Below are 57,298 nucleotides of genomic sequence, written 5' to 3' on the forward strand. Positions count from 1 at the left end.
AGGGCGGCCGCCCTCCTCAGTGCCGGGTCCGGATCGGCAGCCCATCGGGCGAGGACCCGCTCGGCACGGAGGCGGTTCTGTCCAGCAAGGCGCTGAATCAGGGGCAGCACGACGTCCCGGGCTAACGGTTCCGTCAATTCCTGGCTGCCGGCGTTCCGAAAGAAGCCTTCCAGGCGGGTCAGGTCCGTGTTGTCCAGCAGCGGTGCCTTCGACTGCAGCAGAACCACCGCCGCAAGCCTCCGCTCAAACACGGGCTCAGCCCAGAGTTCCGAGCTCAGCGCCGTGATCTGGTCGTGGTCCAGGCTTTTGTAGCGTTTGAGTGCGTCCCGCACGGTTCCGCGGACAGCACCCACGGAGGCACCGTAGACGTTTAGGCCCGGACCTACCCGCTCGCGGATCGCGAAGGCCTTTTCCCACGAGGACTCGCGCTGCAGGGTGTAGTCGATGAATTCACCGGCATCACTCACACGCCTATTCTGTCAGTGCCTCCGCCTAGCGTGGTTCCACCAGCCACCGACAGGAGAATCATGCCCTCGCAGGAGCTTGCCGAAACCGAAGCATCCTTCCCGGGAGTACCCCCGGCCTCATCCATGCCCAGCTGGTACCCGGCTCTGCTGCAGACCGTTGCCAAGGAGGTGCACGTTGGGCGGACGCGCGCGGCAGCGGCGGCTAACAGTGAACTACTGCGCTCCTACTGGAGTATCGGGCGGCACCTTGCCGAGCGGGAAACGGAGCAAGGTTGGGGCGCCAAGGTCGTTACGAGGTTGTCGGCGGATATCCGCACCCGCTTTCCCGAGGCCAAAGGCTTCTCCCCCAGGAACCTCCGATACATGAAGAGCTTCGCCCAGGCCTGGCCGGACTTCCCGATGTTGCAAGCGCCGCTTGCAACATTGCCCTGGTATCACCAGATCGCACTGCTGGAAAAGCTCGACGACGGCGCCACGCGGCTTTGGTACGCGGCGGCAGCTGCCCAACACGGTTGGTCGCGCAACGTCCTGGTCCACCAGATCCAAACGCGCTTGCACGAGCGGTCGGGCCAAGCCATCACCAACTTTGCTGCCACCATGGTTCCTGCTGATTCGGACCTCGCACAGCAGGCCACAAAAGATCCGTACGTCTTTGACTTCCTGGCCATGACGGACAGGCATTCGGAGCGGGAGCTGGAGCTGCAATTGGTGAAGCACGTTGAGAAGTTCCTGCTGGAGCTGGGGCAGGGTTTCGCGTTTGTGGGCGAACAGGTCAGGTTGGAGATCAACGGGGATGAGTTCTTTGCCGACTTGCTTTTCTACCATCTCAAGCTGCGTTGCTACATGGTCATTGAGCTCAAAGCCGTGAAGTTCGAACCCGGTTTCCTTGGGCAATTGGGCATGTATATGGCCGCCGTTGATGACCTGATGGCACACCCGGACGACAAACCCACCATTGGCCTGTTGTTGTGCAAGGAAAAGAACAGCGTGGTGGCCGAGTACGCGCTGCGGGGATTCAACACCCCCATTGGCATTGCTGAATGGCGCACTTCCCTGGCCGATTCCTTGCCGGATGAGATCGTCTCCAGCCTGCCGAGCATCGAAACCTTGGAGGCTGAGTTGGCCGACGAGGCCGAGCGGCTGGGTGGCTAGGGGGCTGGCGCCCGGGCTCAGACGATCAGCCGCCCGGAGGCTGGCTGACCTGGCTGAAGTCCGGTGGTGCGACCAGCCACAGACTGCCCTTGATGCAGTCCTTCTCCGTCCAATTGTCACGTGGCGCATTGACGTGCCCGCCGCCGAGCTCAACCTCGGAGCCTGAACGGACCACCGGATGCTTGTCCGCGTCGACGACTTCGAAGGCTTTGCCGTCTCCCTGCGTGGAATAGCCTTGGGGCCACACCAGCGTGTAGACCTCGGACTCAATACCGCCGGGATGTGCGTAGACGCAACCATTCGCATCCACGCTCAATGTGCCCGTGAAGGCCGCGTCCATGGCGGTGTCCTGGGGTGCATCTACCGTCACCAAACGCAGCTTGGGCTGCAATGAAGCTGATACCAGAGAGGGCTCCGCGGCCGGGGCCGAACAGGCACCCAGCCCAGTTCCGATGGATACCGCAAATCCCACAATGACCGGCCCCGCCCAGCGCGCTGTCATGGTGGGACTCTACCCGCCTCTCACTCCCAAGTCATCGATCCTAAAATGTCAGTGCCCTGTGACATCGTCAAGGTATGAGCGAAGGCCGGGAGTTGGTGAGCATGCCACCGGCCATTGTGCTGCCTGATCTTCAGACGCCTCTCGGCGCCCGCAGCATCAGCAAAGACTTAGTGGATCAGCTTCGCGTTCTAGAGGACATGAAATCAGCGATCTCGGCGTTGCAGGCCAGAATCGCGGTGGCTTTCGATCTTGCCCAGCGGCAGGAACAAGCCGACGCCGGAGTCCCGGCCAACGAACAAGGCCGCAGCACCGCTGCCCAGGTGGCCCTCGCCCGCCGTGAATCACCCAACAAAGGCTCCCGGCTCCTCGGCCTGGCCAAAGCCCTCGTCACTGAAATGCCCCGCACACTCGCCGCCCTCCAAACCGGCAAACTGAACGAATGGCGCGCCACGCTCCTCGTCAAGGAAACTGCTTGCCTCTCGGCTGAGGACCGCTGCGCCGTGGACGGAGAACTCGCCGCGGACACCGGCACGTTCGACGGCGCCGGGGACAAAACCATCATCAGCACCGCCAGGGCAGCTGCCTACCGCCGCGACCCCCGCTCCATCACCCAACGCGCAGCCCACGCCGCCACCGAACGCCATGTCAGCCTCCGGCCAGCACCGGACACCATGACCTACCTCACCGCGTTGCTGCCAGTCGCCCAAGGAGTTGCCGCCTACAAGGCCCTGACCCAAGCCGCCGCCACTGCCCGCAGCAACGGAGACACCCGCACCAAAGGGCAAGTCATGGCTGACACCCTCACCGAACAACTCACCGGCACACGGCACGGATACACGGGCATCGACCTGCATCTGATCATGACGGACCGCACCCTGTTCCAAGGCGACTCCACACCTGCAAGCCTCACCGGCTACGGCACTGTCCCCGCCGAATGGGCCAGGAACTTGCTCACCACCGAAAGAAGACCCACCGACCAAACCTCCGGCGGAGGGACAAGCAACCCGGATCCCGAATTCAACATCTGGCTCCGGCGTCTCTACACCGCACCCGCGACCGGCGAACTCCTCGCCATGGACTCACGGGCCAGATTCTTTCCCGCAGGCATGCGACGCTTTATCGACACCCGGGACCACCTCTGCGCCACCCCCTACTGCGACGCGCCTATCCGCCACTACGACCACATCATCCCGTGGGTCTTAGGCGGCAAAACTACCCTTGCCAACGCCGCAGGGCTCTGCGAGAACTGCAACCACACCAAACAACACCCCGGCTGGGCCACCGCGCCTGTCAGGGGGTCCAGACACAGCTTTCACATCACCACCCCGACCGGCCACACCTACCATTCCACCGCTCCGCCGCCACCGGGACACGAGGGCGTCAGCTCGCGGGATCGTACTGGAATTCCCTGAGCTCTTGCGGACAGCGGCATGCCACGGCAATTTTCGCTGCCCACTCGATCGCATCTTCGCGGGACGGCAATTCCAGGACGGTGTACCCACCGTTGGGAACCGTGTGCCCAGGATACGTACCGGGCTCCACCATGCCATCGCCCGAGACCCGCACGGGTTCAATGTCTTCATCGATGCCGCCACCGAAACGTAAACCCCTGCTGCTTTGGCTTCCTCGATGACGGCGTGGGCAGCATCAGCGACGTCCTGAAACTCCCCTTCCGGAATCATCATGGCTTCGCTTGGGAACGAGATCAGGTACTTGGTCATGTGGACCGCCTTCCTAACGTCAAAGCCCCTCACGCCGGTCAGCGCAAGGGGCTTTGAAACTACCAGAAATCGACAGGAGGCTAGAACTCCCAGTCCTCATCCTCCGTGTTCACGGCCTTGCCGATCACGTAGGAGGAGCCCGAGCCGGAGAAGAAGTCGTGGTTCTCGTCGGCGTTGGGTGACAAGGCGGAGAGGATGGCCGGGTTTACGTCGGTAACGGATGCCGGGAACATGGCCTCGTAGCCCAGGTTCATGAGGGCCTTGTTGGCGTTGTAGTGCAGGAACTTCTTGACGTCCTCGGCCAGGCCGACGCCGTCGTAGAGGTCGTGGGTGTACTGGACTTCGTTTTCGTACAGCTCGAAAAGGAGCTCGAACGTGTAGTCCTTGATCTCCTGCTTGCGTGCCTCGGAAGCCTTCTCCAAGCCCTTCTGGAACTTGTAGCCGATGTAGTAACCGTGGACTGCCTCGTCGCGGATGATGAGGCGGATGAGGTCGGCAGTGTTGGTGAGCTTGGCGCGCGAGGACCAGTACATGGGCAGGTAGAAGCCCGAGTAGAACAGGAAGCTCTCCAGCAGGGTGGAGGCGACCTTGCGCTTGAGGGGATCGTCGCCCTGGTAGTAGTCCATGACGATCTGTGCCTTCTTCTGCAGGTTCTCGTTCTCGAGCGACCAGCGGAAAGCGTCGTCAATCTCCTTGGTGGAGCACAGCGTGGAGAAGATGGACGAGTACGACTTCGCGTGCACCGACTCCATGAAAGCGATGTTGGTGTACACAGCTTCTTCGTGCGGGGTCAGCGCATCCGGAATCAGGGAGACAGCGCCCACGGTCCCCTGGATGGTGTCCAGCAGGGTCAGGCCCGTGAAGACGCGCATGGTCAGCTGCTGCTCTTCCGGTGTCAGCGTGTGCCACGACTGGACGTCGTTGGACAGCGGCACCTTCTCCGGCAGCCAGAAGTTGTTGACCAGGCGGTTCCAGACTTCCACGTCCTTCTCGTCCTGGATCTTGTTCCAGTTGATGGCCTCGACGTGTGTCAGCAGCTTGACCTTCTCGGTCATGTCATCCCCTTAAGCGATGGTTTCTTTAAAGTAAGCGTACGACGGCGGGTGGGAGCCCGCCGTCGTGCTCTTCAGTTTTCAGTGCGGCAGCCGCCGCAATAAATCAACCGATTTCGGTTACAACATGCAACTGACGCAGCCCTCCACCTCAGTCCCTTCCAGTGCGAGCTGGCGGAGACGGATGTAGTAGAGCGTCTTGATGCCCTTGCGCCATGCGTAGATCTGCGCCTTGTTGATGTCACGCGTGGTGGCGGTGTCCTTGAAGAACAGCGTCAGGGACAGGCCCTGGTCCACGTGCTGCGTGGCAGCGGCGTAGGTGTCGATGATCTTCTCGTAGCCGATCTCGTACGCATCCTGGTAGTACTCCAGGTTGTCGTTGGTCAGGTACGGAGCCGGGTAGTAGACGCGGCCGATCTTGCCTTCCTTGCGGATTTCGATCTTGGCGGCCACCGGGTGGATGGAGGACGTGGAGTTGTTGATGTAGCTGATGGAACCGGTAGGCGGAACCGCCTGGAGGTTCTGGTTGTAGATGCCGTGCTCCATGACCGAGGCCTTGAGCTCGCGCCAGTCATCCTGGGTGGGGATGTGGTGGCCGGCGAAAAGTTCGCGGACGCGCTCGGTAGCCGGAACCCATTCCTGCTCGGTGTACTTGTCGAAGAACTCACCGGAAGCGTACTTGGACTTCTCGAAACCGCCGAAAGTCTGGCCGGTCTCGATGGCCAGCTTGTTGGAAGCACGGAGGGCGTGGAACAGCACCGTGTAGAAGTAGATGTTGGTGAAGTCCAGGCCCTCTTCGGAGCCGTAGTGGACCCGCTCGCGGGCAAGGTAACCGTGCAGGTTCATCTGGCCGAGGCCGATCGCGTGGCTCTGCGCATTGCCCTGTGCGATGGACGGCACGGAGTTGATGTAGGACATGTCGGACACGGCGCTCAGTGCACGGATGGAGGTCTCGATGGAGAGGCCGAAGTCCGGGGAATCCATGGTCTTGGCGATGTTCATGGAACCGAGGTTGCAGGAGATGTCCTTGCCAACGGTCTCGTAGCTGAGGTCCTCGCCGTAGATGGACGGGGTGGAAACCTGCAGGATCTCGGAGCAGAGGTTGCTCATGGTGATCCTGCCGTCGATCGGGTTGGCCCGGTTCACGGTGTCTTCGAACATGATGTACGGGTAGCCGGACTCGAACTGGATCTCCGCGAGGGTCTGGAAGAACTCGCGGGCGTTGATCTTGGACTTCTTGATCCGGGAATCGTCCACCATCTCGTAGTACTTCTCCGTGACGGAGATGTCGGAGAAGGGCACGCCGTAAACGCGCTCGACGTCGTACGGGGAGAAGAGGTACATGTCCTCGTTCTTCTTGGCGAGCTCGAACGTGATGTCCGGAATCACGACACCCAGGGACAGGGTCTTGATACGGATCTTCTCATCCGCGTTCTCGCGCTTGGTGTCCAGGAAGCGGTAGATATCCGGGTGGTGCGCGTGCAGGTACACAGCACCGGCACCCTGGCGGGCACCGAGCTGGTTGGCGTAGGAGAAGCTGTCTTCGAGAAGCTTCATCACAGGGATGACGCCGGAGGACTGGTTCTCGATCTGCTTGATCGGGGCACCGTGTTCACGGATGTTGGTCAGGGACAGCGCAACACCGCCGCCACGCTTGGAAAGCTGCAATGCGGAGTTGATGCCACGGGCAATCGACTCCATGTTGTCCTCGATGCGCAGGAGGAAGCAGGAGACGAGCTCGCCGCGCTGGGCCTTGCCGGCGTTGAGGAATGTGGGGGTGGCCGGCTGGAAGCGGCCGTCGATGATCTCGTCCACCAGGCGGGTGGCGAGCTCTTCGTTGCCCCGGCCGAGGTGCAGGGCAACCATGCAGACGCGGTCTTCATACCGCTCAAGGAAGCGCTTGCCGTCGAAAGTCTTCAACGTGTAGGACGTGTAGAACTTGAAGGCGCCAAGGAAGGTCTCGAAGCGGAACTTCTTCTTGTAGGCGCGGTTGAAGAGGTCACGGATGAAATTCATCGTGTACTGGTCGAGGGTTTCACGCTCGTAGTACTGGTTCTTCACCAGGTAATCGAGCTTCTCTTCCAAGTCGTGGAAGAACACGGTGTTGTTGTTCACGTGCTGCAGGAAGTACTGGTGCGCGGCTTCGCGGTCGGCTTCGAACTGGATCTCTCCGTTCGGGCCGTACAGGTTCAACATGGCGTTGAGCTCGTGGTAGCCCAAGCCCTTATAAGCCTCGGGCAGTGGCTTCTTGGCCGATTCCACGGCGCTTCCGGCTACATCTGTTTCTGCGACAGTCGTGTCCAAAACTTTTCCAATCCGTCGTTGACACGGATGACGTCTTCCGGCGTCCCCATGAGTTCAAACCTGTATAGATGCGGCACCTTGCATTTGGCGGCGACGATGTCCCCGGCTGCGCAATAGTTGTCCGCGAAGTTGGTGTTCCCCGCACCGATAACACCGCGGATCAGTTCCCTGTTCCGCGGGTTGTTCAAAAACCTGATGACCTGCTTGGGCACAGACCCCTCGCCGTTGGTACCGCCATACGTGGGCAGTACCAGGACGAAAGGTTCAAGGGCTTCGAGCGGGGCGTCCTGGGCGTAGAGGGTAATGCGCGCCGCATCCCTGCCCAGCTTTTGAACAAAGCGTTTGGTGTTTTCCGAAGTGGAGGAGAAGTAGATGAGGTGACTCCTCGTGGTGACAGCTTCCGTCGCTTTGCGTACGGTTGCCGCTGCCAGCGGTGCCATGGGAGTCACCTCGACTACATAGGAATTCTTAGTGTGTTGCAGTGGTGTAGGTCAAAGACCTTTAGGCCACGGAAGAGGACACGGACTGGGCCAGTTCCTCGATCTTGTCCGGGCGGAATCCGGACCAGTGGTCCTGCTCGGTGACCACGACCGGAGCCTGCATGTAACCCAGTGCCTTCAGGCGTTCCAGGGCCTCTGCATCCTGTGAGATATCGACGCTTTGGTAGGCGATACCCTTCTTGTCGAGCGCACGGTACGTCGCGTTGCACTGAACACAGGCCGGCTTCGTGTAAACCGTAACGGTCATGATCACTGTCCCCTTAGTTAAAGTCTGTTGCTTGGGCTGGCTTCCTGCTCAATCCGTAAATCGATACTACATGTAGTGCATGCGCCCCACCGGGACCCCAAGATGATGTATTACAAGTATGTCATTCAATCCACCGGTAGTCCACAGGCAGAGGCCCTCAAAATGTCCGGGATTCCGCCGAAGTGAGAGATGAAATCCACAAGCTGTGGAGTACTTAGCCACATTTAATCTCCAGCGTGTCGCCGCCACACGGCGTGTCGTGACACTTTGAAAACTGTGGTCCGGGCAACAGCAAGCTTTGCTGTCGGTAGACATCGGGAGTACGGTGTCCGAGGTGCCCGCAGGCGTGCACTCCCCAGCAAAGCCGGGGCAGAACGAGCAAAAGGACAGCTGATGGTCAACCTTCTCCATCTCCGAACGCTTTTGGAGGTCACCCGGCTGGGTTCGTTCGCGGCAGCAGCAGCACAGCTCGGCTACACAGCCTCCGCCGTGTCACAGCAGATGGCGGCGCTGGAACGGGACACGGGAGTTGAGCTCTTTCAGCGGTCAGCCCGCAGCGTAGTGCCGACGGAAGCCGCCCTGACCATGACCCGCCATGCTTCCAAGGTCCTGACCGACGTCGAAGCCTTGATGGCTGCCGCATCCCGGACCAACGACTCCCCCGCCCAGGAACTACGGCTCGGCATTTTTCCCAGCCTGGCCACCTACGTCCTGCCCGACATCCTCCGCAACGAACGCTGGAACGGCCTGGGCATCGAACTCAAAGTCTCAGTAGCCGAACCCGCCCAAACCATTCAGGGTCTCAGGAGCGGTGGCGAGCTGGACGTGGCTTTGGTCTATCAAGTGGGCCAGTCCGGCCTGGCCTGGCCGCATTCGCTGGAACGCCAGTGGATCGGCGACGACGACTTCCGCGTAGTCCTTCCGGCCTCGTGGAAAATCCGCGAGGACGCCGACATCGAGGCCGCGCACCTTTCCGATATGCCGTGGATCGTGCACCACCCCGGAACAAGTGACGCGTTGGTGATTGAGCGCCTGTTCGCAAGCTGCAACCTGCACCCGCGCGTGGTGGCCTACAGTGACGACTTCCACGCCAGCCTCGAAATGACCGCTGCCGGTCTTGGCGCGTCGCTGGTTCCGGAACTGGCGCTGCGCAACCGGCCGTCCGGCGTCGTGGTCCTCGACGTCCCGGACATCCGGCTGGCCCGTAACGTTTTCGCTTTGCTGATCAATGAAAAGCGGACGGCGCAAGTGCAACTCTTCACCCAGCTCCTGGCCGATACTCTTCGCGGGACCACCGGCAGGAGCGGGTTGGCGCCGTTGAAATCCGTACCGGCCAAGGCTTCCCCGCGTCGACGGTGAAATATCCACAAGTTGCTGGAACCCTCTGCTTGATCGGGGTTAGATTGATCACATGGGCAAGGTAGCGAGCAAATATTTTGGGGAGATAGAGCTCAACCACGGGCGGGACCACTGCTTTGAGGCCAAACATGACCTGAGTGGCGCTCCGCTTCGGCTGGACTTGAATGTCACGGCGCACGACCATTTCGACGAGGCCGCGCTGCGCAAAATGGACTACCGCCTGAGGTTCCTGCCGGAACTGGTGGACCAGGTCCGGGAAATGATCGCCGAGGAACTCGACCAGGACGGAACCAACCCCCAGCAGTTCCTCCACTTCCACTGCTCCCAGCTCAAGGAAGAGCAGTTGGAGTCCGTCTTCGGCGTGCGCGACAAGTCCCAGCTCACCAACGACGTTTTCCTCAAAGCCCTGAAACTGGGCCACGTGGCCATCTATCCGGGTCAACCCGAGCGCTATTTCGTGCTTGATTTCACGCTGGGCTCGCACTTCACGGATGAAGTGCTGGTAGTGGCCGCGGATGAGGACGGCGTGGTGGATGACGAGATTCTTTGGGAATAAACTGCTCACCGCGAAGGGTGTGTCAGATAGCGAATTCCTCGTGGCGGACCGGCTCAGGGGTAGGTGACACGGGCTGCGCACGGAACGTCGGCCTCGCTGGGCGTGGCAAGGCGAGCTTGTCCAGGACGTCCAGCGCGTGGGCGTGCTCGTTGAAGGTGTACAGATGAATGCCGGGCGCACCAGCGTCCAGTGCCGCATTGGCAAGGTCCACCGTGGCGGCCACACCAATCCGGCGCTGCTCAGCTTCGGTGTCCGCCGCGGCCAGGCGCTCCATCAGGTGCGCTGAAGGGTCGACGCCGGCCAGCTCACCAAGGCGCTTCAGGCGCCTGAGGCTCGTGAAGGGCATGACCCCGGGAATGATGGGAATGGTTACCCCGGCCCGCCGTGCCCTGCTCACCAGGTTCGAGTACTCGTGCGCTTGGAAAAACACTTGCGTGATGGCAAAGTCCGCGCCGGAACGCTGCTTGGCCAAGAGTACTTCAACATCATGTTCAACGCTGGGCGACTCGGGATGTTTGGCGGGGTACGCAGCAACCCCCACGGCGATCTTTCCCGCACAGAGCAACGCGGTGCGGCGTTGCTCTACGTGGCGGACGAGCTCAATGAGATCTTGCGCGTACCTCAGCGAACCGCTGGGCGGAAGCGTGCCGTCCTGGGGCAGGTCCCCCCGCAGCGCGAGGATTCCGCGAACGCCGTGGTCAAGAAGTTCGGCAATGATGTCGGCCAGCTCGGCCGGGGTGTTGCCCACGCAGGTCAAGTGCGCCAAGGGCCGTAGCGTGGTTTCAAGCAGCAGCCGGTTGATCAGGTCAACGGCGGTGTCCCGGTTGGAACCGCTGGCACCATAGGTCACCGAAACGTAGTCGGGATCGGTGGCTTCCAGTTCGCGGATGGTGGTCCACAGGGTTTCTGCGGCTTTCGGGGAACGCGGCGGGAACAGCTCGTAGGACAGTGCGACGGGAGCGGTTGCGGCGGAAAGGTTTGAATGAGTGTCGGTAAGGGTTGGTGGCGACATTTGCGTCCTCGGCTGTTCGTCCACGAACGTCTACCCCCGGGCCAAGGGGCCGTCGGTAGATGTTCGGTGAATTGAGTTGGGGATACACGAAAAGGGCCCCAGCAGGCCGCAGCCGCGACTGTTACGCCTGGAGTGAAACTTTCCGTGTGCAAATGTCAGGCCCACATGGGGGCACCCACACCCTCCTCACCACCCTTGCGGGGCGGATCCAACGGAGGATCGCTGACACGTTACCGCGGTAACTTGATGACGACTCTAGGACGGCAGCCCGGGACTCTTCAACTCGGGCTCCGAATTAAGACGCACTTTTACGCCTTACCCTTGATACTTCGTGAACTTTATTCGCCGAAATGGTCACCAAGGCCTGTCCACTCCCGGATTGTCGGGACCGTTGAGGTACCTGTCCCGGTCCTGGCCCTCCTGTCGCTCACGCTGTGCCTGCTCAGCGGACTCCTGCAGCTTCCGAAGCTGTTCCTGTTGCGGAGGAGCCGGCGACTGCCCGGGTGGAGGAGACGCAGCCGCCTCCGATGCGCCGCTGCCCGCTTTCTTGCGCACCAGTCGCGCTTCGGCCGAATCCAAGGCATCGCCCTCACCGTCGGCGTTGGCCGGTCCCTCGTGGCGGCACGCCGGCGGAGACTCCTGCACTACCGCCAGCGCTTCAGCGAAAAGCGTCCCGGCATCCGGCGTCTGCGCTTCGGCTGCCGCATCTCCCAACTTCTCAATACTCAAGGCAAGGTTCACCCGGACCTTGCACTCATCAATTCCGGGATTCGCGGACAGCGCGGACGCAAAGTCCTTCCTCGCCGCAGCGAAGTCACCAGCCAAGGCATGGGCGTCACCGGATGCGACATACGCCTTATGCGGTTCGAGCACGTTGGCGTAAAGCAACCACCCGGAAGCCCTGCCCAGGCTCTCCTCCTGTCGGGCGGCAAATGCTTCGGATGCGCTTGCGCCCAGCACACCCACGCTCAGAAGCTTGGCGGCCACGGCGAGCGCCGCCAGGGCAGGGACCGCGGACCACAGCGCGAGCCGCCTCTTCCGCCGTCGGGCATTGTGGCGGCTCCCTTCACGGGTGCCGGCGTCACGGGTCATTGTGTCCTCCCCGGGCGTAGGCTCCGCAGGGAGACGGCGTGCCGCATGGGTTCGTGAAGAAGGAGCAGGAATGCCCCGAAGGCCATCAGCCAGTACAACTCCGCCCTGCCCGGGCCGCCTACCGTTGTGCCTGCGAGCACTCCCGGCTCTGCTTTGGTGAGCAATTCGGCGGTACCTTCGTCCCCGCTGCGGTGCGCATAGGGCAGGTTGAGCTGCGCGGCGATGTTCCTGAGGGCGCCTTCGTCGAGCCGGGAGACGCCGTCGACGTCTTTCATGCGCCCGCCCTGGGCGGTGCCGTAACCGAGTACCGCTCCCCCGTTGATGCCGGTAGCGTCAACGGGCAGCCGTTCGGGGGGCGTGGCGGACGTGTTTTCGCCGTCGCCGGCGTAGAAGACCAGGGCGGGCCTTCCCGGTTGTTGCATCTGTGCGGCGGCCAGCCTGTCCTTGAGCAGCCTGCCAGCGCTGGTGATGCTGCTGCCCGCAGCAAATCGGGGCGCTTGGGGTTGCAGGGTGGCCATGGCGGTTTGGAGTGCGGTGGTATCCCGGCTGAGTGGCATTCGGACGGTTGCCTGGTTGTCGAAGGTGATGAGGCAGAACCTGGCTCCGGCCAGTTCCTTGGCGATGCTTGCCACGTCCTGTTTGGCACCGGCCAGCCGGGTTTCGCTGCCGTGGTAGTCCTCGGCGCTCATGCTGGTGCTTGTGTCCACCAGGATGAACACGTCCAGGTCGGCGGCCGCCGTGGTGCCTCCTGCCCCGGCCCACCCCGGGCGGAGAGCAGCCAGGAGCAGGAGTACGACGGCGGCGGTGCGGGTGATGGTGGAGCGTACCTCTTGCTTGGGTTGCTTGCCGTACAGAGTTAGCCAGGTACCGAATGCAAGGACGAGGAGCACCGCGGCTGCGAGGTAGGGCCACGGAACGATGGGGGCAAAGGTCATAGCCCGTGCCTCCATCCCAGTACCAGCAGTCCCATGCCGGCGAGCGCTGCGATACCGAGGGGCCAGGCGGGGTTGTCCGTAATGATGGATACGGGCGCCGCGCGGTAGCTCGTGGCTTCGGTTTCCTGGACCTTGGTGACGATGCCGGGCACGGCCTCCGGGCTGTCCAGCGTGTAGTAGCCGCCGCCGGTGGACTGGGCTGTTGCCCTTAGCCGGGCACCGGGTTGCTCGGCGTCATCACCGTAGTCGAAATCACCGGGGTTGATGGCGTGGACTTTGATGTTTTTCTGCTGCGCGAGGGCGCCTGCCTCCTCGAGGGTAAAGACGGGGTTCCCGGAGAGGAAGTTATCGGTCGCCAGGACCACTGACCGGGAACGCTGTGCTTCGCCTGTCAGGGAGCTTGCGCTGGGGTCGGCTTCAGCGTCGGGGAAGCTTTGGACACACGAGGCCAGCCCGTCACCGATCAACGATGAGCCGCCCCTGTTCCACGTGCCGTCAAAGAAGGCTCCGGCTCCGCTGTCCAAGGCCTTGCGGGCTTCGCCCAGTTGTTCAACGGCGTAGTCGTAGTCGTCGGTCAATGGAAAGAGCTGGACGCTGCTGCTGTCGAAAATGACCATGCCGATGCGCTCGCCGTCGAACTCTTCCGCGAGCCGCTGGAAGACTCCGACCAACGCAGCATCCGTGCTGGTCATGGATCCGGAGACATCGAGGCACAGCACAATGTCACGGTTCCGTACTTCGGGTTGGTCGGTGGTCCGCTGTGTTGGCCTGGCGGCGGCGGTCACCGCGCCGGCAAGGAAGATGGCGCTGAGTACCAGCGCACTGGTGAGTGCGCGTCGGTGGTGGCGCAGTGCCCGCTGGTATTCGGGCAGGGCGGTGAGCCGGTCCGCGTGTGCAACGGGCCGGTCCTTTCCGGCGCGCCGGCGCCGGTGCAGCAGCCAGGCCACGGCCGCGGCAACTGCGGCCAGCGGCAGCATCCACCAGAATGTCAGTTCCATTCCAGCACCGCCCGGCGCGCTGCGTCCGCGGATTCACGGATGGACGCACTGGTTGTTGGTGCGAACTCCGCCGGGTAGATGCCTGCAACCGCCCTGGTGAAGGGCGCGAGGCCGCCGCCTTCCAGTTCGGCAAGCGTCATGTGCGTGGCCGGTTGCTTCGTGACCGCTGATGCGAAGTCGCGCACAAGGAAGCTCAGCCTCTGGTGGGCGTCGCGCTCACCGAGGGTTCCGGCGTCGACGTCGGCTGCCACGGCGTCTATGGCCGCAAGGCACGATGCACGCAGCCCCTCCACATCGGGAGGCGCCGCTGCGGTTGCGGTCCTGCGTCGGGAGGGCAGGAACAGCCAGGCGTACCACGCGGCCACCACCACCAGCAGCACCACACCCAGCCACAACCAGACGTCCTGGTAGAGGAGCGGCCCGTAGAAACCGGAGTCATCCTGCATGTCTCCCCCTTCCGGCCTTGTGGCGTTCCAACAGCGAGAAGACAGCAGCAAGGACTTCCCCGCTGCTGCCCGCTTGCTCCTCGGCAATTCCAAGACGTCGGAAGACCTCCCGGCGCTCCTCCTCGCGCCGGAGCATGGCTGCGGCGTAGGCGGCCCTGACCTCCGGTTTTGCGGCGAGGCCGGCGGGGATGGTGGACCCCTCCTCCACGTCCCTGCTCGTGGCGGCGGGCCCCTCGAAGGCAAGCACAGCGTCCTTGACGGTGAACCACAGAACCTCATGCCGGCCCGCCAGCCGTCGGAGGAGGTCCTGGGCACGGGCATCGGGCATGAACTCATCAGCCACCCCCACAATGAGCAGGCGCCCTTTCAAGTACCTCAGTGCGTAGTCGAGGTGTTTTGCCATGGCGCTCGCAGGGGCGTCCGGGGTCACGGCATCGTACACCCGGCGGAGGAGGCGTTCCAGCTGGTCTTCGCCCCTCTTGGGCGGCACGTAGTGCGTGCCTTCCGCTGAGCCGTGCAGCAGGCCGACGTCGTCACCGTGGCGCACCGCGAGGTATCCCAGCACACCGGCCGCATCCACCGCGATGTCCCGTTTGGTTTCGCCCGAGGCGGCCTCGGCTGCCATGGCCCGGCCTGTGTCCACCAGCAGCAGGACTGAATGCCGGCGCACGGCCGTGTACCGCTTAACCAGCGGTGATCCGTGCCGGGCAGTTGCCTTCCAGTCGATATCCCGGATTTCGTCTCCCGGGACGTAGGATCGCAGGTCATCGAAGTCGAGGCTTCGGCCCTTGAACACGGAGCCGTATTCTCCGTCCAGGAGGGTCATGGTCTTGCGGTGGGCGAAGATGAACATCTTCGACTTCACGCGTTGAAGCAGGCTCGGCACCTTGTTGCCCGCTAAGGGGTCTGCACGGCAGCGAGGACGGCGTCGATGACCGTCTCAACGGAGACTGCCTCCACAACCGCATCGAAGCCCAACACAATGCGGTGGCGAAGGATCCGGTGCGCCAATTGCTTGACGTCCTCGGGTAGGACGTGGTCACGTCCGTTGAGGAGGGCCAGCGCCCTTGCGGCCTGACTGAACGCAATGCTTGCCCGGGGGCTCGCGCCGAACTCAACCAGCCGGGCCAGCCTGGGTTCAAGATATTGGGAAGCGTTGCGTGTGACGTACGCCAACCCGACGATGTAGCGGACGATCGCGGGGTCGATGTAGACGCGTCCCACCAGCGTCTGGAGCTGAACCACCGAGTCAAGGGACGCAGCGGCCGGAGGTTTGCCTGCGGGGTCGAACACGCCGGCGTCTATCCGCCGGATAATTTCGGCTTCTTCAGCCGGAGAGGGATATTCCAGGACATCCTTGAGCATGAAGCGGTCCATCTGGGCTTCGGGCAGCCTGTAGGTCCCCTCCTGTTCAATCGGGTTCTGGGTGGCCACTACCAGGAAGGGCTGCGGAAGGGGGTAGGACTGGCCGCCGATGGATGTCTGCCGTTCCTGCATGGCCTCCAACATGGCACTCTGGGTTTTGGCGCTTGAGCGGTTGATCTCGTCGAGCAACACAATATTGGCGTGCACCGGACCGAGCTGCGTGATGAAGGTTCCCTTGGCGGCATCAAAGATCTGGGTCCCGGCGATGTCGCTCGGCAGGAGGTCGGGGGTGCACTGGATCCTTCGGAAATCGGCGCTGACGGCGTCCGCCAAGGCCTGCGCTGCGGTGGTCTTGGCCAGCCCCGGGACACTTTCCAGGAGTACATGGCCGCCCGTCATGAGTCCGATCAGGAGGGTCTCACGGAGCCGTTCCTGGCCCACCACCTTGGCGTCGAAGCTGCGGCTTATGCTGCCCGCGAGTTGCTGTGCCCGGGCCATTTCCGGTGCTTCGATTCCGGCCGTGGCTGTGTTCTGAAGCACGCGTGGTCCCCTCATTGGCATTCAATGTCCGTACCGGGTCCCGGCGTAACGCCACGGGTCCCGATATTTGGCCACTCTATCCAAGCCGCCGCCTTGAATGCTTGCAATGGGGACCCCTCCCCATGCGGACGCCGGAGGTCTATCCTTTTGCCATGCATCAGCTACCAGCCGCTTACCAGAGGTACCTCGACAGCCAGAACCAGCACGTCATTGATGCCGTGCGTCCCGTGTTGCTGCAGTCAGCCGCCGACCAAAGGCATGGGGTCCGCATCACGTACAATCACGGCCCAACCGGGCACCAGGCCCATTTGGACGAGTCCATCCCCTACGGCGAAATCGTCGAGGACATCGACTAGTTTCCTGACGCTGCGGTGGGCATCAGCCTTCCAGCAACAGCCTCTGCGCCCTCGGGGCCAGCGTGTGCTCGAGGACCAGGCACGCCGCTCCAATGGCGCCCACGTCCTCACCCACGCCCGAGCCCACCACGTCAATGCCATGGATCATCCGGGCAGCGCTGTTCTCGGTAATAAGGGCAGGGACACGGTCCAGGAAGTACTTGGACATCCTCCCCCAGAAAGGTCCGCCGAAAACCACACGCTCGACATCGAGGGTATTGGTCACCACGGAAACGGCCCTGGCCACCAGCACCGCCGACTTCTCCAGGATGGCCACAGCCCGCTCATCGCCGGCATCGGCTTTGTCGCACAACATTGCATAGCGTTCCTGCACGGCCGGAGCGTCCGCGCCCTCAGCGTGCCCATCCAGCACACCCTGCGCTTCAGCCTCCGCCACCAGCACCTGCGGGATGCAGGAGGACTTCACGCAACCACGGAGTCCGCAGTCACACTCAGGACCATCGGGATCCACGATGATGTGGCCTATTTCGCCGGCGTTTCCGGACGTGCCGCGGACAACTTCGTCGTTGAGCACCAGCCCGCAACCGATGCCGGTTCCCATGTACATGAACACGAAACTGCCGGCGCCACTGACCCCGCCCGCCCAGGTCTCCGCCACCGCGGCACTGGTGACATCCTTGTCCACGAGGGTTTCCAGGCCTGTGGCTTCAGCGAGGGCTTCGCGGATGCTTACCCTGTCCCAACGGGTCAACAACGGCGGCTCCACCACCGAGCCTTCATTGAGATCGATCGGGCCAGGAACGGCTACGCCCAGGCCGGCGATCTTGGACTCATCCACCCCGGACTCGTCGATGAGGCCCCCGATCTGCTCCGCGATCCCGGTGATCACCAGGGCCGGGTCGCCGCCGGGGGTGGCCATCCGGGAATGCCGGACAACATCACCCAAGAGATCCAGCACAACGAACGTGATGACTGCGGGATCCAAGTGGACTCCCACGGCATACATGCCGGAAGGATTCAGCCGCAGGATGGTCCTGGGCTTGCCCGGACCGGAGCCTTCCTTGCCGGCTTCGACAATGAGTTCCTGGTCCAGCAGGCGCCGCGAAATGTTGGAGATCGTCTGCGGGGAAAGGCCCACGACCTTGGCCAGTTCCACACGGCTAAGCCCGCCCGGGGAGCGTCGGATTGCTTCAAGGATGACCGTCAGGTTGAAGTCACCCATGCGGGGTAGGTTCGTTCCGCGCCTCGGTGCCGGCGTCCGGGTCTCAGTCACGGATTCCCCTTGTCTAGAGAAACAACTCATTGATGTTGACGTTTGTCAGAATCGTACGTCAGCCCCCTTCAGAGGGATATGCACGCCTTGAACTGAATGGGAAACGGGTACGACGACATTGAATTCTATGTGACGTCCCCCGCACTCCTGTGTTTCATGACACCGCCGGGCGCGGCGTACTACCCCCTCACGCTGCGGGTCACCGTGAACTTGGGATTGCGGCCCACCACCACCGTGTCCCCGATCAACCGCTCCAAGGCAGCGCGGTACTGCAGATGGGAGTTATAGACGGTCCAGAGCTCTCCACCGCGGGCGAGAACCCGTGCGGCGGCCTCGAACATCTTCAACGCTGCACCGGCGTGGACGCTCGTTCCAAGGTGGAAAGGCGGATTAAGGAGGATGAGGTCGGCACTGGCCGGTTCGAAGGTGGACATGGCATCGTCATGGATGACCGTAACCTGGCCGCCGACGGCGTTCGCCTCAACGGTTCCCCGCGCCGAGGCCACTGCTGCGGCCGACTGGTCCGTAGCCCGCACGCGGGCCACCGGGTGCTTCCGGGCGTACATCGTGGCAAGGATCCCGGTTCCGCAGCCCAGGTCCACCACTCTCGCCGCTTCCGGCATTTTGTCCAGGAACGTCAGGAGGTACCGCGTTCCGATGTCCAGCCGCGCTCCGGAGAACGCAGCACCATGGGCGCAAACGTCTATGCCAAGTTCGGGGACGTGCTGCGTCACGGGATACGGCGCAGGTCCTGCCGGGGGTTTGGGGTCCGTAGCCAAGAGCACCCGCGACTTCCGGCGCGCCAATTGGGGCTGGACACTGGAGAAGTACTTCTCCAGCACAGCGTTCATCGACAGGGACATGTGTTTGGCCCTTCCGCCTGCAAGCAAGACCGCATCTTTGGCTGCATGGCGCGCAACGGCGTCGACGATTTCCTCCAGCTCAGCCAGCGACTTCGGCAACTGCAGAAGTACCAGCCCGACCCCGGCGAACAGTTCGGGAACGAGCTCGAAGGTCTCGTAGCGGCCTTCCAGGCCGGCCGCAGCGGCGTTGCGTTCCAGGGCCACCCTGCCCGTGTACAGGTCCTGATGGACACTGACGTGCCCGACGCCGGGTCCCGCCACTGTGCCGAGAGTCGCCACTGCATCAAGAGTCTCCACTGCACCCAGGGCCAGGGCCCCGTAGCGGTCGCCAATGACGGCAACGTCAATCCCCTCGCCCACGAACTCAGCAGCGTGATCCAACAACAGCCTGTCAGTAGCGTCATACGCCAAGAGGTTGGGCGCTTCCACATCCGGAAACCTGCCAAGGCTGCTGAACAGTGCCTCGAGGTCGGCCACGGCCACGTCCTTACCCACTTTCCTTCATGATTGGTCCTGCAGTTGTTGAACAGGAAATTCCTGTGCCATGCCCCTCGACTTCGACGCCTGGCGGGAGGATGGTTGGTTCTGCAACCGACTATCGCCCATCCTTGGGCACTGGTCCCGGCCAGCCCGAGAGCCCGGCACCGGGTCCATCACCAAAACGGCTCCCCTCCCCTGCGAGCAAGCCATGAGTGTCAATGTTGTCACGCAACTCCAAGTGAAATCCCACAACTCGCCCGACGAATCACGCCGGCCTGACAAGACTACGGTGGACGTCGTTACTGTTGGCGACTACACAGTCGGAAGATACACGTTCGAGCCGGGGTGGACCTGGGCCGAATGCATCAAACCCGTGGTGGGGACGGACACCTGCCAAATGAGCCACGTTGGGTATTGCGTCTCCGGGGCGCTGGACGTCGAAACTACCGACGGCGGGAAAATCAGTATCTCCGCCGGTGATTCCTACACCATTCCCCCAGGCCACAACGCCCGGGTGGTAGGCGACCAGCCGTTCCAAGGCATCGAGTTCCTCAGCGCAGCCGACTTCGCCCGCCCCTCGGAGTGACGAACCGTCCTGTGTATCCGGCACGAACGAAAAAGGCTCCGCTCAAATGAGCGGAGCCTTTGTCCGAAGTGGAGCTGAGGGGACTCGAACCCCTGACCCCCTGCATGCCATGCAGGTGCGCTACCAGCTGCGCCACAGCCCCGGACTGATTGCCTCTTGGAAGTTCCCTTCCTGCCGAAGCAACTCGTCAATACTACATACAAGTTTCCCAGATGCGAAATCAGGGAAGTTGATGTGGATCACACAGGCAGATTGATCCTGATACAGAAAAATCCTCCCTGCCCCGGACTCAGTCCGCGGTAGGGAGGATTTGTTTGTGGAGCTGAGGGGACTCGAACCCCTGACCCCCTGCATGCCATGCAGGTGCGCTACCAGCTGCGCCACAGCCCCATATTCGCGTTGTTCGGTTTCAGGCCTTTCAGCTCTTCCGGCCGAAGCAACTCAAATATCTTAGAACAGCGTTTTCGGTAATTCCAAATCGGGCATATTCCGAGGTGAAAGCGTTAGCTGAGCTCGGACTCGTCACCCGATGCAGCCTTAGCCGATGCGTCGTCGCCGAGTTCAAGGTCAACCACAGGGCAGTCCTTCCAGAGGCGCTCCAAAGCATAGAACACGCGGTCTTCGGCATGCTGGACGTGGATGACGATGTCCGCGTAGTCGAGCAGCACCCAACGGCCTTCGGAACGGCCCTCGCGGCGCACCGGGCGGAGATCCTGCTTCAGCAGTTCCTCTTCGATCCCGTCAACGATTGCATTGACCTGGCGTTCCGTGGGCGCGGAAGCGATCAGGAAGATATCGGTCAGCGCCAGGCGCTCACTGACGTCCAGGGCAACGATGTCCTCGGCCAGCTTCTCGGCCGCGGCGCGCGCAGCGTGGCGGGCGAGGGTAATGGATTGTTCGTGTGCAGACAAAGGTACTCCTTGTTGTGGCCGAACGGCCGCTATTTGTGGCAAACGCCGTTGTCAGCGGGTCTAGCCGCTGGTGATCATGATGATGCCGACGATCAGGGCGATAAGCCCAGCCGCCAGGACGCCGTACTGCAACAACCTGTTGCGCTGCGCACGGGCCAAACCTGCGGTGCCGGCATCGAGGGGGTCGAGCCCATAGGCTGTGCTCGCGGACACCGGCGCCCGCTCGGCGTCCTGCCCGGATTCGACGACGGAAGTGCGCTTGCGGGCGTTCCGCGCCACAGCCTCCGCGCGGGCCAGTACACCTGCACGGCCCCGGGGATTCCGGGCGGGCCCCTGCTTGGTTTCGGTCGTCGGGTTGGGAGAGGTAACGAGCGGCACGAAAGTGGTGCTCGGCCGCTTCATCACCGGACGTTCCACTCCCGGAACCTTCACGAATTCCAAAGGGGTGACCATGGCCAGGTTGTTCGCCGTCGACGGCCCGGAATCGAGGGTCGGAGACTTTGCCGCAGATTGCTTAGCTGCGGCAGGTTTGCCCTGGTCCCCGGATTTCTCCTGCCGTGCCTGTTCAGCCAGCTTCTGCTTGGCGGCGGCACGCTTATTGAGGACGGCAGCCCGCTCCGCCAGAGCGATCTGCTGCGCCAGAACCTCAGGATCCACGGCAAGGGGGTCCTGCTCGGCGATGTGCTCCAGTTTGGACGTCTGGTTCTGCACCTGCGCGGCAATCAACTCGCGGACGGCGAGGGCCTGTTCGACCGACATATCCGCCTCGGCCGGCGCGGATCCGGGCGTTTCAGGCGCTGGTTTTCCAACCCCTGGCTTTTCCTGGGCCGGCGTCGCAGTTCCCGACGTCGCAGCGCCCGGCTTGGCCGGGGCGCCAGGGGCCGATATGCCCTTCACGTCTTCCTTGGCTACGCCTGCGGACGTAGAACCCGCTGGCGGAACAATGGGGTTGGCCGACGTCGCCATCTCGGCCTGCAACTGTTGCAGGCGAAGCTGCCTACGCGTGGGCGGACCACCGCCGGAAAGCTGCTCTTCCTTGTCAGCCAGTTCCTTGATGGCGCGCAACGCTGCACGGTCGCGGGCGCGGATCTGCGAGGAACGTTCGGCCGCGGCCGACGAGACGGCATCAACCGGGGCATCGGCGGCCCGACGATTCCGTGCAACACCTGCTGGGCGGTTGGCCTGTTGCTGCTGGGCGGGCTTCGCTTCAGCCGTCTGGGCCCGGGCAGGACTGGCCACGGCAGGCTGGGTTTTAGCGGGTTGGGCTTGAGCAAGCTTAGCTTGGGCAGGCTGGGCTTCAGCAGGCACCGAAGCTTGCGCCTGCTCTTCCCGGGCACGTCGAAGTTCGCGCCTGCTGCGGATGGGTCGCTGTTCCTGGCTGCTCATTAAAAACTCATTCAGTACGTGCTTGGTCGTCTGATCCGGTCAGTGCTGGTGCCAACTCTGCTGCGTCCGGGTGCGGTGCGTACAACCCGTACTTGGCGATGTACTGTACAACCCCGTCAGGTACCAGGTACCAGACCGGGTTGCCCTCGTTCACGCGGTTTCGGCAATCGGTGGACGAGATGGCCATGGCAGGTACCTCAAGGAGGCTGACATCCTCATCCCGTCCAAGGTTGTGCAACTCGTGCCCCGGCCTGGTGACGCCCACGAAGTGCGCCAGGGACCACAGTTCGTCCACATCTTTCCAGGACAGGATGTGCGCCAGTGCGTCCGCGCCGGTGATGAAGAACAGGTCGGCATCGGGGCGCTGCTCGCGGAGGTCACGGAGGGTGTCAATGGTGTACGTCGGACCGGGCCGGTCAACGTCCACCCGGCTCACCGTGAAGCGGGGATTGGATGCCGTGGCGATCACCGTCATCAAGTACCTGTGCTCAGGCTTGCTGACCTCTTTGTTCGACTTCTGCCACGGTTGTCCCGTAGGCACGAACACGACTTCGTCCAAAGCGAACTTGGCCGCAACCTCACTGGCAGCCACAAGGTGACCGTGATGGATGGGATCAAACGTTCCACCCATCACGCCCAAGCGGAGCCTGCGCTCCGAATCCCCGCGCGGTGTTGCAGCGATGATGTTAGTGGCCTGCGTGGTGGGTGTGCTTGTTGGGGTGCTGGCGGTGCGGGTCCGCGTGCTCCTCGACGGCCTCGTGGCGGTTACCGAGGTTGGTGTAGGAAAGAGTCACAAACATGAGGACAAGCAGGATGGCGAACATCACGATCCCGAAGACCCACGGCTCGGCCCAGAGCGGAGCGGGCTCGTGGCCGCCTTCAGTTTGGGCGGCAATGGACGTGGCGATCTGCTGAAACAGCATCTTCTCCCCTAGTTGGTTCTCAAGAAATGACGACGGCGGGCGTTCCCGCCGTTCCGGACTTCTGTTCTATGTTACAGCGTTGCTAGCTGCGGACCTGGCCCTCGCCTTGGACGATCCACTTGGTGGTGGTCAGTTCCGTCAGGCCCATGGGTCCGCGGGCATGCAGCTTCTGGGTGGAAATGCCTACCTCGGCACCAAGGCCGAGTTCCCCGCCGTCGGTGAACCGCGTGGACGCGTTGACGATCACTGCAGCAGAATCCACTTCCGCAATGAACTTCTCGGCATTGGCGAGGTTATTGGTGAGGATGGCCTCCGTGTGCCCCGTGGTCCAGGTACGGATGTGCTTGACCGCTTCGTCCAGGGAGTCCACCATGGCAACGGCCAGGTCCAGATCCATGTATTCGGTAGCCCAGTCCTCGTCGTCCGCGGGCACCGTTTCGACGTCGGGGCCCAAGGCAGCAGCAATGCGTTCGTCAACATGAAGCCTGACGCCGGCTGACCGCAGCGCCTTCGCCACGGCAGGGAGCACACTGGCGCCCGAGTGAACCAACAGCGTTTCCACCGTGTTGCAGACGCTGGGCCGCTGGGTCTTGGCGTTCAGCAGGATCTCCACCGCCATCTTTTCCGAGGCGGATTCATCGATGAAAATGTGGACGTTCCCTTCACCCGTCTCAATGACAGCCACGGAGGAGTTGGTCACCACGGTCTGGATAAGGTCACGCCCACCACGCGGGATGAGTACATCCACCTTGCCACGGGCACGCATCAGGACGTTGGCGCCTTCGCGGCCGAACTGGTCCACGGTTTGGACAGCATCCGCCGGAAGCCCTACGGAATCCAGGGCTTCACGCAAGATGCGCACAAGCGCCTCGTTGGTATGGGCAGCGGCCGAGCCACCGCGGAGGATCACGGCGTTGCCGCTCTTGAGGGCCAATCCGGCAATGTCCACGGTGACGTTCGGGCGGGCCTCGTAGATTGCGGCCACAACCCCCATGGGTACGTTCACCTGGCGCAGGCGCAAACCGTTGGGCAGGGTCTGGCCGCGGACCACGTTGCCCACGGGATCAGGGAGGCCTGCGAGGTTCTCCAAAGCCGCAACGAGTCCCTCAATGCGTGCAGGCGTCAGGGTAAGCCGGTCAAGGAGGGCAGCGGAGGTGCCGTTGGCCTTGCCTGCGGCGACGTCTTTGGCGTTGGCCTCCAGGACCTGCTTCTGCTGCTCCAGCAAGGCTGCTCCGATGGCACGGAGCGCGCGGTCCTTCCAGGCCCGGTTGGCTTGGCTCATGCGGCGGGCAGCCTTGCGGGACCGGTCGGCGATCGCGTAGACCGCGCTTTGGACATCTTCGGGCGTAACCGGGACAGCGCCTGCCACGGGGCTTGCCGGCGTCTGGCCGGAAGCACCGGAAACGTCGGAAGTCACAAGGGCATCAGGGGTCAGCGCTTCAGTCATGCTCCAAGTTTAGATGAGCGGGGCGCGCGCACGAGCACCAAGTCATCAACATGAACAACTTCACGGTCATAGCCGCGGCCCAAGGCTTGACCCAGTTCCTGCGTGGTGCGCCCGAGCATGCGGGGAAGCTCCTCGGAGGAATAGTTGACCAGGCCACGGGCGACGACTGTTCCGTCCAGGCCCACCATCTCCACGGGGTCGCCGGCTTCGAATTCGCCTGTGATGTTCGAAATGCCCGCGGGCAGGAGTGACCTGTGCCTGTCGCGCACGGCCTTCACTGCGCCGTCGTCGAGCACCAGGCGTCCCCGGACAGTGGCAAGGTGGGCCAGCCACAAAAGCCGGACCGGCTTGCGGTTGCCGTTCACCGCGAACCAGGTTCCAACGTCCTCGCCCGCGAGGGCGGCTGCGGCGTTGGCGGTGGACGTCACCAAGGCGTGGATTCCGGAGCTTGCGGCGATGGAGGCAGCCTCAACCTTGGTCATCATCCCGCCGGTACCCACTCCGGCTTTGCCGGCCTTGCCGATGGTGATGCCTTCCAGGTCCTGCGCTCCGCGCACCAGGGAAATGCGCTTCGCACCGTGGGCGGGCGGCCCGTCATAGACGGCGTCGACGTCGGACAGGAGCACCAAGGCATCGGCGCGCACCAAGTGGGCCACCAAGGCCGCAAGGCGGTCGTTGTCGCCAAAGCGGATTTCGTGCGTTGCGACGGTGTCGTTCTCATTGACCACCGGAACGACTCCGAGGTTCAGCAGCCTGTTCAGGGCACGGAAAGCATTGGTGTGCTGGGTCCGGCGCATCAGGTCGTCTGCGGTGAGCAGGACTTGGCTGACGGTGACTCCGTGGGCGTTGAACGCCTGCGTGTACCGCGCCATCAACAGCCCCTGCCCAACACTCGCGGCAGCCTGCTGGGTGGCCAGGTCCTTGGGACGCTTGGCCAGGCCCAGGGGCGCCAGCCCCGCCGCGATGGCACCGGAGGAAACCAGGATGATCTCCGCACCGGCATTGCGCTTCCCTGCCAGGGCATTCACCAAAGCGGTAAGCGACTTCTCGGAAATACCGCCCTTGATGCTGGTCAGCGACGAGGAACCCACCTTGACGACGATGCGCTTGGCTTCGGCAAGCTCGCGGCGCTGGTGGAGGCCTGCTTCCGGTGCTTCGAAAGTGCTAGTCGTCATCACCGTTGTCCAGGTTGCTTTCCTTGACGGTTTGGGCACGACGGCGGCTGGCGGATTCCGTCCAGATGCCCGCCTTGCGCTCGGCTTCCAGTTCGGCGCGCGCGGCAGCCTTGGCCTCGCGGCGCTCAAGCTGCTCCTCACGCTTCTGGGCACGGGTGGGACGATCGCCGATGTCTGCGATGCGGATGTCCGTGCCACGCGGAGTGGCAAGGAGTTCGGCACCGGCCATCATGGTGGGTTCCCAGTCGAAGACGACGCCGTCGTCTTCGCCGATCACCACGGTGTCTCCGGGCTTGGCCCCGACCTTGAAAAGTTCGGTTTCCACGCCCAGCTTGGCAAGGCGGTCGGCGAGGTAGCCGATAGCTTCCTCGTTGGTGAAATCAGTCTGCTTGACCCAGCGCACGGGCTTTTCACCCAAAACGCGGAAGAGCGGCTCGAGGTTCTTCTCCTCGCGGCGGATCCGGAAACCGGCCTCGTTGACGGCGCGCGGCCGCAGGACCTGCGGGGCAGCCTTGGGCGGTGCAGCCTTGACGGCGTCACGGGCAGCCTTGACGATCTCGGCCATGGCGAAGCTGAGCGGGCGCAGGCCTTCGCGGCTGGTGGCCGATACTTCGAAGACGCGGTAGCCGCGGGCTTCGAGGTCCGGCCTGACGAATTCGGCCATGTCCTTGCCGTCCGGCAGGTCCACCTTGTTGAGCACCACCAGCTTGGGGCGTTCGTTCAGGGGAACCACTTCCCCGTCCACTCCCGCGTAGCTCATGTCAACGGCGTACTTCTCAAGTTCCGCTTCAATGATAGCGAGGTCGGACAGCGGGTCCCGGTCCGATTCGAGCGTTCCGCAGTCCAGCACGTGCACCAGCGCCGCGCAACGTTCGACGTGGCGGAGGAAGTTGTGGCCAAGGCCGCGGCCCTCGCTGGCGCCTTCGATGAGCCCGGGCACGTCCGCGATGGTGAAACGCACGTCGCCGGCCTCGACCACGCCCAGGTTAGGCACCAACGTGGTGAAGGGGTAGTCGGCAATCTTGGGCCGGGCTGCCGACATCGCGGCAATCAGGCTTGATTTTCCGGCAGAAGGGAAACCGACCAGGGCGATGTCGGCGATGGACTTCAGCTCCAGGACGATGTCGCTGGATTCTCCCTCGATTCCCAGGAGGGCGAACCCCGGAGCGCGGCGCTTTTGCGAGGAGAGTGCTGCGTTGCCCAGTCCCCCGATGCCGCCGGCAGCTGCAACGAACTCGGTGCCTTCTCCGACCAGGTCTGCCAGGACCTTTCCGTCCTTGGTCTTGACTACCGTGCCGTCAGGAACGGGAAGAACCAGTGTTTCCCCGTTCTTGCCGTCACGCCAATCACCCATGCCAGGGCCGCCGTTGGTGGCGTGGCGGTGCGGGGCATGGTGGTAATCAAGGAGCGTGGTGGTCTGGCTTGAGACACGGAGGATGACGTCGCCGCCATTGCCGCCGTTGCCGCCGTCGGGCCCGCCCAGCGGCTTGAACTTCTCGCGCTTGACGGAGACACAGCCATGGCCGCCGGTACCGCCTGATACGTGCAGGACTACCCGGTCTACAAAGCTCGCCACGTGAATCTCCTCTATTGCTGTCAACAGCGCGAACGCCTTGCCCAGTGCGCCTGGCGCCCTGAACGATTGTAATGCGGTTAAAAGAACAGTGGAGCGGACCTGTTGGCCCGCTCCACCGGTTCAGAAAGTGTTGTTACTCTGCGGCAGCAGCAGCAACGATGTTCACCACGCGACGGCCACGGCGAGTACCGAACTCAACCGCACCGGCTTCGAGGGCGAACAGGGTGTCGTCGCCACCGCGACCGACGCCTGCACCGGGGTGGAAGTGGGTGCCACGCTGGCGAACGATGATTTCGCCTGCGGAAACTACCTGGCCACCGAAACGCTTGACGCCGAGGCGCTGTGCGTTGGAGTCACGACCGTTGCGAGTGGAGCTCGCGCCTTTTTTGTGTGCCATGTGAAATGCCTGCCTCTAAATTTCTGGGGAAACTGAAATCTGAACTACGTAACGGACGTTACGCGATGCTCGTGATCTTGATCTTGGTCAGTTCCTGACGGTGACCCTGGCGCTTCTTGTAGCCGGTCTTGTTCTTGAACTTCTGGATGACAATCTTGGGACCGCGGAGGTCTTCCAGGATCTCAGCCGTGACCTTCACCTTGGCCAGGTCCGCAGCAGCGGAGGTGACCTTGTCGCCGTCAACCAGGAGCAAGGCGGGCAGCTCAAGCGTGCTGCCGGCTCCACCGGGGACGCGGTTCAGAGTTACGTAGTCTCCAACGGAAACCTTTTCTTGGCGGCCGCCTGCGCGGACAATCGCGTACACCACTTGGGTACTCACTTCTCTCGACGTTTCTTACTAAATTTGCGTGCGGAACCCCGAACCGGAATCAGGCCTGGTTCACGCTGTGCCTCAACGCCGTGGACTTCAGATCGAAGCCCGCGAGTCATCCCATGAACAATTCCAAGGGGCATAACCCAAGTGTTGGCGTAAGCACCGAAGATCAAGATTACGCTAGTTTGACCTTCAGCTGCAAATGAGGCCGGGTCCGGAAGCCACCACGTGACGCTTGTCACCAGTAGGAACGGACGTTCCCGGCACCGTGCCCATACAGCTTACAGCCTCTACGTGGCCTTGCCGTTGATTTCCCGTCCGACGCGCGGCGTCCGTGTTACGAATGCAGTCTTGGGGCATCAAAGAACGCGGTCTCGTAGCGGCAGGACTGGACGAAGGCTTCCTTCATGGCAGCCCGCTCACGGCCGGATGCCGCAGCTGCTGCGGCATCCGTGAGAGCAATCGCCTTCCGCGTCGCCTCCGCAAAATCCTCGTCCGCATAGGTCCTCAGCCAATCCGCGTAGGGATGGTTCTCCGGGGAACCGGCCTGGACGAAGTCGGCGTGCAGTTGCTGCCCCACTTCCGCATACAGCCAGTAGCAGGGCAGGACCGCAGCAAGCAGGACGCCGTAGCTTCCCGAAGCAGATGACGCCATCAGATGGTCCACGTAGGCCTTGGTGACTGGGCCGCTCTGCGTCGTCGCTTCACGGCCGCTCAGCCAGTTCCGGTGCAATTCGGATTCCACGTCAAGGCACTGTTGGGAACCCCGGGCCCAGAACAGCTGCTCTTCTTCGGTCGGGGCGAGGGCACCTGCCCGGGCAAGCACCCTGGAATACCCGTTGAGGTAAAGGGCGTCCTGGGCCAGGTAGTAGCTGAACTCGGACTCCGGCAACTCCCCGGACCCCAAGTCCCGTATGAAGGCAAGCCCGTGGATGGCTTCCAGCTCCACGGCGGCTTCCTTCCACAGGAGGGTAGCGAAGGCCCCGGGCCGGGATGATTCCCGGAGATGGTGGAAATGGTGGATCGGACCGCTCCCCTGGCCCACTTCAAGATCGTCAGCCCTCATCAGAGCCTCGCGCAACCAGGGCTTGACTTCCCGCAGGGACGCCTCCCAATCTCCTGTTCTTGCCTGGACAGTGGCCAGGGCCGAGGACAACGAGCAGCCGGTGCCGTGGCTGTTCCGTGTCTGAACACGCGGTCCCCCGACTTCGATCACGTCCTGACGCAGCAAACCGCTGGTATTGATAAGCGCATCCGGACACTGCGCCCCCGGCAAGTGGCCTCCCTTGACCAGCACCGTATTGCCGCACTCCCCGGCCAACCGTTTGCCCTGGTCCAGCGCCGCGGGCCAGTCCTGCGCTTCGGGCTCCCCCAGCAGCATGGCCAGTTCCGGAAGGTTGGGTGTAATGAGGTCCGCCATGGGCAGAAGGTCACGCAAGGCTGCCTCGGCTGATTCCCGCAGCAGCCGGTCACCGCTGGTGGCCACCATCACCGGGTCCAGGACCACGACGGCGGGACGTACCTTGGCAAGCCAGGTCCGGACCTCGTTGATGACGGCGGCATCACCGAGCATCCCGATCTTCACGGCGTCGATAACGACGTCGCTGCTGACGGTTTCCAGCTGCCGGCGGAGGAATTCCACCGGCGGCACATGCACACCGCTGACGCCCCGCGTGTTCTGGGCCGTCAGCGCGGTGATGGCGGCCATACCGTAGCCGCCGTGCGCAGCAATGCTTTTAAGGTCCGCTTGGATCCCCGCCCCGCCGGAGGGGTCCGAACCTGCAATGCTCAACACCCTCGGATGTGTACGGATGACCGCTGGCAACGGATAAACAGCAGAAGACGACATTGAAGTCATGGAGACATCCCTTCGCCGGTGCTAACCGGACAGGTTCAACGGGTCTGGATCTCAGCCCGGCCCTATGCCCGGCACCCCGTGTCAGTGTCCTAGCCTAGCCCGGAAGCCCCTCACGCCGGGAACCCCGGCGGCTAACGGCCTGGATATGACCCCAGCGGGCGGATGATGACCCGTTGCACGACGAAGGCCGCACAGCATGCGCTGCGCGGCCTTCGTTCCACCTGTGTCTTCAGTGCCTGTTTACAGCTCCGACGCCGGAACACCCACCCCCAGGATGATCGGCTCCGATGCTGGAGTTGGCTTCTTTGCCGGCTCAGCCGGCGCCTTCGCTTCGTGCGAGGTCCCGCCACCTGTGGCGGCCCGAACGTCGTGGTGCTCAACGTTGGTCTCGTTGGCAGCACCCTGGGCCCTGCTGGCACTGCGGTTCCGCCTGCCGCGCCGGCCCCGGTCGCCGGACCGGGACTCCACGGGTTCAGTACCAGCGGACGTGGCTGGCAAGGCGTCGGCGCTCACGGGTGCGTCAGCAGATTCAACGTTCCCGGGCGCGTCCTTCTCAGACCCGGCAACCTCAGACCCGGGGACAACCTCAGGTGTGCCGCCCAAGTGCGAGAAGGCCTCAGCCAGCAGATCCAGGCTCATGGCGGGCTTCTTGATAGGTTCGTCGTGATGCTCCACGAAGGGCAGAGCCACTTCCTCTCCGCCGAAGCGCAGTACCGGAGCCGGACGGCCCTCCCTGGCCGCAGTTTCTGCCGGGGTGGTGCCCTGCGTCTGCCCGCCCTGCGCAGGGGCCTGGGCGGCATCCCCTTGGGCAGGAGCGGACTGCGCAGGAGCCTTCCGGGCAGGATCCGCTTGAGCGGGACCCGTCTGGCCTGCTTCCGCCTTGCCGGCGGCGCGGGCTGCTTCCTCGGCGCGGTGCACCTCGTCATCGTGCAGGTGTGCAGCGTGCGCAGCAGCGGCGATCGTCGCCAATGCGGCCCGGGTAGCCTCTGCCTTGGCTTTCTGGGCGGGATCCACAGATTCAGCCGGAGCGGGTGCCGTCGGGGCAGCGGCCGGCTGGACCGGCGTCGTAGCTTCCGGTGCCTGGTTGCCGCCCTTGCCGCGGCGGCGCTTACGCTCACTGCGCTGGGACGGCTGCTGGGCTTCGGTGTGGGACCGGTGCTGCTCGGCAGCCACCACGTTGGCGCGGCGGTGTTCCACGGGCTCGTCGTGCGTCACCACGCCGCGGCCGGCACAGTGCTCGCATTGCTCACCGAAGACCTCCAGCAAGCCTGTGCCCATGCGCTTGCGCGTCATCTGGACGAGGCCCAGGGACGTCACCTCCGCCACCTGGTGCTTGGTGCGGTCGCGGCCAAGGCACTCCACCAGCCGGCGCAGCACCAAGTCCCTGTTGGACTCCAGGACCATATCGATGAAGTCGATGACGATGATGCCGCCGATGTCACGGAGGCGGAGCTGGCGAACTACCTCTTCGGCCGCTTCCAGATTGTTCTTGGTGACGGTCTCTTCCAAGTTGCCGCCGCTGCCGGTGAACTTGCCGGTGTTGACGTCCACGACAGTCATGGCCTCGGTACGGTCGATCACCAAAGAGCCGCCGGACGGCAGGAAGACCTTGCGTTCCAGAGCCTTGTGGATTTGTTCGTCAATGCGCCAGGCAGCAAAGATGTCCTGGTCCTTGGTCCACTTTTCCAAGCGACCCACCAGGTCAGGTGCAACGTACGTAACGTAGGCCTCAATGGTGTCCCAGGCTTCGTCGCCGGAAACAATCAGCTTGGAGAAGTCTTCGTTGAAGACGTCCCGAACCACCTTGATGGTGAGGTCCGGTTCGCCGTACAGCAGCTCCGGTGCGAGCACCTTGGTTGAGGACGCCTGGCTCTCGATGCCTTCCCACTGCGCCCGGAGGCGGTTGATGTCGTGGGTCAGTTCCTCTTCCGACGCGCCTTCGGCGGCCGTGCGGACAATCACGCCGGCGTTCTCCGGCAAACGGTCCTTCAGGATCCGCTTGAGGCGGTTCCGTTCGACGTCGGGCAGTTTCCGGGAGATTCCGGTCATGGAACCGCCCGGGACATAGACGAGGTAGCGGCCCGGCAGGGAGATCTGGCTGGTCAGACGCGCACCCTTGTGACCCACGGGGTCCTTGGTGACCTGCACCAGGACGGAGTCTCCGGACTTGAGCGCGTTCTCGATCCGGCGCGGTTGGCCCTCAAGGTTCACCGCGTCCCAGTTCACCTCGCCGGCATAGAGCACCGCATTGCGGCCGCGTCCAATGTCGACGAACGCTGCCTCCATGGACGGCAGGACGTTCTGTACTTTGCCCAGGTAGACGTTTCCGATAAGGGAGTCCTGCTGGGTCTTGGAAACAAAGTGTTCAGCCAGCACGCCGTCTTCCAGGACGCCGATCTGGATTCTGTCATCGCGCTGGCGGACGATCATCTGGCGGTCGACGGACTCACGACGCGCCAGGAACTCGGCCTCGGTGATGACCTGGCGGCGGCGACCGGTTTCGCGCGATTCGCGGCGTCGCTGCTTCTTGGCTTCGAGCCTGGTTGAACCCTTGACGCTCGCCACCCGGTTGGAGGCAGCGGTCTCGGTGATGGGGCGGGGCGCCCGGACCCGGGTGACCGTGTTGGGCGGATCGTCATCCGATCCGCCGGTCAGTTCAAGGTCCTGGTCCCCCCGACGGCGCCGACGGCGACGACGCGAAGTGACGCCCTCTTCCAACGCCTCCGCAGCGGGAGCTTCGTCGTCTTCGGTTTCGCTGCTGCCCTCGGCATCGTTGTCATCGCGTTCGTTGCCGCGGCGTCCGCGGCGTCCCCGGCTGCGGCGACGGCGGCGGCTGCCGGCATCTTCCGACTCAGCTTCACCGCTGGCCTCGGTTTCATCGTCGGCCTCGGCGTCTTTTTCTTCGGCCGGGCGGACAACAGCACTGAGGTCGGGCGCCTGGAAGATCATCGAGGTGATGGAGACCGGCTCAAGGAACAAGGAGGACGAACCGGCAGCGTCCGTTTCAGCCTGCTCCTCCGCTGTTGCGGCCGGAGCTTCCTGGCTGGTTTCTGCGACGGGCTCTGCATCCGTGGCACCGGCTGTGGCTTCGGCAGCGGCTTCGGCGCTTTCGGCCTGCTGAGCTTCAACCTTTGCTTTTGCAGTACGACGACGGCGGACCGGCTTTTCCGGTGCAGCCTCGGCTTGCGCTTCTGCGGGCTCAGCGGCGGTTGCTGCTGCGTCTGCGGCCTCAGCGGAAGATCCTGCCGGTTCTGTGGCCACTGCCGGTTCGGTGGTCTCTGCCTGCGCGTCCGGCGCAGGGGTCCCATCGAAGCCGGGAAGGGGCTCAGCAGGCTCAACCTTCTTGCGGGCACGGCTTCGACGTGCCGGAGCCTGCGCAGCTGGTTCTTCAGTAGCCGGTGCGCCGGCAGCGGCATCGGGGGCCTGGACAGCCGCAGCGGCATCGACAGCTTCTTCGGCGGTCACCGGCTCTGCCGCACTGTCGGCAGCTGCCTTGGCGGCAGTCTTGCGGGGCGCGCGGGCGGTCCTGGCGCGGGTGGTTTTCTTGGGCGCCTGCGCTGCTTCCGCGGGTTCCGCCCCATCATTTACGGCTACAACCTGGTCATTATCCATATGTGGCAACACTCCTGCCCCGGAAGCGCCGCCACATCCGGCACCCAATGGGGCAAATATTGTCAAAACCCGCAGGCGTTGACAGAAGTCAGTAGTATGCCTTCCGGTTCGCACCATCCTTGGGGTGCGGCAGCCCTGGAAGGCCAGTGCCTTGGTTCTAAAACCCGTTGTTCAGCTGCCACAACCAGGTGCCGTCCATTGTCATGGCGGGCCTGTAGCGGATCAGGCGATCCGTGCAGGCCCTGCTCATGCTGGCGGTCTTGGGAACAAGTCACCGGACCGGATGACGAATGTGGATCGGCTTCCGGCCATGTCCATTCTCTCACACCCCCGCACATTCACGGGGTAGGAACCGTGTCGCCTACCGGTTGTGGAAGGGAAAGCTGGGCGCAGGGTTCAGCATGCGGCGTTAGAATCCTCCAAAGAACCCATCCCGGCCAGACCGGGGCCACCCGTTGGAAGAGGATGCATCCGCGATGCCAAGCACTGCCAGGGGAAACCTGGACCACCACGCCCCGCCCCCTGCTGCCGGACCCGCACCGCACAGGGATACGCTGCCCGCAGCCGTACGGGACAAGCCGTTTGCCTGGCTGCTCCTGGTGACAGGCGTTGTCGGTTGGCTGGCCTCGGGGGCATTGGTGCTGGAAAAGCTCCAGGTGCTCCAGGACCCAAACCACGTCACTGCATGCGACGTAAATCCATGGGTCTCCTGCGGAACAGTGATGAAGACGTGGCAAAGTTCCCTTTTCGGATTCCCGAACATGTTCATTGGCATCGTCGCCTTCGCCGTGATCATCACCACGGCCATGGGAATCCTTGCCGGTGCCAGGTTTTCCCGGGGGTACTGGCTGGGCCTGCAGGCTGGAGTGACGCTCGGTTTCGCGTTCGTGGTCTGGTTGTGGTCGCAGGCTTTGTACGCGATCAACGTCCTGTGCCCGTTCTGCATGGTGGTCTGGGCAGCCATGATTCCCATGTTTGTGTGGGTCACCATCCGCAACATCAGCCACGGGGTCATTAAGGCGCCTGCCAGGCTGACCAAGGTGCTGGGCGATTCGGGGTGGATCATCGTGGCACTGCTTTACGTGGCAGTCATCGCGACGATCTTCTTCGCGTTCCTCCATGTTTTCGCCGGAACGTCCGGCTACTAAGCACTTTCTCAAACACCGCGGGATGACAGTTAAGGCCAATGTTCGTGATGAACATTGGCCTTAACTGTCATTTCGCTGTAGGTGCGCCAGGTCTTACTCGAACCAGATCTTGATCTCGCGCTCGGCAGACTCCACCGAGTCGGAGCCGTGGACCAGGTTCTGCTGGACAGCCAGTCCCCAGTCACGGCCGAAGTCGCCGCGGATGGTTCCGGGCGCCGCCGTCGTCGGGTCCGTGGTTCCCGCCAGCGAACGGAAGCCTTCAATGACGCGGTGGCCTTCAAAGACAGCTGCCACAACCGGCCCGCTCAGCATGAACTCAACCAGCGGCTCGTAGAACGGCTTGCCGACGTGCTCCTCGTAGTGCTGCTCCAGGAGCTCCCGGGTCGCGTTGACCTTCTTCAGCTCCGCCAAGGTGTATCCCTTGGCTTCGATCCGGGCGAGGATGGTTCCGCTCAGGTTGCGGGCGACGCCGTCGGGCTTGACCAGGACGAGGGTCCGTTCAATGCTCACAGTTGCTCCAATGTGGTTTCTTGGTGGGGTTTCCCTGCCAGTTTACGGGGTTGGTGCGCCGGGCTCGTCACGGTGCGCAGCATCCCACTCGGCCTGTTCACGGTCGCGCTGGGCAACCTCCCGGTCAATCCGGATACCCGTCCGGATGCCGTACCACCAGCAGATGGCGAACAGGATGCCCACAATGAACATCGTCGGTTCGGCCAAGCCCGTGAGGATGAGGACTATCTGCAGTCCCCAGCCCAGCCCGATGCCCCACGGCTTGGAGAGCACGGCGCAGGTGAGGACCAACACGACGCTCAGGGCAATGCCAACGCTGAGGATGATCGCGGGAGGAACCTCTCCCCGCTTCAGCCCGAAGACCACCAGCGTGCCGAAGAAGGCGACGAAGGCCTCCAGCAACAGCACGGTTGAACCGAACATCACTTTGGTGGAACGACGCTTCTTGGGCATGCCGGGACGCCACTCGCGTTGTGCCTTGGTCAGCTTGGCCATGGTCAGGCACCGGCCTTTCCGAGGAGGATACGGGCCTCGGCTACCAAGGTGATGGAGCCTGTCACGAGGACTCCCCCGGCAAGGTCGTCATTGGATTCCGAACGTTCGACCGCCCATTCGAGGGCGTCGTCGAGCTTCTCCGCAATGTGGACGTTCTCCTCGCCAAAACCGAGGTCGACGGCGATTTCCGCCAGTTCCGCCGCGGGAATCGCCCGGGGAGAGTTGGACTGCGTAAAGCAGAACTCCTCAGCCAGGCCGCCCAGTTGTTCCTGGAGTGTCTTGAGGATTTCCTCGGCGTCCTTCTCCTGGAGGATGCCGACCACCACCACGAGCTTGCTGAAACTGAAGGCCTCATGGATGGCCTCGGCAGAGACCTTGATGCCATCGGGGTTGTGGGCAGCGTCAACCACGATCGTCGGCGCGGTCCGCACTACCTCCAGGCGGCCCGGGGAGGTGACGTTGCCGAACGCTTCGCGGAGGACATCGGCGTTCAGCTCTTTCTCTCCCCCGCCGAAGAAGGCCTCCAGCGCGGCAACTGCCACCGCAGCGTTCTCCGCCTGGTGGGCGCCGTGCAGGGGAAGCAGCAGCTCCTCATACCGTCCAGCCAGTCCCTGGATTGTCAGCACCTGCCCGCCAACGGCCACGCTGCGGGATTCCACGCCGAATTCGACGCCCTCGAAACGGAACGGAACGTCCACTTCACGGGCCTTGTCCAGGAGCACTTGGGCGGCATCCACGGGTTGCGCGGCACTGACCAGGAAGCCGCCGGGCTTGATGATTCCGGCTTTCTCGTAGGCGATGTCCTCCGTGGTATCGCCGAGGAGGTCCGTGTGGTCCAGGGATATGGGCGTGATCACGGATACTTGGCCGTCGCCGACGTTGGTGGCATCGGTGATGCCGCCAAGGCCCACTTCGAAGACCGCAACATCCACCGGCTCATCGGCAAAGATCGCGAAGCCAAGGATGGTGACACACTCGAAATAGGTCAGGCGAGGCTGGCCCTCGGCGACGAGTTCGTTGTCCACGATCTCCAGGTAGGGCCGGATCTCGTCCCAAATCCTGACGAAGGTCTCGTCGGAGACGGGTTCGCCATTGATGCTGATGCGTTCGGTCACCTTGGAAAGGTGCGGGCTGGTGTACCGGCCGGTGCTGAGCCCGTGCGCGCGCAGTCCCGCCTCGATCATCCGGGCAGTAGAGGTCTTGCCGTTGGTTCCCGTGATGTGGATGATCGGAAAGGCCTTGTTCGGCTCGCCCAGGACCTCCATGGCACGGAACAGCGGAGCAAGGCGGGGTTCCATCTTGTTCTCCGGTGCGCGGCCGAGCAGTTCCGCATAGACGCTTTCGACCGAGAATTCGTCAGTCATGGATCAGGCCCCTGCCTTGGTTACTGTGACCCGCGGCTCGTCGGCGCCGGACACCAGCACCTCAAGCTCCAGGGTCAGGGTCTCAGTCTTGACGAGCCCGGCATTGGCCTGCAGCGCCTCAACCACATCCTGCTGCGCCTCCACCGTGGTCTTGATGCGGTCGCTCACGTTCAATCCGGCGTCCTTGCGCGCCTGCTGGATGGCACGGACCATGTCACGTGCCAGCCCTTCGGCAGCAAGCTCGGGTGTGACCTCGGTGTTGAGCACCACGAAACCGCCGCTCGGTAGAACGGCAGCCGCGGCAGCTCCGCCGTCGGGCGTTTCAGCCACGACGGTTTCGAGCGTGTACTCCTGGGGCTCCAGCTCGAGTCCACCTGCCACCACCACGCCGGCGTCGTTGACCGACCAATCGCCCGACTTGGAGCCCTTGATGGCCTGCTGGACGTTCTTGCCCAGGCGCGGACCGGCCGCACGGGCGTTGACCACCAGCTTCTGCTGGATGCCGAACTCTTCGGGCGAAGCCGCAGCGGTGTCCAGCAAGCGCACGGAGCGAAGGTTGAGTTCATCGGCGACGACGGCGGCGAAGCCTTCCAGCGCGTCAGCACCGGGTGCCACGACCGTCAGTTCCTGCAGCGGCAAGCGGACGCGCAGGTTCGCTGCCTTGCGCAGGCTGGAGCCGGTGGAGCAGATTTGCTGCACGCGGTCCATGGCCTCCACGAGCTCCGGGTTTGCCGGGAACAGCGCAGCGTCGGGCCAGTCGACCAGGTGCACGGAACGGCCGCCGGTCAGGCCGCGCCAGATCTCCTCAGTGACGAGCGGGAGCAGCGAGGCTGCCACCCGGCACACCGCTTCCAAGGCCGTGTAGAGGGCGTCGAACGCGTCAACGTTCTCGTCGAAGAAACGCTGGCGGCTGCGCCGGACGTACCAGTTGGTGAGCATGTCCAGGTAGCTGCGCAGCTCATCGCAAGCACCGGAGATGTCGTAGGTGTCCAGGCTTTCGGTGACGTTGCGGACGAGGTCGCCGGTGTTGGCCAGGAGGTACTGGTCAAGGGTGTCGGAGTATCCGTCGTAACGCAGCTTGGCATCGTAGCCCGAACCGCCATTGGCAGCGTTCGTGTACAGCGTGAAGAAGCTGTACACATTCCACAGCGGCAGGATGACCTGGCGGACGCCGTCGCGGATGCCCTGCTCGGTGACGATCAGGTTTCCGCCGCGAAGGATGGGGCTGGACATGAGGAACCAACGCATGGCATCGGAGCCGTCGCGGTCCAGGACCTCGGAAACGTCAGGGTAGTTGCGCAGGCTCTTGGACATCTTCTGCCCGTCCGAGCCCAGCACGATGCCGTGGCTGATGACGTTGCGGAAGGCCGGGCGGTCGAACAACGCCGTGGACAGGATGTGGAGCATGTAGAACCAGCCACGGGTCTGGCCGATGTACTCCACGATGAAGTCAGCGGGGTTGTGGGTGTTGAACCACTCCTCGTTCTGGAACGGGTAGTGCACCTGGCCGTAGGGCATGGAGCCGGAATCGAACCACACGTCCAGCACGTCTTCCACACGGCGCATGGTGGACTTGCCTGTGGGATCGTCCGGGTTGGGGCGGGTCAGTTCATCGATGAACGGCCGGTGCAGGTCCACCTGGCCTTCGTTGTTGACGGGAAGGCGCCCGAAGTCGGCCTCCAGTTCAGCCAGCGAGCCGTACACGTCCGTGCGGGGGTACTCGGGGTCGTCCGACTGCCACACGGGGATGGGCGAACCCCAGTAACGGTTGCGGCTGATGGACCAGTCGCGGGCGTTCTCAAGCCACTTGCCGAACTGGCCGTCCTTGACGTTGCCCGGGATCCAGTTGATGTCCTGGTTCAGTTCGGACATGCGGTCCTTGAACTTGGTGACTTCCACGTACCAGGAAGATACGGCGCGGTAGATCAGCGGGTTCCGGCAGCGCCAGCAGTGCGGGTAGCTGTGCTCGTAGCTGGCTTGGCGGACCAGGCGGCCATCGGCGCGCAGGACCTGGGTGATGGGCTTGTTGGCATCGAAGACCTGCAGGCCAACGATGCCCGCGAGCTCACCGTGGGCGAACAAAGGCAGGAACTTGGCGCCCTCGTCAACGGAGAGGACAACCGGGATGCCGGCCTCTTCACACACCTTCTGGTCATCCTCGCCGTAGGCCGGAGCCTGGTGGACGATGCCTGTACCGTCCGTCGTGGTGACGTACTCAGCCACCAGGATGCGCCAGGCATTCTGCGTACCGTACTTTTCGGCGTCGGCGAAGTCGTTCCACAACGGCTCGTACTCGAGGCCCGCCAACTGGGAGCCTGTGTACGTAGCGGTGACGGCGGCAGCCGCGGCAGCAGCGTCGTCGTACCCCAAATCCTTGGCGTAGGACGCCACAAGGTCAGCTGCCAGCAGGAAGCTACCCGTGACCGGCGCTTCGGCAGCAGCGGCCTTGATGCCGTTCGGGCCGGCAGGCAGGACTGCGTAGGAGATGTCGGGTCCGACGGCGAGCGCCAGGTTGGTGGGAAGCGTCCAGGGCGTGGTCGTCCAGGCGAGCGCCTGGACACCTGCGAGCGCCTGCGAGACCTCGGACTCCCCCGCCTTGATGGGGAACGTGACCGTGACGGTCTGGTCCTGGCGGTTCTTGTAGACGTCGTCGTCCATGCGCAGCTCATGGTTGGAGAGCGGGGTTTCGTCTTTCCAGCAGTACGGGAGGACGCGATAGCCGTTGTAGGTCAGGCCTTTTTCGTGGAGTTGCTTGAAGGCCCAGAGCACGGACTCCATGTATTCGACGTTCAGCGTCTTGTAATCGTTGTCGAAGTCCACCCAGCGGGCCTGGCGGGTGACGTAGGCCTTCCATTCGTTGGCGTACTTCATCACGGATGCCCGGCAGGCGTCGTTGAATTTGTCGATGCCCATGGCTTCGATCTGGGTCTTGTCCGTCATGCCCAGTTGCTTCATGGCTTCGAGCTCGGCGGGGAGTCCGTGGGTGTCCCAGCCGAAGCGGCGTTCGACGCGCTTTCCGCGCTGGGTCTGGTAGCGGCCTACGAGGTCCTTGGCGTAGCCGGTGAGGAGGTGGCCGTAGTGGGGCAGGCCGTTGGCGAAGGGCGGGCCGTCGTAGAAGACGAACTCGTTGCTGCCGGCTGTCCCCCCGGGAAGGTCGGCTTCGCGTTGGTCGATGCTTGCCTGGAAGGTGCCGTCCTGGTCCCAGTATTTGAGGATGCGCTCTTCGATTTCCGGAAATTTCACGGAGGCGGACACGCCGTGCGTGCCGGAAGGCGATGCTGAGGCCTTGGGGTAGTGGGTCATCTCATATCCTGGTGATAGCTGGTTGACTGTCAGGATGCGAGGACGGCTCCCATGCTGCTTTTTCGACAGCGCAGGTACCGCGGTACCACCTCACTTACCGGAAATGAATTCCCGGCCGCTCATTACTGCTGTGACGGGCTTACCCGTCCGGTTCTACTGGGCACTGTTGGCTGTGGGCTTGCAGTGCCGTTCTTCCGGAAGCTCACCGGTGATGGCCGGGTCAAAGCTGCTTCCATCAGTCTAGCGGCAGCGAAGCCCCATGCTCCACTTGAAGGTTCATCCCTTGGGAGGACCGTGTTTGCCGGAGCCGCTGCATAGACTCGACCGCATGACTGAAGCTGCTGCCCTGCCGGTTGTCCGTTCCCGGCGGCCGGGGGCGCCGCGTGTTTGGACGGTATTGGCGCTGCTGGTGGTGTTGCCAGTGGTGGTTCTGTCGGTTTTCCGTGCTGTCCCGGCAGAGTGGCCGTTACTGGTTGTTCAGTTGGTGGCGTTCACGCCGTGGCTTGTGGTGCCGGCGGGGCTGGCGCTGATGCTTGCTGTGGCCGGCCGGCGGGCTTGGGCGGTGCTCACGACGGCGGTTGTGCTGGCGGTTCAATTGTTCTGGCTGTTTCCGTTGGACTACGGCCGTCCGGAAGCCCTTCCGGAGGGACGGCAGGCGGTTCCGGTGACGGTCATGACGCTCAACTCGGAGTTCGGCCAGGCTGATGCGGATGAGGTGGTTCGCCTGGTCCGGGAGAAATCCGTCCAGGTGCTGGCAGTGCAGGAGTTCTCGCAAGCCTTGCAGGACCGGCTTGAGCAGGCCGGGCTGCCCAGGACTTTGCCGCACTTGGTCAGCGATCCAACCGGCGACGCCGCTGGGAACGCCGTGTACTCGGTGTTTCCCCTTGAGTACGCCGGCCGCTTGCCGGACTCACCCTTCCACATGCCAGTGGTGAGGGTAGACGCGCGCCTGGACGGACTCAGGGCAGCTTTCACCCTCACGAGTGTCCATACCCTGCCGCCTGTGGACGAGCGGCTGGCACAGTGGCGAAGCAACCTCGAGGCGGCCGCCCGGCAAGCCGGAGCTGCGGGCCGGCAGGTTTTCATGGGTGACTTCAACGCCACGTACGATCACCGGGAATTCCGCGACTTCCTGGCTTCCGGACGTGACGGGTCAACCTTGGTGGATGCGGGTGTGGCGTCGTGGGGTCGTCTTTCCCCCACGTGGCCCATGGAAGGTCCGGCCCTGCCCGGCATTGTCCTGGACCACGTGGTCACTACTCCACAGATCAGCAGCACCGGCTACGCAGTGCACAGGGTTGCGGGGACGGATCACGCTGCCCTTGTGGCTACGCTGCAGGTCCCTGCCGGGTAGCACTGCCCGGCTCAGCTAGTTTTCTTTGCGGATGAGCTTGTGGTTGGCGGCCTGGGCCACCGGACGGACGGTGATGTGGTCAAGGTTGATGTGGTGGGGCAGGGATACCGCGTACTTCACGACGTCCGCTACGTCCGCCGCCGTCAACGGCTTCTCCACTCCGGCGTAGACCTTGGCCGCCGCGTCCTTGTCCCCCAGGCGGTTCAAGGCGAATTCCTCGGTCTGGACCAGGCCGGGCGCTACCTCGATGACCCGGACGTTGTTCGCCACTTCTTCAAGCCGCAAAGCATTGGTCATGGCGTGTTGGGCGAACTTGGCTGCGTTGTAGCCTGCGCCGCCTTCGTAGGCCGAAAGCCCCGCGGTGGACGTCAGGTTGAGGACAGTGCCCTCGCCCGTCGCCCGAAGCATGGGCAGGAAGGCCCTGGTGATCTTCATGGTTCCCAGCACGTTGACCTGGTACATCCATTCCCAGTCCTCTGTGCTGGCGTTGGCAATGGTGTCGGCCCCGCGGGCGCCCCCGGCGATGTTGATGAGCGTGCCTGCTCCCCCGGTGTCAGCCACGGCGGCAAGGAGGGCCGCGACGTCGTCGTCACTGGTGACATCGGCAGCGAACGGCACTGCCCCTGTTTCGGCGGCCAGCGCCTCGAGGCGTTCGGCGCGGCGGGCCACGGCGAAGACCTTCCAGCCATCGGCGGCGAGGGTCCGCACCGTGGCCTCCCCGATGCCCGTGCTGGCGCCCGTTACTACTGCGGTTTTGTTCTGCGTCTGTGCTGCCGAAGTCATGGGACCACCCTACAGAGCGATCCCGCCGCAGCCGAAGGCAAACTGTAACGGCGGACCATGAAACAATTGAGCCATGGCTGAATCAACGCAGGGTACAGACACGCCCGCCACCGCCCCGATCAACGTTCCCGACAAGCCGGCCCTTGAAGGCCTGGAGGCTGCCTTGACGCAGCGCTGGCTCGCGGAAGGAACCTACAAGTTCAACCCGGACACCACCCGGGAGCAGGTCTACTCGATCGACACTCCCCCGCCCACCGCATCCGGCTCGCTGCACGTGGGACACATGTTCTCCTTCACCCAGACGGACGTCCAGGCCCGCTACATGCGCATGACGGGCAAGAACGTCTTCTACCCCATGGGCTGGGATGACAACGGCCTGCCTACGGAGCGCCGCGTCCAGAACTACTACGGTGTGCGTTGCGATCCCGCCATCCCCTACAACGCCGATTACCGGCCACCTGCCCAGCCGGCCAAGAACCAGCGCGATTTCGACGTCGTTTCCCGCCAGAACTTCATCGAACTGTGCGAGGAACTCGCCGTCGAGGACGAGAAAGTCTTCGAGAACCTTTTCCAGACCCTTGGCCTGTCCGTTGACTGGAACCTGACCTACCGGACCATCGACGACACCTCCCGCGCCGTATCCCAGCGTGCCTTCCTCGCGAACCTCGCCGCCGGTGACGCCTACATGGCAGAAGCCCCTACGCTGTGGGATGTCACCTTCCGCACGGCTGTGGCCCAGGCCGAGCTCGAGGACCGGGAAGTCCCGGGCGCCTATTACCGTTACCCCTTCTTCACCGAGGACGGGGAAAAGATCTTCATCGAGACCACCCGTCCCGAACTCCTGGCCGCCTGCGCCGCGTTGGTGGCGAACCCCGACGACGAGCGCTACCAGCCCTACTTCGGCAAGACGGTCACGTCTCCGCTGTTCGACGTCGAGCTCGAAGTCAAGGCCCACCCCCTCGCCAAGGCTGACAAGGGCTCGGGCATCGCCATGGTCTGCACCTTCGGCGACCTCACCGATGTCACGTGGTGGCGCGAGCTGCAGCTGCCCACCCGGGCCATCATGGGCCGCGATGGCCGCATCATTGCCGAAACCCCCGAGTGGATCACCACCGAGGCAGGCAAGGAAGCCTACGCCGCCATTGCCGGCAAGACGGCGTTCTCCGCGAAGGAAGCCGTCGTGGAACTCCTGAAGGCCGCGGACCTCCTGGACGGCGAGCCCAAGAAGATCACCCACCCCGTGAACTTCTTCGAAAAGGGCGACAAACCCCTTGAGGTCGTCACCTCACGCCAGTGGTACATCCGCAACGGCGGCCGCGACGAGGACCGCCGCGAACGCCTGATCGCCCGCGGCCAGGAAATCAACTTCCACCCGTCCTTCATGCGTTCCCGGTACGAGAACTGGATTGCCGGCTTGAACGGCGACTGGCTGGTCTCGCGCCAGCGGTTCTTCGGCGTGCCCATCCCTGTGTGGTACCCGCTGGATGCCCAGGGCAACCCGGACTATGACAACCCGGTCCTGCCCTCCGACGACATCCTTCCCGTGGATCCTGCCGCCGACGCCGCCCCGGGTTACGACGAGTCGCAGCGCGACCAGCCGGGCGGCTTCACCGGTGACGCGGACGTCCTGGATACTTGGGCCACTTCTTCGCTCACCCCGCAGATCGTTGGCGGCTGGAGCCGGGACGAGGACCTTTTCTCCAAGGTCTACCCGTTCGACCTCCGCCCCCAGGGCCACGACATCATCCGCACCTGGCTCTTCTCCTCCGCTGTCCGGGCCGATGCCCTGCAGAAGAGCGCACCGTGGAAGCACGCCGCCATTTCCGGATGGATCCTCGACCCGGACCGGAAGAAGATGTCCAAGTCCAAGGGCAACGTGGTGGTACCCACCGATGTGCTCAACGAATACGGCTCCGATGCCGTGCGCTACTGGGCCGCTTCCGCAAAGCTCGGCGCGGACACCGCCTACGAGATCGCCCAGATGAAGATCGGGCGCCGCCTGGCCATCAAGCTGCTCAACGCCTCCAAATTCGTCCTCAATTTGGGAGCGACCGAGAACTCCGTGGTCTCCTCCGATCTCTCGGTCCTGACCAACCCCTTGGACCGGGCGCTCCTGGCGCAGCTCGCCGACGTGGTGGCCCAGTCCACCAAGGCGTTCGACAACTACGACTACGCCCGCGCCCTCCAGATCACCGAATCGTTCTTCTGGCAGTTCACGGACGACTACGTCGAGCTCATCAAGGACCGCGCGTACGGAGCGGCCGGCGACGCAGAGCAGGCCTCCGTTTTGGCGGCCCTGGCAACCACGCTCGATTCCCTCCTGCGCCTCTTCGCCCCCTTCCTGCCCTTCGCCACCGAAGAGGTGTGGAGCTGGTGGCGGACCGGTTCGGTTCACCGCGCAGCCTGGCCGGCAGCCTTGGAAATCGCCGACGGCGACACCACCATGCTGGGCACGGTCGGCTTGGCGCTCAGCGGCATCCGCAAGGCCAAGTCCGAGGCCAAGGTCAAGCAGCGCACCGAGGTGCTTTCAGCCTCGATCACGGCCAACGAGATGCTTATTGCACAGCTGAAGGCCGGTTTGGGCGACTTGAAGGCCGCCGCCAACGCCCAGGAGATCAGCCTCCAGTCGGGTGAAGGCGACCTGGCTGTCAGCGACGTTGTCCTGGCCCAGCCGGAAGAAGCGCCGGCCACGTAAACAGGCAGCGGCGTCGTAGCCGGTTGCAGCCCAGCAGTTTTCGGGCAAAGGGGAAGCCCCATCAGCGTTTTGCCGTTGGTGGGGCTTCGACTTTTCGGCTGTCCGGTGACGGCTTGACAGTCTGGCGGAATCCTTGGAATTTCAGGTCGTCCTACCACGTCACTGGTAGCTTGTTTCCAACTTTGCCAAAGGCTGCGTTGGTCGCAATCACTGAATCTTCGGTTTCCGTGTCCAGCTTCTTTCGAAGTTGGTAAGAACTATTGTTGTCCCGCGTTTGGGCTTGCGCAAGGCCTTCGCGGGAACTACAGGATTGTAGTTTCCGGGATCGTTCCAGACTCGCTGCCGGGATCATTTCCACAGTGTTTGTGGCAGAGTTATGCCATGCCGGAACTGCCCGAAGTGCACGGCCTGTGCACCTACCTGGACACCCAACTTCGCGGAGCCGAACTGACGGGCGTGCGCATCAACTCCATTGCCGCGCTCAAGACTGCGGATCCTCCGTATTACGCCCTTGAGGGCCGCACGATCGAAGGCGTCCAACGGTTCGGCAAATTCGTGTGCCTCGACGCCGGCGGCATGTTCTTCGTGTTTCATTTGGCCAAGGCCGGATGGGTCCGCTACACCGAGCACCCGTCATCTGCAGCCCTGCGCATGGGCAAGAGCAACATCGCTGCGCGCTTGCTGTTCCACCGGCCAGCAGATGACACCCACATCGGGTTGGACCTGACGGAGGCCGGAACCAAGAAGAGCCTCGCAATATACGTGGTCCGTGATCCGCAGGACGTTCCAGGCATCGCCAGTCTGGGGCCGGAACCGCTCAGCCCGGATTTCGACGTCGACGCCCTGGCGGCGATCGTCCGGTCCAGTTCCCAGCAAATCAAGGGCCTGCTGCGCAGCCAAAGTGTCATTGCGGGAATAGGCAATGCTTACAGCGACGAGATCCTGCACGCCGCGAAGATCTCACCTTTCGCCATCGCCAAGTCCTTGGACGAGGAGCACATTTCCAGGCTCTACGACGCCATGCAGGAGGTCCTGGTGAGTGCGGTGACCGCTGCCTCCGGCAAGCCGTCGAGCGAATTGAAGGACACCAAGCGAAGCAACTTCCGGGTTCATGCCAGGACCGGCCAGCCCTGCCCCGTGTGCGGGGACGCAGTAAGGGAGGTGTCCTTCGCGGACACCTCCCTGCAGTATTGCGCTACCTGCCAGACCAACGGCAAGATCCTTGCCGACAGGAGGACCTCACGGTTCCTGAAGTAGCCGGGGGTGGCTGGTCAACCGTGAGCTAGTTGAATTCAGGACTTTCAGTGCGGCTCCGCTTGAGCTCGAAGAAATGTGGGAAACCAGCCAAGGCCACCGTGGCGTCCCAGAGCTTGCCCGCATCTTCGCCGCGGGGAATCCGGGTCAGTACCGGGCCGAAGAATGCCGTCCCATTGAAGGCAACCACAGGCGTTCCCACGTCCTGGCCCACCAGTGATATCCCGGCCTCGTGGCTGGCCCGCAGTTGGGCATCGTATTCGTCGGAATCGGCAAAGCGGGCCAGTTCCGCCGGTAGGCCCACTTCTGCCAGTGCTTTACGGATCACGGACGGGCGGTCCTTGTTGCCCTCATGGTGGATTTCTTCGCCCATGGCGTCGTAGAGGGGCTTGACGTATTCACTGCCATGGAGTTCCTGCGCAGCGATGATCACCCGCACAGGACCCCAGCTCTGATCCATCAGCGCCCGGTAGTCTTCCGGCAGATCGCGGCCTTCGTTCAGCACGGAGAGGCTCATGACGTGCCATTCGGTCTCGATGCCGCGGACCTGTTCAACCTCGCCGATCCAGCGGGAGGTGATCCAAGCGAAAGGGCATGCGGGGTCGAACCAGAAGTCGGCTTTGTTGACTGCTTGATCTGTCGATGTCTTTTCAGGCACAGGAAACTCCTCGGAAGGGTGAAAACGGCACGCGGAAACGTGAGATGCGGAGGATCAACCTCCTGTGGGCTGCAACCGGCGCTTACGCCGACTTATTCCGGCGCTTGGCCACGACGTCGTGGGCGATCATGGTCGGCTGCGCCTTCTTGGCCACGACATCGGCGGTGATGACCACCGTGGCGATGTCGTCGCGGCTGGGGAGATCGAACATGACGGGAAGCAGGACTTCTTCCATGATGGCCCGCAGTCCGCGGGCTCCCGTCCCGCGCTCCAACGCCTGGTCCGCAATCGCATCCAAGGCGTCGTCGTCGAACTGCAGCTCCACACCGTCGAGCTGGAACATCTTTTGGTACTGCTTGACCAAGGCGTTCTTGGGCGTGGACAGGATCTGGATCAATGCCGGCCTGTCCAGGTTGGACACCGTGGTGATGACGGGAAGGCGACCAATGAACTCAGGGATGAGGCCGAACTTCAGCAGGTCCTCAGGCATGACCTCCCCGTAGGAGTCCACGTTGTCCCGGACCTCGTTGAGCTGGGCTCCGAAGCCTATGCCCTTGCGTCCGGACCGCGAACCGATGATGTCCTCCAGCCCGGCAAAAGCACCGGCCACGATGAAAAGGACGTTCGTGGTGTCGATCTGGATGAATTCCTGGTGCGGATGTTTGCGACCGCCCTGGGGCGGAACCGAGGCCACGGTGCCTTCAAGGATCTTCAGCAGTGCCTGCTGCACGCCCTCGCCGGACACATCGCGGGTAATCGAAGGGTTCTCGCTCTTGCGGGAGATTTTATCGATCTCGTCGATGTAGATGATTCCCTGCTCAGCCTTTTTGACGTCGTAATCCGCAGCCTGGATGAGCTTGAGCAGGATGTTCTCAACGTCCTCGCCAACATACCCGGCCTCGGTCAGGGCCGTGGCGTCGGCAACGGCAAAGGGGACATTAAGGCGGCGGGCCAGGGTCTGGGCCAGGTACGTCTTGCCGCAGCCCGTGGGGCCGATGAGCAGGATGTTGGACTTGGCGATCTCCACGTCCTCGTGGTGGGCGCCGTCGCCAAGGCTGCCACTCTTGGGGGCGTGGCCTGCCTGGATCCGCTTGTAATGGTTGTAGACAGCCACGGCAAGGGAACGCTTGGCCGGTTCCTGGCCAATGACGTACTCCTGGAGGAAATCGAAGATCTCCCGGGGCTTGGGGAGTTCAAAGCTGCCCAAGTCCGAAACTTCAGCCAGCTCTTCTTCGATGATCTCGTTGCAGAGCTCGATGCACTCGTCGCAGATGTACACGCCGGGCCCGGCAATCAGCTTCCGAACCTGCTTTTGGCTCTTTCCGCAGAAAGAACACTTCAGCAGATCCGTGCTCTCGCCAATCCGAGCCATGTGGGAATCCCTTCGTTGCATACGGGTGATGCGGCTCCGCGCCGTACTCAAGTGTGCGGCCTTGCCGCGGTTGGCACCACCGTGACTTCTTCCACTCTAGGTCACAATGTGCCGCTTGCGTGGAAACAGAACGCCGGTGCGGTCCATATTTCGCGAACCGCACCGGCGTCGATTTCCGTGTGCTACCGGGCGATAGCCTGGGGCTTGATCTTCCGGGAATCCAGGACCTGGTCAATCAGGCCGTAGGCCCGGGCTTCCTCGGCGGTAAGGATCTTGTCCCGCTCGATGTCGTTGTTGACCTGCTCGGAGGTCCGACCGGAGTGCTGGGCCAGGGTGTCTTCCAACCAGGTACGCATACGCATGACCTCCGCTGCCTGGATTTCCAGGTCGGATGCCTGGCCGCCTTGGCCACCGGAGAGCGCCGGCTGGTGGATCAGCACGCGGGCGTTCGGAAGGGCCAGCCTCTTGCCCGGCGTGCCGGCCGCCAGCAACACAGCTGCGGCACTGGCAGCCTGGCCAAGGCAGACCGTCTGGATCTCCGGCCGGATGTACTGCATGGTGTCGTAGATAGCCGTCATGGCCGTGAACGAACCGCCGGGCGAGTTGATGTACAGCGTGATGTCGCGGTCCGGGTCGGTGGACTCAAGGACCAGCAACTGGGCCATGATGTCATCGGCCGATGCGTCATCAACCTGCACGCCGAGGAAGATGATCCGGTCCTCGAAGAGCTTAGTGTACGGGTCTTGGCGCTTGAAGCCGTAGGGCGTGCGCTCTTCGAACTGGGGCAGGACGTAGCGGCTGGTAGGAAGATTGCCGGCAGACCATCCGAAGTTGTAGTTCATGTCAATTGCTCCTGGTTTCAGTGGTTCTAATGCCGGCTAGTTGTTGTTGGAATCCGACTGGTTTGCCGTTCCGCCGCCTCCGGCCACGGAACCGGCGTGCGCCGAGATCTTGTCGAAGAAGCCGTATTCCAGCGCCTCGGTGGCCGTGAACCACTTGTCGCGGTCGTTGTCCTTGAGGATGGTTTCGACAGTCTGTCCCGTCTGCTCAGCCGTCAGTTCGGCCATGACCTTCTTCATGTGGAGGATCAGCTCAGCCTGGATCTTGATGTCCGACGCCGTGCCTCCGATTCCGCCGGAAGGCTGGTGCATGAGGATGCGGGCGTTGGGGGTGGCGTAGCGCTTGCCCTTGGTGCCCGAGGAAAGCAGGAACTGGCCCATGGACGCGGCAAGGCCGGTTGCGACCGTGACGACGTCGTTCGGGATGAACTGCATGGTGTCGTAGATGGCCATGCCGGCGGTCACCGAGCCACCCGGGGAGTTGATGTAAAGGTAGATGTCCTTCTCCGGGTCTTCTGCCGAGAGGAGGAGAAGCTGTGAGCAGATGGCGTTGGCGTTCTCATCGCGGACCTCGGAGCCGAGCCAGATGATGCGCTCTTTCAGCAGGCGGTTGTAGATGTAGTTGTCCTGGGCCGCGGGATCGACAGTTGCCATCCGGGGAGCCTCTGATTGCTGTGACATAAGTACTTACCTCTCGCTGGTGCCAGTGACCTCACTGAACTTCACTACATTGGACACTAACCGCTTTGGCCGGCGTTTTGTTCGCCGGAATCGCACTGTTCGCTGACGGCGCACGGGAGGGCCCGGCCTTGTGTTCTGCCCTTAAAGCGAACCGGCCCCGGATCCAAGGATCCGGGGCCGGTTGAAGCCGTATCAGAACTTCACTGCTGCGGGGTCGTCGCTGGAGACGGTCTCTGCTTCAGCCTCGGCCTCTGCAGTTTCTTCAGCGGCAACTTCACCGGCAGGGCGCACGAAGTCGGTCAGGTCAACCTTGTTGCCTTCGGAGTCCACAACCTCGGCCTGGCCCAGCACTACTGCCAGTGCCTTGCGGCGGCGAACCTCGGAAACCATCATGGGGACCTGGCCGCTCTGATCGATGATCTGGGCGAACTGGTTGGGGTCCATGCCGTACTGGCTGGCGGTGGTGACGATGTAGTCGATCAGCTCGTTCTGGCTGACGTTGACTTCTTCCTTGTCCGCAATGGCGTCGAGGATGACCTCGTTCTGGAAGGCGCGCTCAGTGTTTGCCTTCACCTCAGCGCGGTGCTCCTCGGTGTCGTGGTCGCCTTCGCCGTGGGAGTTTTCCTGGGTGAAGTGGGCCTCGACCTGCTCTTCGACGACGGATGCCGGGACGGGAACCTCAACCAGCTCGACGAGCTTGTCCAGGACCTTGTCGCGGGCTTCTACGCCCTGGCCAACAACCTTGGACTCAGCGGCCTGCTTGGCGAGGTCCTCGCGGAGTTCAGCCAGGGTGTCGAATTCGGATGCCAGCTGTGCGAAGTCATCGTTTGCCTCGGGAAGCTCGCGCTCCTTGACGGCCTTGACTACTACCTTGACCTGGGCGGCTTCGCCGGCGTGCTCGCCACCAACGAGGGTGGTGTCGAAGATCGCTTCCTCGTCGGCGGAGAGACCGGAAACAGCCTCGTCCAGGCCTTCGAGCATGGTGGCGGAACCAACCTGGTAGGACAGGCCGGAAGCGGAATCGATCTCTTCGCCGTCAATCGAGGCGGTGATGTCGATGGTGAGGAAGTCATCGTTCTGCGCCGGGCGCTCAACGGACTTGAGGGTGCCGAAGCGGCCACGGAGTTCATCCAGGGCCTTGTCAACGTCAGCGTCGGAGGACTCGGCTGCAGCAACCTCTACCTTGATGCCGGCGTAGTCGGGCAGTTCGATCTCGGGACGGACGTCAACCTCGACCTGGAATTTGAGTTCGCCGTCGGTAGCGGACGGATCCGGAACCTCGGTGATTTCGACCTCGGGACGGCTCAGCGGGCGCACTCCGGTTTCCTGGACAGCAGCCTGGTACCAGCCATTAAGGCCGTCGTTGATAGCCGTCTCCAGAACGTAGCCGCGGCCGACGCGCTGGTCGATGAGCTTGGAAGGAACCTTGCCCTTGCGGAATCCGGGCACCTGGATCTGCGAAGCAACGGTCTTGTACGCGGCATCGATGCTCGGCTTCAGTTCCTCAAAGGGAACCTCAACATTGAGCTTGACCCGCGTTGCGGTGAGGTTCTCGACAGCGCTCTTCACAGTCTAAGTACTCCTGAATTGGTGGGTATGGGGTTCTGCCGCACTCGAGGAAACGAATGCGAAACACAGAGTCGGGGTGACAGGATTTGAACCTGCGACTTCCTGCTCCCAAAGCAGGCGCTCTAGCCAAGCTGAGCTACACCCCGAATGCACAGGACAGTCTACGGGCAAGAGCGCCGCGAATGCACATTTGACAGCGCCGCCCGAATTAGGTTTAGTTATATCCGGCTTGAACAGCCAACCGGAAAGACGCCCTGAACAGGGAATCCTTCTGGGGACGTAGCTTAATGGTAAAGCCTCAGTCTTCCAAACTGATTACGCGGGTTCGATTCCCGTCGTCCCCTCCAAGGAAGAAGGCCTCCGATCCCAGGATCGGAGGCCTTCTTGCGTTGTGCCGGACCATCGTTCCCGGAGGCTCAGGCCCGGCGGGGAAGCTCAGACCTGGCAGCCCGGGCACCAATAGAGTTTGCGGGCTCCTATTTCCGCCATGCCCACGATTGTCCCGCACGCCCGGCAGGGCAATCCGTGCCGCTTATAGACAAAGTGGGCGTCGGCGTCGGGTACCAGGGGTGCCCCTTCGGTCCATAGGTCCGGGGGCGTCGTCACAATCCTGCCGTCGCGGACGCCGTCGGACATGGTGGTCACGGCATCGTCCCAGAGGCGGCCGGCAGTTTCGGCATCCACGGCCGCTCCGGGCGTCCAGGGATCCACGGCCTGCCGGAAGAGGACTTCCGCCCGGTAGATGTTTCCGACTCCCGCGAGGACGGACTGGTCCATCATCAGGAGCGCGACGGCGGTCTTCCGCTTGCGCAGCCGGCGGATGAACTCATCGCGGTCCCCCGGCAGGTTACGGAGGGGATCCGGCCCCAGGCGGTCAAGTACCTTGGCCGCCTCATCGGACGTCACGACCGCGCAGGTGGTCGCCCCTCGGAGATCGGCCCAGCCATGGTCAGACACGAGGCGGACGCGCACGGCCCCTACCGGTTCCGGCGGCCCGGAGTATTCCGCGTCCTCACCGGCAGGCCCGGATTCACGCTCACCGATCCTGCGCGGTGCTCCGATGCTCGAAGCGCCCGTAAAGGAACTGTCTCCGCCGAAGCTCCACGCACCGTATAAGCCCAGGTGGACGTGGAGGTAGAGCCCGTGGTCGAAGGCCAGGAACAGCTGCTTTCCGTGGGCGAGCGCCTCCACCGGCACGTGTCCGTCCAACAGCGCGGCGCCTTCGGTGAAGCGTCCCTGCGGACTGCTGACATGAAGGCGCCGGCCGACGAAGACATCCTGGAACTGGCGGGCCAGCCGGTGGATGGAATGACCTTCAGGCACTACTCGACGATCTCGCCCGTGGTCTCGTACACGGCGATCTTTCCAATGCGGCGGACATGGCGCTCGTCATTGCTGAACGGTTCCTGCAGGAACGCTTCGATGATTTCGGTGGCTTCGTCGACGCTGTGCTGCCGGCCGCCTACAGCCACGACGTTCGCGTCGTTGTGCTCACGAGCAAGCTTGGCGGTGGCGAGGTTCCATGCCAAGGCCGCGCGGACTCCCTTGACCTTGTTGGCGGCAATCTGTTCGCCGTTGCCCGATCCACCCAGCACGATGCCCAGCGCATGGACTCCGGCTGCTTGGTCGGCAACGACGGCTTCCCCGGCATTGATGCAGAACGACGGGTAGTCGTCCAGGGCGTCATATTCCTTGGGCCCGTGGTCCACAACCTCATAGCCCTTGGCCGTGAGGTAGCTGACCAGGTGTGCGCTGAGTTCCATGCCTGCGTGGTCCGTAGCGATATGGACGCGGGGAGTAGTCACTGTAGTCCGTTCTTTGTGGAGCGCCGGTAAGCCGCTGGGCAGGTGCACAGCCCGGGCCAGGCGCGGCGGGGAGGGATGCTTACCTAGATTACCGTGACCGGCTTCATTGGGGCTGCCCGTCGTCATGGGCCCGGGCAGCGGCCCGGTTGAGGATTCCGGCCAACGTATCAGCTGTTGCCGCCGTTCCGGCGCTCAGGGCCACCCGGCCTCCGTTGAGTTTCCTGACGACGACGGCGGGCCCGCTGCTCACCAGCATCGCGGTCGCGTCGTCGTGGTGCCGAAGGCCCCAGCCGCCGTAGTCGGCAGCTTTGACGTCGGCGGGTGCCGCTGCGGCAATATCGACGGCGGGAACGCTCAGCACCGGGACGAGTCCGCCGGCCAGCACCCGAAGTCCTCCCCTGTCCGCACGGACACGGGCGAAAAGGAAGCCTGCACCGAGCAGCGCCACGGCGGCCACCAGGGCTCCGAGCCAAGGCAGCGCCACGGCGATCAGGGCTGCGGGGAACAGGGCAGAAACAATGATCATGATGAACACCGAACTGCGGGCGTGGACCCAGATCCGGAGGGTGTCCCGGGTCAGGTCCGGATCGGCGAGCAGCATCCGTTCGGTTTCCAGGGCCTGGTCGTCCTCAGGGGTCCAGCGGGCATCGGGCTTGAAGGCGAACATCATGACGACACCCAGGGCCAGGGCCGCGCCGCTTCCCATAGCCAGGACTATCGGGTCCACATGCGACAGCCGGGCCTCCCCGATCCCCGACTGGCCGACCAGCCCGGCAGCGAGGACCGTGGTGACGAAGAGACTGACCATGAGGCCCAGCCCCATCATGACCCGGCGCATGACAACGGGCCGGGAGAGCGGAACCGCCTGCATGAAGGCGAGCCAGCCAAACAAGGTGATCATGGCTGCGCCGCCGGCAACATAGGCGCCGAAGGGCGCAAAGGCGCTTCCGCCGTCGGCATTCCACATGACAGCCACCGGGTCCGGGAGGCTGTTCCTCAACATCTGGGCGCAAACAACGAAGCCGATGGCCAGCAGTAGCGGAAAAAACAGCGCAAACCGCAAGGCGCGGGTGTCAAGAGAGTCGCGGAACGTTCCCATGGTTCCAAACTACTCCGGAGCAACGACATGCAGGGAGTGCACTCCACGACACCGCATGGGCATCCCTTGCGATCGCGGCAGAGAGTGAAAGAATGACTTCACACCAGCGGCGGGAGAACCGACCGGCCGCCCAGTCCAACTTCCGGAGGCACATTTGCCAGGCCTTAATCTCACGCGCGGGGAAGCCGCGAGCCGCGCTGAACTCCTCAACGTCGAGTCGTACAACGTCACCCTGGACCTGACCAAGGGGCCGACCGTCTTCGGCTCCACCACCACAGTCCGTTTCTCGGCCCGCGCCGGAGCCTCGACCTTCATCGATGCCATTACCGACACCGTCCACAGCGTCACCCTGAACGGCACGGAACTTGACCCGGCGGTCGTCTCCGACGGCGTCCGGATCCAGCTCCCCGACCTCGCCGAAGACAACGAACTCGTCATTGTTGCCGATGCTCCCTACATGAACACCGGCGAGGGCCTGCACCGCTTCGTGGACCCCGTGGACGGCGAGGTATACCTCTATACGCAGTTTGAAGTACCCGACTCCCGGCGCATGTTCGCCGTCTTTGAACAGCCCGACCTGAAGGCAAGCTTCACTTTCACCGTGACGGCTCCGTCACACTGGGACGTGGTCTCCAACTCCCCCACGCCTGCCCCGGAACCCATTGAGGCCGGGGACGACGGCGGCGCACGCTCAGTGTGGAAGTTCGCCCCCACCCCCCGGCTCTCGTCGTACGTCACCGCACTGATCGCCGGCCCGTACCAATCCGTACGCTCGGAAGTGACAAGTTCGGACGGCCGGGTGGTCCCGCTGGGAGTATTCGCCCGGAAGTCCCTCATGCAGTACCTCGACGCCGACAACATCTTCGAGCTGACCCGGCAGGGCTTCGAATTCTTCGAGGCGCAGTTCGGCTGCCCGTACCCGTTCGAAAAGTACGATCAGCTCTTCGTGCCGGAGTTCAACGCCGGTGCCATGGAAAACGCCGGTGCCGTCACCATCCTCGAAGGCTACGTTTTCCGCGGCAAGGTTACCGGCGCCCAAGTGGAACGCCGTGCTATCACCGTCCTGCACGAACTGGCCCACATGTGGTTCGGGGACCTCGTCACCATGCGCTGGTGGAACGACCTCTGGCTGAACGAGTCCTTTGCCGAATACATGTCCCACCTCGCGGCGGTGGAGAACACTGAGTTCGACCACGCGTGGACCACGTTCGCCTCCGTGGAGAAGTCCTGGGCTTACCGCCAGGACCAACTGCCCACAACGCACCCCATCTTCGCGGACATCAACAGCCTCCAGGACGTGGAGGTCAACTTCGACGGCATCACCTACGCCAAAGGCGCTTCAGTGCTGCGCCAACTGGTGGCCTGGGTGGGCCCGGAACAGTTCATGGCCGGGGTCCGGACCTACTTTGCCAAGCATGCCTGGGGCAACACGGAGCTTTCGGACCTCATGCAGGAGCTCGAAGCCGCCAGCGGCCGTGACCTGGACCAGTGGGGCGGGTTGTGGCTTGAGACTGCGGGCGTGAACACGCTCGCCCCCGAGGTCACCGTTGACGAAAACGGCGTCATCACCGGATTTGCCATTTTTCAGACCGCCATCGCCGAACAGCCCACCATCCGCCCGCACCGCCTGGCGGTGGGCTTCTACGACGTCGTCGACGGCAAGCTTGAGCGCGTCCACCGCGAAGAGCTCGACGTCGACGGCCCCCGCACGGACGTCCCCGCCCTGGTGGGCAAGACGCGGCCCGACCTTGTCCTCCTCAACGATGACGATCTCGCCTACGCCAAGGTAAGGCTTGACCCGGCGTCGCTCGCCACCGCGAAGGCCCACCTGAAGGACTTCACCTCAAGCCTTCCCCGCACCTTGGTGTGGGGTTCGGCGTGGGATGCGGCCCGCGACGGCGAGACTCCCGCCCGCGGCTACGTGGACCTTATCCTGGCCAACATCGCCCACGAGACGGACTCGTCGGTGATCCTCGTCCAGCTCCGCCAATTGGCCACGACCCTCACGTACTACGTGGCCGCAGAGCACAAGGAGGAAACGGCAGTCAGGGCCGCCGACCGATTGTGGGAGCTCGCTTCCAGCGTGGAAGCCGGATCCGATGCCCAGTTGCAGTTCGTGAAGTCCTACGCCCAGATCTCACGCAGCGACTCCCAACTGGACCGGATCCAGGCGCTCCTCGACGGCACGTCAACCCTGGAAGGCCTGACTGTGGACCAGGACATGCGGTGGGAACTGCTGACAGCACTGGTAGTCGGCGGCCGCCACGGGCAGGACCGGATCGAGGAAGAACTCGAACGGGACAACACCTCCAACGGCCAGAACGCAGCAGCCCTCGCCAAGGCTGCGATCCCTACGGCAGAGGCCAAGGACGCTGCATGGGAGTCGATCGTGGTCAAGGGCGAGCTCTCCAATGCACTCCAGTCCTCAGCCGTTGCCGGCTTCACCCGTGTTCCGGACACCGCGTTGCTGGAACCGTTCGCGGAGAAGTACTTCCAGGCAGTACCTGGAATAGTGAAGGAACGGACCCATGCGCTGGCCCAGCAAATCGTGGTGGGCCTCTACCCCGCCCAGCTGACCACCCAGGCCACCATCGACCGGACGGACGAGTTCCTGGCGGCATTGCCGGAAGACAGCGCGGCACTCAGGCGCATGATGCTGGAGAACCGCGACGCCGTGGCACGCGCCCTGCGCGCGCGGGCCGCCGACGTCGACTAGCCGTTCGCCTCCTCCCATGCGGACAGTCTGCGCTGGCTAGACTGTCCGCATGGGCCTGAATGAACACCATTACGCGTTGACCCTCCGCTGGACCGGAAACCGCGGTGACGGCACGGCGGGCTACCGGGCTTACTCCCGGGACCACGACGTCGTTATTCCCGGACTACCGACATTGAAAGGTTCAGCCGA

The 57,298-nt window shown here is 63.4% G+C and carries 51 protein-coding genes, 4 tRNA genes, 1 pseudogene and 1 riboswitch (2 of these 57 running past the window's edge); of the genes and pseudogenes, 13 read left to right on the plus strand and 43 right to left on the minus strand.

The annotated features are described in order from the left end of the window. Window positions 1-467, minus strand: partial view of a DNA alkylation repair protein gene (locus RI444_RS12635; RefSeq protein ID WP_021470654.1) — the 5' portion only. It extends 25 nt beyond the left edge of the window; 467 of the gene's 492 nt are visible here — the first part of the coding sequence; the start codon lies at window positions 465-467; its stop codon lies off the left edge, out of view. A 60-nt stretch (window positions 468-527) separates the two neighbouring features. On the opposite strand from RI444_RS12635, the gene RI444_RS12640 reads away from it, so the two are divergent. Beyond that, window positions 528-1,619, plus strand: a complete 1,092-nt coding sequence (locus RI444_RS12640; RefSeq protein WP_207604551.1) for a YhcG family protein — start codon at window positions 528-530, stop codon at window positions 1,617-1,619. Between the two features lie 25 nt (window positions 1,620-1,644). Here the strand turns inward: RI444_RS12640 and RI444_RS12645 are convergent, their stop codons facing one another. Further along, window positions 1,645-2,121: a hypothetical protein gene (locus RI444_RS12645; protein WP_207604550.1), complete on the minus strand. Its 477-nt coding sequence runs from the start codon at window positions 2,119-2,121 to the stop codon at window positions 1,645-1,647. A gap of 74 nt (window positions 2,122-2,195) precedes the next feature. Between RI444_RS12645 and RI444_RS12650 the strand changes: the two genes are divergently transcribed. Continuing rightward, window positions 2,196-3,533, plus strand: coding sequence for an HNH endonuclease (locus RI444_RS12650; RefSeq protein ID WP_207604549.1), 1,338 nt, complete (start codon window positions 2,196-2,198; stop codon window positions 3,531-3,533). Here RI444_RS12650 and RI444_RS12655 read toward each other — a convergent pair. The 5 genes and pseudogenes from RI444_RS12655 to nrdH form a co-directional block, all read right to left on the minus strand. Then, window positions 3,502-3,842 (minus strand): annotated as a pseudogene (locus tag RI444_RS12655) (YciI family protein). The gene RI444_RS12650 and the pseudogene RI444_RS12655 overlap by 32 nt on opposite strands. Window positions 3,843-3,922: 80 nt before the next feature. After that, entirely contained in the window at window positions 3,923-4,897 is a 975-nt protein-coding gene (gene nrdF, locus RI444_RS12660; protein ID WP_207604548.1) for a class 1b ribonucleoside-diphosphate reductase subunit beta, read from the minus strand. A gap of 117 nt (window positions 4,898-5,014) precedes the next feature. Next, window positions 5,015-7,135, minus strand: coding sequence for a class 1b ribonucleoside-diphosphate reductase subunit alpha (gene nrdE, locus RI444_RS12665; protein WP_071416752.1), 2,121 nt, complete (start codon window positions 7,133-7,135; stop codon window positions 5,015-5,017). Window positions 7,136-7,167: 32 nt separating this feature from the next. Further along, window positions 7,168-7,638, minus strand: coding sequence for a class Ib ribonucleoside-diphosphate reductase assembly flavoprotein NrdI (nrdI, locus tag RI444_RS12670; protein WP_207604547.1), 471 nt, complete (start codon window positions 7,636-7,638; stop codon window positions 7,168-7,170). Window positions 7,639-7,699: 61 nt separating this feature from the next. Continuing rightward, window positions 7,700-7,945, minus strand: coding sequence for a glutaredoxin-like protein NrdH (gene nrdH / locus RI444_RS12675; protein WP_031215987.1), 246 nt, complete (start codon window positions 7,943-7,945; stop codon window positions 7,700-7,702). A 393-nt stretch (window positions 7,946-8,338) separates the two neighbouring features. On the opposite strand from nrdH, the gene RI444_RS12680 reads away from it, so the two are divergent. Beyond that, a complete protein-coding gene (locus RI444_RS12680) occupies window positions 8,339-9,304 on the plus strand; it encodes a LysR family transcriptional regulator (RefSeq protein ID WP_021470663.1) in 966 nt (321 codons plus the stop codon). Window positions 9,305-9,356: 52 nt separating this feature from the next. Continuing rightward, complete coding sequence (locus tag RI444_RS12685; protein WP_021470664.1) at window positions 9,357-9,860, plus strand: DUF2004 domain-containing protein; 504 nt, start codon at window positions 9,357-9,359, stop codon at window positions 9,858-9,860. Window positions 9,861-9,882: 22 nt separating this feature from the next. On the opposite strand, the gene RI444_RS12690 is transcribed toward RI444_RS12685, so the two are convergent. The 7 genes from RI444_RS12690 to RI444_RS12720 form a co-directional block, all read right to left on the minus strand. Beyond that, on the minus strand, window positions 9,883-10,872 hold the full coding sequence (locus RI444_RS12690) for a methylenetetrahydrofolate reductase (protein WP_062096968.1): 990 nt from the start codon (window positions 10,870-10,872) through the stop codon (window positions 9,883-9,885). A 354-nt stretch (window positions 10,873-11,226) separates the two neighbouring features. Next, the gene (locus RI444_RS12695) at window positions 11,227-11,964 is read right to left on the minus strand and encodes a hypothetical protein (RefSeq protein ID WP_207604546.1); all 738 of its coding nucleotides are present in this window, start codon (window positions 11,962-11,964) and stop codon (window positions 11,227-11,229) included. Beyond that, window positions 11,961-12,899 carry a vWA domain-containing protein gene (locus RI444_RS12700; protein ID WP_242703052.1) on the minus strand — a complete coding sequence of 313 codons (939 nt, stop codon included), beginning with the start codon at window positions 12,897-12,899 and terminating at the stop codon, window positions 11,961-11,963. Before RI444_RS12700 ends, RI444_RS12695 begins: the two co-directional genes overlap by 4 nt. Further along, window positions 12,896-13,897, minus strand: a complete 1,002-nt coding sequence (locus tag RI444_RS12705; RefSeq protein ID WP_207604544.1) for a vWA domain-containing protein — start codon at window positions 13,895-13,897, stop codon at window positions 12,896-12,898. Before RI444_RS12705 ends, RI444_RS12700 begins: the two co-directional genes overlap by 4 nt. Beyond that, window positions 13,888-14,343, minus strand: coding sequence for a hypothetical protein (locus tag RI444_RS12710; protein WP_207604543.1), 456 nt, complete (start codon window positions 14,341-14,343; stop codon window positions 13,888-13,890). The genes RI444_RS12705 and RI444_RS12710 overlap by 10 nt, the downstream gene beginning before the upstream one ends. Further along, complete coding sequence (locus RI444_RS12715; RefSeq protein ID WP_062096973.1) at window positions 14,333-15,229, minus strand: DUF58 domain-containing protein; 897 nt, start codon at window positions 15,227-15,229, stop codon at window positions 14,333-14,335. Before RI444_RS12715 ends, RI444_RS12710 begins: the two co-directional genes overlap by 11 nt. 11 nt (window positions 15,230-15,240) lie before the next feature. Then, window positions 15,241-16,248, minus strand: coding sequence for an AAA family ATPase (locus tag RI444_RS12720; protein WP_207604542.1), 1,008 nt, complete (start codon window positions 16,246-16,248; stop codon window positions 15,241-15,243). Between the two features lie 152 nt (window positions 16,249-16,400). On the opposite strand from RI444_RS12720, the gene RI444_RS12725 reads away from it, so the two are divergent. Then, entirely contained in the window at window positions 16,401-16,604 is a 204-nt protein-coding gene (locus RI444_RS12725) for a hypothetical protein (RefSeq protein ID WP_370583580.1), read from the plus strand. A 22-nt stretch (window positions 16,605-16,626) separates the two neighbouring features. On the opposite strand, the gene RI444_RS12730 is transcribed toward RI444_RS12725, so the two are convergent. Both RI444_RS12730 and RI444_RS12735 read right to left on the minus strand, forming a co-directional pair. Further along, window positions 16,627-17,877 (minus strand): ROK family transcriptional regulator, encoded by a 1,251-nt coding sequence (locus RI444_RS12730; RefSeq protein ID WP_242703051.1) that lies wholly within the window; start codon window positions 17,875-17,877, stop codon window positions 16,627-16,629. 179 nt (window positions 17,878-18,056) lie between these two features. Further along, a complete protein-coding gene (locus tag RI444_RS12735) occupies window positions 18,057-19,235 on the minus strand; it encodes a class I SAM-dependent methyltransferase (RefSeq protein ID WP_242703050.1) in 1,179 nt (392 codons plus the stop codon). A gap of 193 nt (window positions 19,236-19,428) precedes the next feature. Here RI444_RS12735 and RI444_RS12740 point away from each other — a divergent pair, with 193 nt between their 5' ends. After that, a complete protein-coding gene (locus RI444_RS12740) occupies window positions 19,429-19,806 on the plus strand; it encodes a cupin domain-containing protein (RefSeq protein WP_031215993.1) in 378 nt (125 codons plus the stop codon). A 69-nt stretch (window positions 19,807-19,875) separates the two neighbouring features. On the opposite strand, the gene RI444_RS12745 is transcribed toward RI444_RS12740, so the two are convergent. The 13 genes from RI444_RS12745 to RI444_RS12805 all read right to left on the minus strand — a co-directional run bounded on the left by RI444_RS12745 (window position 19,876) and on the right by RI444_RS12805 (window position 33,464). Then, window positions 19,876-19,948 (minus strand) — tRNA-Ala (locus tag RI444_RS12745). Between the two features lie 175 nt (window positions 19,949-20,123). Then, window positions 20,124-20,196 (minus strand) — tRNA-Ala (locus RI444_RS12750). Window positions 20,197-20,309: 113 nt separating this feature from the next. Then, window positions 20,310-20,717: a ribosome silencing factor gene (gene rsfS / locus RI444_RS12755; RefSeq protein ID WP_062096976.1), complete on the minus strand. Its 408-nt coding sequence runs from the start codon at window positions 20,715-20,717 to the stop codon at window positions 20,310-20,312. A gap of 60 nt (window positions 20,718-20,777) precedes the next feature. Continuing rightward, complete coding sequence (locus RI444_RS12760; RefSeq protein WP_207604541.1) at window positions 20,778-22,103, minus strand: hypothetical protein; 1,326 nt, start codon at window positions 22,101-22,103, stop codon at window positions 20,778-20,780. 7 nt (window positions 22,104-22,110) lie between these two features. Continuing rightward, window positions 22,111-22,734 (minus strand): nicotinate-nucleotide adenylyltransferase, encoded by a 624-nt coding sequence (gene nadD / locus RI444_RS12765; RefSeq protein WP_242703259.1) that lies wholly within the window; start codon window positions 22,732-22,734, stop codon window positions 22,111-22,113. A 55-nt stretch (window positions 22,735-22,789) separates the two neighbouring features. Then, on the minus strand, window positions 22,790-23,026 hold the full coding sequence (locus RI444_RS12770) for a hypothetical protein (protein ID WP_021470679.1): 237 nt from the start codon (window positions 23,024-23,026) through the stop codon (window positions 22,790-22,792). Between the two features lie 82 nt (window positions 23,027-23,108). Beyond that, window positions 23,109-24,473 (minus strand): glutamate-5-semialdehyde dehydrogenase, encoded by a 1,365-nt coding sequence (locus RI444_RS12775; protein WP_207604539.1) that lies wholly within the window; start codon window positions 24,471-24,473, stop codon window positions 23,109-23,111. Further along, complete coding sequence (gene proB / locus RI444_RS12780) at window positions 24,470-25,648, minus strand: glutamate 5-kinase (RefSeq protein WP_021470681.1); 1,179 nt, start codon at window positions 25,646-25,648, stop codon at window positions 24,470-24,472. Before proB ends, RI444_RS12775 begins: the two co-directional genes overlap by 4 nt. After that, on the minus strand, window positions 25,638-27,224 hold the full coding sequence (gene obgE / locus RI444_RS12785) for a GTPase ObgE (protein ID WP_207604538.1): 1,587 nt from the start codon (window positions 27,222-27,224) through the stop codon (window positions 25,638-25,640). The genes proB and obgE overlap by 11 nt, the downstream gene beginning before the upstream one ends. 133 nt (window positions 27,225-27,357) lie before the next feature. Then, a complete protein-coding gene (rpmA, locus tag RI444_RS12790) occupies window positions 27,358-27,621 on the minus strand; it encodes a 50S ribosomal protein L27 (RefSeq protein ID WP_021470683.1) in 264 nt (87 codons plus the stop codon). Between the two features lie 58 nt (window positions 27,622-27,679). After that, window positions 27,680-27,988, minus strand: a complete 309-nt coding sequence (gene rplU / locus RI444_RS12795) for a 50S ribosomal protein L21 (protein ID WP_021470684.1) — start codon at window positions 27,986-27,988, stop codon at window positions 27,680-27,682. A gap of 343 nt (window positions 27,989-28,331) precedes the next feature. Further along, window positions 28,332-29,852, minus strand: coding sequence for a bifunctional hydroxymethylpyrimidine kinase/phosphomethylpyrimidine kinase (thiD, locus tag RI444_RS12800; protein ID WP_207604537.1), 1,521 nt, complete (start codon window positions 29,850-29,852; stop codon window positions 28,332-28,334). Then, window positions 29,843-29,941: riboswitch (TPP riboswitch) on the minus strand. It overlaps the preceding gene by 10 nt. A gap of 151 nt (window positions 29,942-30,092) precedes the next feature. Then, a complete protein-coding gene (locus RI444_RS12805) occupies window positions 30,093-33,464 on the minus strand; it encodes a ribonuclease E/G (protein ID WP_207604536.1) in 3,372 nt (1,123 codons plus the stop codon). A 476-nt stretch (window positions 33,465-33,940) separates the two neighbouring features. Here RI444_RS12805 and RI444_RS12810 point away from each other — a divergent pair, with 476 nt between their 5' ends. After that, window positions 33,941-34,612 (plus strand): vitamin K epoxide reductase family protein, encoded by a 672-nt coding sequence (locus tag RI444_RS12810; protein ID WP_021470687.1) that lies wholly within the window; start codon window positions 33,941-33,943, stop codon window positions 34,610-34,612. 93 nt (window positions 34,613-34,705) lie between these two features. Here the strand turns inward: RI444_RS12810 and ndk are convergent, their stop codons facing one another. The 4 genes from ndk to ileS are packed head-to-tail and all read right to left on the minus strand — an operon-like array spanning window position 34,706 to window position 40,284. Beyond that, complete coding sequence (ndk, locus tag RI444_RS12815) at window positions 34,706-35,122, minus strand: nucleoside-diphosphate kinase (protein ID WP_021470688.1); 417 nt, start codon at window positions 35,120-35,122, stop codon at window positions 34,706-34,708. Window positions 35,123-35,164: 42 nt separating this feature from the next. Continuing rightward, complete coding sequence (locus tag RI444_RS12820; protein ID WP_062096981.1) at window positions 35,165-35,617, minus strand: DUF4233 domain-containing protein; 453 nt, start codon at window positions 35,615-35,617, stop codon at window positions 35,165-35,167. A gap of 2 nt (window positions 35,618-35,619) precedes the next feature. Then, complete coding sequence (locus RI444_RS12825; protein ID WP_062096983.1) at window positions 35,620-36,981, minus strand: bifunctional folylpolyglutamate synthase/dihydrofolate synthase; 1,362 nt, start codon at window positions 36,979-36,981, stop codon at window positions 35,620-35,622. Between the two features lie 3 nt (window positions 36,982-36,984). Next, window positions 36,985-40,284 carry an isoleucine--tRNA ligase gene (gene ileS / locus RI444_RS12830; RefSeq protein ID WP_207604535.1) on the minus strand — a complete coding sequence of 1,100 codons (3,300 nt, stop codon included), beginning with the start codon at window positions 40,282-40,284 and terminating at the stop codon, window positions 36,985-36,987. A gap of 328 nt (window positions 40,285-40,612) precedes the next feature. Here ileS and RI444_RS12835 point away from each other — a divergent pair, with 328 nt between their 5' ends. Then, a complete protein-coding gene (locus tag RI444_RS12835) occupies window positions 40,613-41,638 on the plus strand; it encodes an endonuclease/exonuclease/phosphatase family protein (RefSeq protein ID WP_207604534.1) in 1,026 nt (341 codons plus the stop codon). Between the two features lie 15 nt (window positions 41,639-41,653). Here the strand turns inward: RI444_RS12835 and RI444_RS12840 are convergent, their stop codons facing one another. Next, entirely contained in the window at window positions 41,654-42,421 is a 768-nt protein-coding gene (locus RI444_RS12840) for an SDR family oxidoreductase (protein WP_021470694.1), read from the minus strand. A gap of 73 nt (window positions 42,422-42,494) precedes the next feature. Between RI444_RS12840 and valS the strand changes: the two genes are divergently transcribed. Further along, entirely contained in the window at window positions 42,495-45,116 is a 2,622-nt protein-coding gene (gene valS / locus RI444_RS12845) for a valine--tRNA ligase (RefSeq protein ID WP_021470695.1), read from the plus strand. Window positions 45,117-45,497: 381 nt separating this feature from the next. Next, a complete protein-coding gene (locus tag RI444_RS12850; RefSeq protein WP_021470696.1) occupies window positions 45,498-46,373 on the plus strand; it encodes an Fpg/Nei family DNA glycosylase in 876 nt (291 codons plus the stop codon). Window positions 46,374-46,398: 25 nt separating this feature from the next. Here the strand turns inward: RI444_RS12850 and RI444_RS12855 are convergent, their stop codons facing one another. From RI444_RS12855 to RI444_RS12880, 6 genes are all read right to left on the minus strand, one after another. Next, window positions 46,399-47,028, minus strand: coding sequence for a DsbA family protein (locus RI444_RS12855; RefSeq protein WP_021470697.1), 630 nt, complete (start codon window positions 47,026-47,028; stop codon window positions 46,399-46,401). Window positions 47,029-47,110: 82 nt separating this feature from the next. Continuing rightward, window positions 47,111-48,400 (minus strand): ATP-dependent Clp protease ATP-binding subunit ClpX, encoded by a 1,290-nt coding sequence (gene clpX, locus RI444_RS12860; RefSeq protein WP_021470698.1) that lies wholly within the window; start codon window positions 48,398-48,400, stop codon window positions 47,111-47,113. 182 nt (window positions 48,401-48,582) lie between these two features. Continuing rightward, entirely contained in the window at window positions 48,583-49,242 is a 660-nt protein-coding gene (locus RI444_RS12865) for an ATP-dependent Clp protease proteolytic subunit (protein ID WP_021470699.1), read from the minus strand. A 36-nt stretch (window positions 49,243-49,278) separates the two neighbouring features. Then, window positions 49,279-49,893, minus strand: a complete 615-nt coding sequence (locus RI444_RS12870; protein WP_021470700.1) for an ATP-dependent Clp protease proteolytic subunit — start codon at window positions 49,891-49,893, stop codon at window positions 49,279-49,281. Between the two features lie 219 nt (window positions 49,894-50,112). After that, window positions 50,113-51,489, minus strand: a complete 1,377-nt coding sequence (tig, locus tag RI444_RS12875; protein ID WP_021470701.1) for a trigger factor — start codon at window positions 51,487-51,489, stop codon at window positions 50,113-50,115. Between the two features lie 71 nt (window positions 51,490-51,560). Beyond that, window positions 51,561-51,635 (minus strand) — tRNA-Pro (locus tag RI444_RS12880). A 127-nt stretch (window positions 51,636-51,762) separates the two neighbouring features. On the opposite strand from RI444_RS12880, the gene RI444_RS12885 reads away from it, so the two are divergent. After that, a tRNA-Gly gene (locus tag RI444_RS12885) sits at window positions 51,763-51,836 on the plus strand. A gap of 88 nt (window positions 51,837-51,924) precedes the next feature. Here RI444_RS12885 and RI444_RS12890 read toward each other — a convergent pair. The 3 genes from RI444_RS12890 to RI444_RS12900 all read right to left on the minus strand — a co-directional run bounded on the left by RI444_RS12890 (window position 51,925) and on the right by RI444_RS12900 (window position 54,393). Further along, the gene (locus RI444_RS12890) at window positions 51,925-52,812 is read right to left on the minus strand and encodes an Fpg/Nei family DNA glycosylase (protein WP_021470702.1); all 888 of its coding nucleotides are present in this window, start codon (window positions 52,810-52,812) and stop codon (window positions 51,925-51,927) included. Continuing rightward, window positions 52,812-53,252: a ribose-5-phosphate isomerase gene (locus RI444_RS12895; RefSeq protein ID WP_021470703.1), complete on the minus strand. Its 441-nt coding sequence runs from the start codon at window positions 53,250-53,252 to the stop codon at window positions 52,812-52,814. The genes RI444_RS12890 and RI444_RS12895 overlap by 1 nt, the downstream gene beginning before the upstream one ends. 145 nt (window positions 53,253-53,397) lie before the next feature. After that, the gene (locus RI444_RS12900; protein WP_207604533.1) at window positions 53,398-54,393 is read right to left on the minus strand and encodes a hypothetical protein; all 996 of its coding nucleotides are present in this window, start codon (window positions 54,391-54,393) and stop codon (window positions 53,398-53,400) included. Window positions 54,394-54,547: 154 nt separating this feature from the next. On the opposite strand from RI444_RS12900, the gene pepN reads away from it, so the two are divergent. Continuing rightward, on the plus strand, window positions 54,548-57,109 hold the full coding sequence (gene pepN, locus RI444_RS12905; RefSeq protein ID WP_021470705.1) for an aminopeptidase N: 2,562 nt from the start codon (window positions 54,548-54,550) through the stop codon (window positions 57,107-57,109). A 49-nt stretch (window positions 57,110-57,158) separates the two neighbouring features. Further along, a protein-coding gene (locus tag RI444_RS12910) for an OsmC family protein (protein ID WP_207604532.1) crosses the window boundary here: on the plus strand, window positions 57,159-57,298 show its beginning. It continues 340 nt past the right edge of the window; 140 of the gene's 480 nt are visible here — the first part of the coding sequence; its start codon is at window positions 57,159-57,161; the stop codon falls past the right edge of the window.

This window comes from Paenarthrobacter sp. AT5, from assembly GCF_032764245.1.
In the GTDB taxonomy this organism is placed as follows: Bacteria; Actinomycetota; Actinomycetes; order Actinomycetales; family Micrococcaceae; genus Arthrobacter; species Arthrobacter ureafaciens.

Bases quoted from the DNA above. Each gene is read 5' to 3' on its own strand.
- thiD (WP_207604537.1), bottom strand. From the start codon at position 29,852: ATGACTTCAATGTCGTCTTCTGCTGTTTATCCGTTGCCAGCGGTCATC.
- RI444_RS12680 (WP_021470663.1), top strand. From the start codon at position 8,339: ATGGTCAACCTTCTCCATCTCCGAACGCTTTTGGAGGTCACCCGGCTG.
- RI444_RS12710 (WP_207604543.1), bottom strand. From the start codon at position 14,343: ATGCAGGATGACTCCGGTTTCTACGGGCCGCTCCTCTACCAGGACGTC.
- RI444_RS12650 (WP_207604549.1), top strand. From the start codon at position 2,196: ATGAGCGAAGGCCGGGAGTTGGTGAGCATGCCACCGGCCATTGTGCTG.
- proB (WP_021470681.1), bottom strand. From the start codon at position 25,648: ATGACGACTAGCACTTTCGAAGCACCGGAAGCAGGCCTCCACCAGCGC.
- RI444_RS12900 (WP_207604533.1), bottom strand. From the start codon at position 54,393: ATGGGAACGTTCCGCGACTCTCTTGACACCCGCGCCTTGCGGTTTGCG.
- RI444_RS12645 (WP_207604550.1), bottom strand. From the start codon at position 2,121: ATGACAGCGCGCTGGGCGGGGCCGGTCATTGTGGGATTTGCGGTATCC.
- ileS (WP_207604535.1), bottom strand. From the start codon at position 40,284: ATGACCCACTACCCCAAGGCCTCAGCATCGCCTTCCGGCACGCACGGC.
- RI444_RS12760 (WP_207604541.1), bottom strand. From the start codon at position 22,103: ATGAGCAGCCAGGAACAGCGACCCATCCGCAGCAGGCGCGAACTTCGA.
- RI444_RS12810 (WP_021470687.1), top strand. From the start codon at position 33,941: ATGCCAAGCACTGCCAGGGGAAACCTGGACCACCACGCCCCGCCCCCT.
- RI444_RS12770 (WP_021470679.1), bottom strand. From the start codon at position 23,026: ATGCTGTTTCAGCAGATCGCCACGTCCATTGCCGCCCAAACTGAAGGC.
- nrdI (WP_207604547.1), bottom strand. From the start codon at position 7,638: ATGGCACCGCTGGCAGCGGCAACCGTACGCAAAGCGACGGAAGCTGTC.
- nrdH (WP_031215987.1), bottom strand. From the start codon at position 7,945: ATGACCGTTACGGTTTACACGAAGCCGGCCTGTGTTCAGTGCAACGCG.
- RI444_RS12870 (WP_021470700.1), bottom strand. From the start codon at position 49,893: ATGGCAACTGTCGATCCCGCGGCCCAGGACAACTACATCTACAACCGC.
- RI444_RS12840 (WP_021470694.1), bottom strand. From the start codon at position 42,421: ATGACTTCGGCAGCACAGACGCAGAACAAAACCGCAGTAGTAACGGGC.
- RI444_RS12725 (WP_370583580.1), top strand. From the start codon at position 16,401: ATGCATCAGCTACCAGCCGCTTACCAGAGGTACCTCGACAGCCAGAAC.
- RI444_RS12895 (WP_021470703.1), bottom strand. From the start codon at position 53,252: ATGGAACTCAGCGCACACCTGGTCAGCTACCTCACGGCCAAGGGCTAT.
- RI444_RS12775 (WP_207604539.1), bottom strand. From the start codon at position 24,473: ATGACTGAAGCGCTGACCCCTGATGCCCTTGTGACTTCCGACGTTTCC.
- rpmA (WP_021470683.1), bottom strand. From the start codon at position 27,621: ATGGCACACAAAAAAGGCGCGAGCTCCACTCGCAACGGTCGTGACTCC.
- RI444_RS12695 (WP_207604546.1), bottom strand. From the start codon at position 11,964: ATGACCCGTGACGCCGGCACCCGTGAAGGGAGCCGCCACAATGCCCGA.
- RI444_RS12685 (WP_021470664.1), top strand. From the start codon at position 9,357: ATGGGCAAGGTAGCGAGCAAATATTTTGGGGAGATAGAGCTCAACCAC.
- RI444_RS12700 (WP_242703052.1), bottom strand. From the start codon at position 12,899: ATGACCTTTGCCCCCATCGTTCCGTGGCCCTACCTCGCAGCCGCGGTG.
- RI444_RS12740 (WP_031215993.1), top strand. From the start codon at position 19,429: ATGAGTGTCAATGTTGTCACGCAACTCCAAGTGAAATCCCACAACTCG.
- nrdF (WP_207604548.1), bottom strand. From the start codon at position 4,897: ATGACCGAGAAGGTCAAGCTGCTGACACACGTCGAGGCCATCAACTGG.
- RI444_RS12705 (WP_207604544.1), bottom strand. From the start codon at position 13,897: ATGGAACTGACATTCTGGTGGATGCTGCCGCTGGCCGCAGTTGCCGCG.
- RI444_RS12820 (WP_062096981.1), bottom strand. From the start codon at position 35,617: ATGGCCAAGCTGACCAAGGCACAACGCGAGTGGCGTCCCGGCATGCCC.
- RI444_RS12850 (WP_021470696.1), top strand. From the start codon at position 45,498: ATGCCGGAACTGCCCGAAGTGCACGGCCTGTGCACCTACCTGGACACC.
- nadD (WP_242703259.1), bottom strand. From the start codon at position 22,734: ATGGGTGGAACGTTTGATCCCATCCATCACGGTCACCTTGTGGCTGCC.
- RI444_RS12825 (WP_062096983.1), bottom strand. From the start codon at position 36,981: ATGACTGACGAATTCTCGGTCGAAAGCGTCTATGCGGAACTGCTCGGC.
- RI444_RS12690 (WP_062096968.1), bottom strand. From the start codon at position 10,872: ATGTCGCCACCAACCCTTACCGACACTCATTCAAACCTTTCCGCCGCA.
- valS (WP_021470695.1), top strand. From the start codon at position 42,495: ATGGCTGAATCAACGCAGGGTACAGACACGCCCGCCACCGCCCCGATC.
- RI444_RS12805 (WP_207604536.1), bottom strand. From the start codon at position 33,464: ATGGATAATGACCAGGTTGTAGCCGTAAATGATGGGGCGGAACCCGCG.
- RI444_RS12640 (WP_207604551.1), top strand. From the start codon at position 528: ATGCCCTCGCAGGAGCTTGCCGAAACCGAAGCATCCTTCCCGGGAGTA.
- clpX (WP_021470698.1), bottom strand. From the start codon at position 48,400: ATGGCTCGGATTGGCGAGAGCACGGATCTGCTGAAGTGTTCTTTCTGC.
- RI444_RS12835 (WP_207604534.1), top strand. From the start codon at position 40,613: ATGACTGAAGCTGCTGCCCTGCCGGTTGTCCGTTCCCGGCGGCCGGGG.
- RI444_RS12865 (WP_021470699.1), bottom strand. From the start codon at position 49,242: ATGAACTACAACTTCGGATGGTCTGCCGGCAATCTTCCTACCAGCCGC.